The sequence below is a fragment of the Pseudomonas paraversuta genome, assembly GCF_904067025.1.
GTDB classification, from domain to species: Bacteria; Pseudomonadota; Gammaproteobacteria; order Pseudomonadales; family Pseudomonadaceae; genus Aquipseudomonas; species Aquipseudomonas paraversuta.
On record NZ_CAJFDA010000001.1, the window covers coordinates 337,846 to 395,516 of the forward strand.

Sequence of the window (57,671 nt, forward strand, 5' to 3'; positions counted from 1 at the left end):
CCGCGTATCAGCATTGCGGTGCAAACCTATTCTCTGGCGCGGGCGATGGTGGAGTCGGGAGCGGGGCTGGCGGTGATTGACCCGTTCACGGCGCTGGGTGCTTCGCGGGCGAGCACCCTGATTCGTCCGTTGAGTCCTGCATTGCCGATTACCCTGTATGCACTGACCCGTGCCGATGAAGCACCGGCGCATACGCTGGAGGGGTTGCTGGAACTGTTCGCCGGACGGGCCGGCGAACAGTTGCAGCGGTTGATGGGAGGAAACACATAACCTGTGGGAGCCGGCTTGCCGGCGATAGCATCGCTGGCAAGCCAGCTCCCACAAGGTCCGGTCAGAGCGTGTGGTAGCCCGGCATCGACCAGTACTTTTGGTAGTGTTGGCGCTGCGGGGCCGGGGAACGGTTGCAGCGGTTGATGGGAGGAAACACATAACCTGTGGGAGCCGGCTCCCACAGGGCCCGATCAGAGCCTGTGGTAGCTCGGCATCGACCAGTACTTTTGGTAGCGTTGGCGCTGCGGGGCCGGCGAACGGTTGCAGCGGTTGATGGAAGGAAACACATAACCTGTGGGAGCCGGCTTGCCGGCGATAGCATCGCTGGCAAGCCAGCTCCCACAAGGTCCGGTCAGAGCCTGTGGTAGCCCGGCATCGACCAGCACTTTTGGTGGTGTTGGCGCTGCGGGCCGGCGAACGGTTGCAGCGGTTGATGGGAGGAAACACATAACCTGTGGGAGCCGGCTTGCCGGCGATAGCATCGCTGGCAAGCCAGCTCCCACAGGGCCCGGTCAGAGCCTCCGGTAGCCCGGCATCGACCAGCACTTTTGGTGGCTTTGGCGCTGCGGGGCCGGGGAACGGTTGCAGCGGTTGATGGAGGGAAACACATAACCTGTGGGAGCCGGCTTGCCGGCGATAGCATCGCTGGCAAGCCAGCTCCCACAAGGCCCGATCAGGGCGTGTGGGAGCCCGGCATCATTTCGGCAGTGCGTAGACCACCACTTGATCGCCCACCTGATCTTTCATGATGGAGTTGCCGCCCGCGACAAACGCCACATATTGCCGGCCCTTGTACTCATACACCGCGGGGTTGGCGACAGCAGGTGCCATGACGTTATCCGACCACAGCTCCTTGCCGTCATCCAGGGAGTAGGCGCGCACCTTGGCATCCATCGAGGCACCAATGAACACCACGCCACCGGCCGTGATTGCCGGCCCGCCGATGGTAGGTGAGCCCATGCTTTCAGGCATGTACCAGCCATATTGCTGCACCGCGCCCATCGGACGACGCCATTTCACGTCACCGGTGTGCATGTCGATGGCGACGATTTCACCGAAAGGCGGCGCCCAGCACGGCATGCCGGCCCAGTTCTGCGCATTGAGCAAGGACATGCCATAGGGTGCGCCGATCTGCGGATAGAAGCCGTTTTCGTTGCCTGCTTCCTTGGGTTGTTTGTCATAGGAGGCGCGATCCCACAGCTTGATCATCTGCACGATGTGCGAGGTGTTAACCACTGCCACCTGGCTGACCGGATCGAAGGCTACGCCACCCCATTGCACGCCACCGGCGCTGTCCGGGTAGGCCAGTACGCCGTTACCTTTGGTGGAAGGTGGCGAGTACATGCCGTTGTATTCCAGGCCGTCCCACATTTTCGAACACTGGCCAAAGCCGACAATATCGGCGATTTTCCAGATTGCGGGCTTCTTGGACTGGTCCAGCAACGGAGCAGGTTTGGTCGGGAAGGGCTGCGTGGGTGAGTAGACTTCGCCATCGGCATCGCCTTTTGGCACCGGACGCTCTTCAATCGGCCACACGTCTTCACCGGTACGACGGTCAACGGTGAACAGAAAGCCCATTTTGGTAGCTTGAACCAGCGCGGCTACAGGTTTGCCATCGACGGTGATGTCCATCAGGGTCGGGGCCGAGTTGATATCGTAGTCCCACAAATCGTGGTGAACCCACTGACGGGACCATACGACCTTGCCCGTATTGATATCCAGCGCGGTTGTTGAGGTTCCCAAAGGAATCGCTTTTGGCCGGTTGCCGCCCCAGTAGTTGGGTGAAGGCGAGGAGACCGGGATGTACAGCAGGCCGAGTGCCGCGTCATAGGACATGGCGGTCCAGATATTGGCGGTACCGGTATTGCCGGCCTCATCATCGGGAATCGGTTTGAATTCCCACTCCAGCTCGCCGGTACGGGCGTTGAGAGCAAACAGCGAGCCTGGTGATTCGACTTCGTACTCCCAGTCCTTGCCGGCCCAGCCGACGATCAGCTTGTCACCGATAACGGTCGGCGGCTGCAGGACCGACAGCGGCCATTTGGCGTTGAGCTTGTTCCACTGGTTGATATCAACCACGCCGTTTTTGCCAAAGTTTTCGCATGGCTTGCCGGTGTCGGCATCCACTGCAAACAACTGGGCTGTCATATTCCCCAGGTACACGACTTTCTGACAGGCAACCCCGGGTTGCGGGTTTTTTTCCTGCCAGTAGGCTACGCCACGGGATTTCAAGGCCGGCTGGGTGAGGGCCTCCAGCGGCGACTTGGTGTCATAACTCCACTTTTCTTTACCCGTCTCAGGCTCAAGGGCAATGATCCGGTAAAAAGGCGTGCCGACGTACAGCGTGTCATTGGCAAAGATCGGGGTGGCGGACCATACAGTGGCAGGGGTTTTGCCGGTCCCGTCCGACATGTCGCCGGTGAAATACTGCCAGACCTTGGTCAGTTTTCCGACGTTGTCCTTGTTGATCTGGTTCAGCGGCGAATATTTTTGCGAGCTTAACTGGCCATGGAACGAGTCCCACTCCTTGCCATTGGGCACGGGTATTCTGGCGTCTTCGGCGGAGATACTGGATGGCGCCAGCAGGGGCGTGGGCACTATGTAAGCGGTGTCAGCGTGTGCGGTTGAAATACCCGCGAGCATGCAGATGACCGGTGCCGTGAAAAGATGTTTTTTTACTTTATCCATGTCACGCGCTCCTTGTTGGCTTGCCGCAAAAAGTTTCGATGACCACCCCTGCGGCGCACACCACCAGCACCAGAGCTGTCCACCAGCCATGCAAGAGGACCGCGCCAAACAGCGTCCCGATGACCGCGAGCCAGCTAAGAACAACGAAGAAACTTCTTAGTCCCCCGAATTCATGCTTGATCAGCAACAGGCCAAGAATGAACAGAACGAATTCGCCCAGCATCGTTACCATCGCGCCGCCGGAGTCGGTCACGCCCGACAGTGGCGTAAAAAATCGCCATGCCGTAATGGCCAGGGCGATCAGTGCGGTGATAACTATGATGTAGGCGCCTGTATGGCGCCTGGGCGGTGCATAGCCAGCAGAAGTACTCATCCCTTTCTCCTTTACGTTTTATGCTCTCAGGCATTAGGAAAAAGAGTGTAGCCAAGCTGGCAGGAAACGCCGGGACGAGGTGCCCCGGCAGTTTCGCAGTCGCTACCGGGGGGGGCGGTGGCAGCGAGATTGCGGGCTTCAGATCAATGCGCGGGATCCGTCTCGACCGGAGCCGGTGCATCTTTGGTCACATGCTTGACCAGTTTGCCGATGGTCAAACCCTGGAACAGGATCGACGACAGCACCACGATGTAGGTAATACTCAGGATCAGGTCGCGTTCCGGCCCCAGTGGCAAGGCCAGAGCCAGGGCTACCGAAACCCCGCCGCGCAAACCACCCCAGGTCAGGATGCGGATGGTGCCGCGGGGCACCGTACGCCAGCGGCGCAGCAGCACAATGGCCGGGGCCACGGTCAACAGGCGCGAGAGCAGGATGGCCAGGGCCAGCACGCTCGCTGCCAGCAAGTGCAACCATGAGAACGGCAGCAACAGCAATTCCATGCCGATCAGGGCAAACAGCAGCGCGTTGAGCATGTCATCGAGCAACTCCCAAAAACCGTCCATGTAGCGCCGGGTCATCTCGTTCATGGCCTTGTTGCGGCCCAGATTACCGATGATCAGACCGGCGACCACCATCGCAATGGGTGCCGAGACATGCAGCTCGCTGGCCATGGCGGAGCCGCCGATCACCAGCGCCAGGGTCAGCATCACTTCGATCTGGTATTGCTCGATGCTTTTGATCATTCGATAGACCAGATAGCCGATCAAACCGCCAAACACCACGCCGCCAATGGCTTCATGGGCAAACAGCATCGCGGTGGCGCCCAGGCTCGGGGTTTCGCCCAGTTGCACAATGCCCAGCAATACGGTGAACACCACAACGGCGGTGCCGTCATTGAACAGCGACTCACCGACAATCGTGGTTTTCAGCGGTTTGGATGCGTTGGCGGTACGCAGCACGCCAAGCACGGCGATCGGATCAGTGGGCGAAATCAGGGCGCCGAACAGCAGGCAATACAGGAAGCTGATATGCCATCCAAACAGGCCAAAGATCCAGTACGCCAGGCTGCCGATCACGGTGGTGGCAATCAGCACACCGACGGTGGCCAGCAGGCCGATGGGCCAGCGGTAGCTGCGTACGTCGTTGAAGTTTACGTGCAAGGCGCCGGCAAACAGCAGGAAGGAAAGCATCCAGTTCATCAGCAGATCGCCGAAATCGATCTGGCCGATCAACTCCTGCACGCGATCTTCGAGACCGGGATAGCCAATAAAGCTCAAGCCTTGCAACAGCAGGGAAAACATGAGGGCGGTGACCATCACACCAATGGTTGGCGGCAGGCCGATAAAACGGAAGTTCACGTATGTCAGCAGTGAGGTCAGGCAGATAAACGCAGCAACAAGTTCAAGCATCCGGGATCCTGTAGTGGCGGGAGTCAGTGGAGACCCTGATCGGGTCAGGTCTTGTTTGATGAAAAAGCAGACGGCAGCGACACATATTCGCGGCACAGTCATGAATACCGTATAAAAAAGATGCCGATCCATAAAAATAAAGGAGGTAACGGTGCTGGCAACCACGTTGGTGCTGATCGCGGCTGTGTTACATGCGATCTGGAATACCCTGATTAAGTTCAGTGGCGAGCGTTTGCTGGTGATCGCGTGCATGGACACGGTTGCGCTGCTGCTGGTTGTTGCGCTGGTGGGGTTTATGGCATTTCCGCCCATGGACATCTGGCCGTGGATTTTGGCATCTGCCGTATTCGAACTGCTTTACCGGGTGCTGTTGATTCGCGCCTATCGGGTGGGTGATCTGGGATTAGTCTATCCGCTGATGCGCGGGCTTTCGCCACTGGTGGTGCTGGCGTTGACCCTGACGTTTGCCGGCGAAGCCCTTACCGGTCAGCAAATCATCGGTATCCTGCTGATCCCGTGCGGCATGGCCTGCCTGCTGTGGCAGGGCGGTGGCGGTGATCGGTTGCCTTGGTCGCTGCTGCCAGTGGTTGCACTGATTGGCCTGTGCATCGGCTGCTATACCTTCCTGGATGGTCAGGCCCTGCGGCGCTGGTCGCACCCGCTGGATTATCTGGTTTGGGTAACCCTGATCAGCGCCTGGCCGTTCCCGTTGCTGGCGCTGACCCGCAGGCGTACCGCGTTTACCCTGTTCTGGCGTACGCAATGGCGTTTGGGGGTGGCAGTAGGGATTTGTGTTCTGGCCAGCTATGGCCTGGTGTTGTGGGCCATGCAGCTGGGCTCGATTGCCGAGGCCGCGGCATTGCGTGAAGTCAGTGTGATTCTGGTGGTGCTGTTCGGTATGCGTTACCTCAAAGAACCTTTTGGTGGGCCGAGGCTCTTAGCCTGTGGGCTGGTGCTGATCGGCATGCTCGTGATGAAACTCTAAAAAGGAAATTCCAATGACGGTTGCCTTCTGGTGTGTACTGATTGCCCTTTGCCTGCCCTATGTCTGTACCGCCTTTGCCAAGTTCAGCGACGGCAAGTTCGGGCCGCGGCAGAACCATGATCCACGGACGTTTCTCGACGGTCTGCAAGGATTTGCCAAGCGCGCCCATAGCGCCCAGCTCAACAGCTTTGAAGTGACCCCGGCGTTTGCCGCCGCGGTGATCATTGCCGATATCGTGGGCAATGCGCAGCCCGTGACCATCGACGTGCTGGCGGTGCTGTTTGTTACCAGCCGCCTGCTGTACATCATCTGTTATCTGGCCGACTGGGCCATGATGCGTTCGGTGGTCTGGTTTATCGGCATGGGGCTGGTGGTCAGCTTCTTTTTTGTGTCGATGTGAGTTCAGGCTGAAAATGCAGGAGCGAGCTGTTCGCGATCACGGGACCATGTTGAAGCGCCCGCGAGCAAGCTCGCTCCTGCACCAGGTTACTGTGGCAACGCCGCGCCTTTAGGCCACAGCAGCCAGATATTGCCCTTTTGCTTCATGTCGCCGGCTATTTGCCCGGCCTGGGGGCCGGTGCCGACGAAGAAGTCCGCGCGAACCTCACCGGCAATTGCACCGCCGGTGTCCTGGGCCGCAACCGGCCGGACTATGGGTTGGCCGTCGGCCTGGGTGGTCGACAACCACAGCAGGCTGCCCAGCGGAATGACCTTGCGATCCACCGCCACGCTATAGCCGGCCGTGAGCGGCACGTTCAGTGAGCCGCGCGGGCCTTCGTTGCTGTCGGGGTTCTGGGTGAAAAATACATAACTCGGATTGCTGGCCAGCATTTCGTGAACGCGCTCCGGGTGCGCCATTGCCCAGGCGTGAATGGTACCCATGGTCACGTCTTCTTTTTTCAGCTCGCCTTGCTCTACCAGCCAGCGGCCAATGGGTTTGTACGGATGACCGTTCTGGTCGGCATAGCCGATGCGCAGCTGGCGACCATCGTCGAGTTGCACTCGGCCCGAGCCCTGGATCTGCAGGAACTGCAGGTCCATCGGATCAGTGAGCCACGCCAGCACCGGTGCGTTCAGACCTTTGCTGTTGATGGTTTCGGCGGTGTCGTAAGGCTTGAGTACGCGGCCTTCAAGGCGACCGCGCAGGCGCTTGCCCTTCAGTTCGGGGTAGATACTGTCCAGATTCACCACAATCAGGTCGGACGGAATGCCATAGATCGGCACATTCGCGGCCTGGGTGGGTTTCAGGCTTCCGGGGTAAACCGGCTCGTAATACCCGGTGATCAGCCCGTCACTGCTGCCTTCGGCCGAGCGCAGGCTGTACACATCGAGATGGGTCTGCAGAAAACTGCTGATTTGCTCTACGCTCGGGCTGGCTGTCAGCTTGGCGGCATCGCTGCACACGCTTCCCCAGTTAGGGTCGGCCTTGAGTCGGGTACAGGCACTGCGCCATGAGGCAAACCCGCTTTGCAGGTCGCTGCCTGTCACTTGCGGCAGGGCACTCCATTCAGCTTTGCTGTAAGTGGTGTGGGGCTCCGGTTTGGTGCTGCCCTTGTCAGCATCCTTGTCGGTGCCATTGCATCCGGCCAGTAACATGACAACGGGCAGTGCCCAGGCCAGAGGCTTGAAAAATTTACTCATCAGCAGGTTCCTTCGAGATTTGCCGAGTGACCTTCAAGGCAAACCCTATATTCAATAGGGCTATTGGTCTTTGTGTGTGACGCGAGGATACTGGCGGCCGATTCCCGTGACGTGAGCCACCATGATTGTTAAACGACTGACTGTTGTATTACTGGCCTGCCTGACGTTATCGGCGTGTGGCGGGGTTGATCCCGATTCGCCGCTGGGCCAGCGTAAAGCGATTTTCAAGCAAATGCTCAAGACCAGTGAAGACCTGGGCGGCATGTTGCGTGGCAGGATCGCCTTTGACGGACCACGCTTTGCCGAGGGAGCAGTCAAGCTCGATGCCCTGGCTTACGAGCCGTGGAAGCATTTTCCGCAGGTGAAGGAATCCGATCAAACCAGCGCCACCGACGATGTCTGGCAAAAACAGGCACGTTTTCAGGAGTTGGCTCGCCAGTTGGAAGCTGCCACAGGCGAGCTGGTTGTCGCTAGCCGGATACAACCCTATAAAGCCAGCAACCTGACCCCTGCAATGCAAAGGGTCGAAGACACCTGCAGTGCGTGTCACAAGGAATTTCGTAATCACTGAGTGAACCGCAACTGCAATCCGTCCTGCAGGAGCGAGCTGTTCGCGATCACGCAGTCACGTGATCATGTTGAAGAGCTCGCGAGCAAGCTCGCTCCTGCAGAGGGGGCTTATTTATCCAGCTGATCCAGCGCCTCTTGCAGCTCTTTGCGCGACTCGGCCAGTTTGGTTTTGCGCTTGTCGATTTTTTCCGGATCGCCTTTCTTCATGGCTTTGTCCAGGTCGGCCTGGCGCTGGCTGACTTCGTGCTTGGCTTCCAGCACCTTGTTCTCGCGTTCTTTTTTCAGGCCCGCGTCGGTGCAATGTTCAGTGACTTCGCTCAGGGCTTTTTCCAGGCCGGCAATCTGGCCGGAATTGTTGTGGGCGCGAGCTTGTTCAAGCTGCAGGCTGATGGCCTGTTTCTTGGCTGCGCAGCCCGTCAGTTCCGGCGCAGGCTCTGCGGCCATCAGCGGAGCAGCCAGCAGGCTGCAGACAGTTAACAGGGCGAGCGGGGAAAGAAGTTTCATAAAGAGCTCCATGACAAAAGATGACAATAAACACAATTTTCAAAAGTAATGCTGCGGCCTGGGGTTTCTAGTCGAAACCGGCAATACCGGCAGCGCGTAATTCTTCACTCAAAGCCTGCACGTTCGGATCGCGAAAAAAAGAACTCAACTGCACCGCGCGACTGGCTCCAATGCCTGGTTGTGCCTGCCAGGCCAAGGTGTCACGTGCCGCCAGCGCTTGCCACGACTGGCCCAACGGCGCGTCTGCAGTCGGCGGCAGGCCAATGGCCCGCAGCCAGCGTTCGAACGGTTGTAACCGGGCTGCATGCAAACTGCCGAGCAAGCGGGCGGTGCTACGCTCGCCCAAGCCATCAATGTTAGCAAGCTGCGCGGCATCCAGGGTCAACCAATCGGTCAGGTTGTTGATTCGCCCTGCCTGAAGCAATGCATTCCAGGTTCCGGGGCCGACATGTTGCATGGCCAGACCTTTTTTACCGCTCAGCCAGCTCAAACGGGCCAAAAACTGGCCCTCGCAGCCTGGTGACAGCTGCCAGCAACTGAGGCCGTGGAAATTATCGGGATCGGGTGCCTGCACTTCAACCCTTTTACTGGTACGAAATACGACACGGTCCAGTCGCGGGATGGTCATGCCTGCCAGGCTGATGGCCACGTGATCCCCGGGGCGGATGTCCAGGGCCTGCCAGCGCTTGAAGGAACCGGCACTGATGCGTTTGATGGTGCGGTCGTCGAGGCGCACCGGGATCAATTCCAGCATCGGGGTTATGCGTCCGGTGCGGCCAATCTTGAAGGTCACCTTGCGAACTTCGCCCAGGGCTTGAGCGTGCGGGTATTTCCAGGCGGCAGCCCAGTTCGGCGGTTTTGCCTGCCAGCGTTCAGCCGCAGGGCGCCGGCTCTGGCGCAGCACCAGACCGTCGCTGGCGAACGGTAGCGGGTTGTTGTACCAGTGTTCGCGCCACTGCCGGGCCTGTTCGAAACTCTCTATCGGCTGGCTCAAGGCCTGGCTGTCGGCAAAACCCAGGGTGCTCAGTCGGGCGAGCCGCCCGTCCTGGGTGTCGGGGCCTTCAGGCCAGTCCCAGACAAACAGGCCGATACCTTGCCCTTGCTCGGCACTCAATTGATGACGCGCCATAAGACCGGCGACCGTGCTGCGGGCATTCACGCCGCCGGATATGGCCTGGATATGTCCGGGCAGCCGCCAGTACAGTTCGCCTTGCAGCACGATATCCACAGGTTGCAGCAATTGCTGGGGGATGGCGCTGATGGCCCGTGCCGCCCGGTTCCAGTTTTGCCCGGTTTGCCCGTCTCCCCGGCTGATCACCTGGTGCAGTTGCCCTTGTCGATACACCAGGGTGACGGCTACGCCATCGACCTTGGGCTGAACCCAGAGCTCCTGGCGCCCCTGGATCCACTGTTTGACGGCCTTCTCATCGGTCAGTTTCAGCAGACCGGTATGGGTCACGGGGTGAGGCACACTGCCGCCCGCGGTTTTTAGCGGGTTATCCACAACAGCAAATTTGAAACAGTGCTGCCAGCCTTCAAAGCGCGTGCGGGACTGGTCGTAAACCGCGTCGCTGACCTGTGAAATACCCAGGCGGTGATAGCTGTCGTCCCAGGTTTCCAGCTGTTGCTGCAGAGCCTGGTATCGAGCCCGGTCGGGGCAGGTGTCGGCCAGTGCGTTGAGTGCCAGTAGCGCGAGCCAGAACCTGCAGATAAATCGAAGTGAGGCGAGCATCATGAGCGTCCTTGCCCGGGGTGAATGCTTAAGCCTAGCGAAGGTATTTTGCGTCTCGCACCAGGAGCTTTGCCGGGTATTTCAAACGAACCGGCTCCCGCGTGCAGATAACAAAAAGCCCCGGACAGTCACCTGTCCGGGGCTTTTGGTGCAGCAGGTTCCGTTAGAACCCGGCAGCGCTGCGCAGCTCTTCAGCACGGTCGGTACGTTCCCACGTGAACGTGGTGAAGGTATCGTCACCGACAGTCTTGACCTGCGGTGTACGGCCGAAGTGGCCGTACGCAGCAGTTTCCTGGTACATCGGGTGCAGCAGGTCAAGCATGGTGGTGATGGCGTATGGACGCAGGTCGAACACCTCACGTACCAGCTTGATGATTTTGTCGTCGGAGATTTTGCCGGTGCCAAAGGTGTTCAACGAAATCGAAGTCGGTTGAGCGACGCCGATAGCGTAGGAAACCTGAATTTCGCAACGCTCGGCCAGGCCGGCTGCCACGATGTTCTTGGCCACGTAACGACCGGCATAGGCCGCCGAACGGTCAACCTTGGATGGATCCTTGCCCGAGAACGCGCCGCCGCCGTGACGGGCCATGCCGCCATAGGTGTCAACGATGATCTTGCGTCCGGTCAGGCCGCAGTCGCCCACCGGGCCACCGATGATGAACTGGCCGGTCGGGTTGATGTGGAACTGGGTGTCCTTGTGCAGCAGCTCGGCTGGCAGCACATGCTTGACGATCAGCTCCATCACGCCTTCGCGCAGATCTTTGTAGGAGACATCCGGGTTGTGCTGGGTCGACAGTACGATGGCGTCGATCGCCACAACTTTGCCGCCTTCGTAGCGGCAAGTGACCTGGGACTTGGCGTCCGGACGCAGCCACGGCAGCAGGCCGGATTTGCGGGCTTCAGCCTGACGCTGAACCAGCTGGTGGGAGAAAGTGATCGGCGCCGGCATCAGCACGTCAGTTTCGTTGCTGGCGTAGCCGAACATCAGGCCCTGGTCGCCGGCACCCTGATCTTCAGGCTTGGCACGGTCAACACCCTGGTTGATGTCGGGCGACTGCTTGCCGATGATGTTCATCACGCCGCAGGTCGCGCCGTCGAAGCCAACGTCGGAGCTGTTGTAGCCGATGTCGGTGATCACATCACGGACGAGCTGCTCCAGGTCAACCCAGGCCGAGGTGGTGACCTCGCCCGCGATGATTGCTACGCCGGTTTTCACCAGAGTTTCGCACGCCACACGGGCGAACTTGTCTTCAGCAATGATGGCGTCCAGCACCGCATCAGAAATCTGGTCGGCGATTTTGTCCGGATGCCCTTCAGACACGGACTCGGAGGTGAAAAGGGAGTATTCGCTCATCTCGACGGTTTCCTAATATTTACCGATGGTGAGTGTCGCCAGCCGGCCGCTGAAAGTGGCGGACCTGAATCTGGAAACCATTACGTAAGCCTACATAGAGGCTTTCCCCGGGAACGAGTCCCGCAGCGGTGGCCCAATGGGCCAGATCATCTTGTTCAAAACCCAGCCACAGATCACCGCAGGCTTCGCGGGCCCATGCCTGATTATGGCTGCACAACTCTGTTACCAGCAGGCTACCGCCAGGGCGCAACAAGTTGGCCAGTTGCCTGAATGCTTCGGCCGGTGCGGCGAAATGGTGCAAGACCATGTTCACAACGACACAATCGGCTTGGATCTGTGCATCCTGCAAAGCGTCAGCGAGGATCAGGCTGACGTTCTCCAGTGACTCGCGTTCACACAACTGGCGGGCCAGTTCAAGCATCGCCGGGCTGTTGTCCAGTGCCGTGACCTGGTGAAAGCGACGGGCCAGGTCAGGCAAGAAACTGCCATCTCCGGGGCCCACTTCCAGGGCCGTGGCCGCTGGGTTGAAGCTTAGTTTGTCGAGCAAGGCCAGGACGCTATCCCGGTACTGCGGCAAACCTGCGATCAAATCCTGTTGAGCGCGAAACTTTTCGGCGACCCGCGAGAAAAAGTCCTGACTGGCCGCAGCACGTTGCCCATGGACGGCACTGATACGTGCCTGTACATCGGTGGGCAGGGTCAGGTTGTCGACTTCTTCCAGCAGCGCTGCGTGCAACTTCCCGCCCGGCAGTTCGGTGTGGGGCAGGGCACGGCGATAAAAAATGGCATTGCCTTCGCGTCGGGTTGCCACCAGTTGCGCCTGTGACAGCACCTTGAGGTGGTGGCTCATGCCTGACTGGCCGGTGGCGAAAATATGGGTCAGCTCCAGCACGCCAAACGAATCATTGGCCAGCGCGCGCAACACATTCAGTCGCAGCGGATCGCCTCCGGCCTTGCACAGGGCCAAGAGCTCATCGCAATCGTCGTGGCGGATTGAAGGCGCGTGTAGGTTCATGGGGCCGCAGTCTAGTTACCCCGTTCGCGGCCCGCAAGTTCAATATCAAAACTTTTCGATATTGGGTGATGGATGGCGCGTTTGTCGGATGGGTTGTGTCTATTAACGAAACGAAATGTCCGATCCTTAACAGCTTGAACGGTTAAGCACAGGAAAAACGCCCCAAGTGACTATCTGTCATTGCCCCGAAGGCAGTGCCTGAGGGAAAATGCTCGCCTTTTTTGCGTTCCGTTTTATTTAAGTTCGTTTTTACCAAACCTAGGAGAACAGCGATGCCCAGCCGTCGTGAGCGTGCCAACGCCATTCGTGCACTCAGCATGGATGCCGTGCAAAAAGCCAACAGCGGCCATCCCGGTGCCCCTATGGGTATGGCGGATATCGCCGAAGTACTGTGGCGCGATTATCTGAAGCACAACCCGAGCAACCCTTCATTCGCTGACCGTGACCGCTTCGTGCTGTCCAACGGCCACGGTTCGATGCTGATTTACTCGTTGCTGCACCTGACCGGCTATGACCTGTCGATCGAAGACCTGAAAAACTTCCGTCAACTGCACAGCCGTACCCCGGGCCACCCGGAGCTGGGCTACACGCCGGGCGTTGAAACCACCACCGGTCCTCTGGGCCAGGGTTTCGCCAATGCCGTGGGTTTTGCTCTGGCAGAAAAAGTCATGGGCGCGCAGTTCAACCGTCCTGGCCATAACATTGTCGACCACCACACCTACGTATTCATGGGTGATGGCTGCATGATGGAAGGCATTTCCCACGAAGTTGGCTCGTTGGCCGGCACCCTGGGCCTGAGCAAACTGATCGCGTTCTACGATGACAACGGCATCTCCATCGATGGCGAAGTTGAAGGCTGGTTCACCGACGACACGCCAAAGCGTTTCGAAGCCTACAACTGGCAAGTGATCCGCAACGTTGACGGTCACGACCCGGAAGAAATCAAAACCGCGATCGAGACTGCACGCAAAAGCGACAAGCCAACGCTGATCTGCTGCAAAACCACCATCGGTTTCGGCTCGCCGAACAAACAGGGTAAAGAAGACTGCCACGGCGCTCCATTGGGCCTGGAAGAAATCGCTCTGACCCGCAAGGCGCTGAACTGGAACCACGGTCCTTTTGAAGTCCCGGCCGATATCTACGCCGAATGGGATGCCAAGAAAGCCGGTGCTGTTGCCGAGTCCGAGTGGGACAAGCGCTTCGCCGCCTACGCCGCCGAGTTCCCGGAGCTGGCTGCAGAACTGTCCCGTCGCCTGAGCGGCAAGCTGCCAGCTGACTTCGATGCCAAGGCTACTGCCTACATCAATGAAGTAGCTGCCAAAGGCGAAACCATCGCCAGCCGTAAAGCCAGCCAGAACGCCCTGAACGCCTTTGGCCCGCTGTTGCCGGAACTGCTGGGCGGCTCTGCTGACCTGGCCGGTTCCAACCTGACCCTGTGGAAAGGCTGCAAAGGTGTTTCGGCTGAAGACGCCAGCGGCAACTACATGTACTACGGCGTACGTGAGTTCGGCATGAGCGCCATCATGAACGGCATCGCCCTGCACGGCGGCCTGGTGCCTTACGGCGCTACCTTCCTGATGTTCATGGAATACGCCCGTAACGCCATCCGCATGTCGGCCCTGATGAAGCAGCGTGTGATCTATGTATTCACCCACGACTCCATCGGTCTGGGCGAAGACGGCCCGACGCACCAGCCGGTGGAGCAACTCACCAGCCTGCGTACCACGCCGAACCTGGACACCTGGCGTCCGGCCGACGCGGTGGAATCTGCCGCGGCCTGGAAATTCGCCCTGGAGCGCAACGACGGTCCGTCCGCGTTGATCTTCTCGCGTCAGAACCTTAACCATCAAACCCGTGATGCTGCACAAATCGCAGACATCAATCGTGGCGGTTACGTGCTCAAGGACTGTGCAGGCGAGCCTGAACTGATCCTGATCTCGGCCGGTTCCGAAGTGGGCCTGGCGGTTCAGGCTTACGAGAAGCTGACCGAACAGGGCCGCAAGGTGCGCGTGGTTTCGATGCCATGCACCAGCGTTTACGAAGCTCAAGACGCAGGCTACAAGCAGTCGGTTCTGCCGCTGCAGGTCAGCGCGCGGATTGCGATCGAAGCTTCCCATGCAGACTACTGGTACAAGTACGTGGGCCTGGAAGGCCGCGTTATCGGCATGACCACTTACGGCGAGTCGGCGCCTGCGCCTGCCTTGTTCGAAGAGTTCGGTTTCACCCTGGAAAACATCCTGGGTCAGGCTGAAGAGCTGCTGGAAGACTAAAAGCGCCAGATCGCGAGCAAGCTCGCGCCTGCAGGATGGTTATTCATTCTGCAGGCGCGGCCTTGCTCGCGATGGCATTAGCGTCACCCGACAATTCGAGAACCCCATGCCTCAACCGCGTCCTTACAAAGTTGCACTCAACGGCTACGGCCGGATTGGTCGTTGCGTCTTGCGTGCGTTGTTTGAGCGAGGGGCCGCTGCCGGGTTTGAAATTGTTGCACTCAATGACTTGGCCGATATGGCCAGCCTCGAATATTTGACGCGCTTCGACTCCACCCATGGCCGGTTCCCCGGCGAGATACGGATCGAAGGCGACTGCCTGCATATCAATGGCGACTGCGTGAAAGTGTTCCGCAGTGCCACCCCGGAAGGGATCGACTGGGCCGCGCTGGGCGTTGACCTGGTGCTGGAATGCTCCGGCGTCTACAACACCCGCGCCGACGCCCAGCGCTTTCTTGATGCCGGGGCTCCCCGCGTATTGTTTTCGCAACCGATGGCCAGCGACGCCGATGTCGACGCCACCATCGTGTACGGCGTCAACCAGCACACGCTGACCGGCGAAGAGCGTCTGGTGTCCAATGCCTCCTGCACCACCAACTGCGGCGTGCCGCTGTTGCGCTTGCTGGATCAGGCGTTTGGTCTGGAGTACGTGTCGATCACCACCATTCACTCGGCGATGAACGATCAGCCGGTGATTGATGCCTACCACCACGAAGACTTGCGTCGTACCCGTTCGGCGTTTCAGTCAGTGATTCCGGTCTCCACCGGCCTGGCCAAAGGCATCGAACGTTTATTGCCGGAACTTGCCGGCCGAATCCAGGCCAAAGCAGTTCGGGTGCCGACGTTAAACGTGTCGTGCCTGGACATTACCCTGGTCACGGCGCGCGACACCGACGCCGTGGAAGTCAACCGCGTGCTGCGCGAGGCTGCCACCAGCGGCCCGCTCAAAGGCTTGTTGGCCTATACCGAATTGCCCCACGCCAGTTGTGATTTCAACCATGATCCGCATTCGGCGATTGTTGATGCCAGTCAGACCCGGGTTTCCGGCCCACGGCTGGTGAACCTGCTGGCCTGGTTTGACAACGAATGGGGTTTTGCCAATCGAATGATCGATGTGGCAGAGCACTATTTGCACGTTACCCACCCCAACCCCGCTCTCTAACATTAGAAACTCAGGAACTGCGACCCATGACCGTGTTGAAGATGACCGACCTCGATCTGCAAGGTAAGCGCGTACTGATCCGCGAAGACCTCAACGTCCCGGTAAAGGACGGTGTAGTCACCAGCGATGCGCGCATCCTTGCTTCGCTGCCGACCATCAAGCTGGCGTTGGAAAAAGGCGCGGCTGTCATGGTCTGCTCGCACCTGGGACGTCCGACTGAAGGCGAGTTCTCGGCTGAAAACAGCCTCAAGCCTGTCGCCGAGTACCTGAGCAAAGCCCTTGGCCGCGACGTGCCGCTGGTCAGCGACTACCTCGATGGCGTCGACGTTGAGCCCGGCAACATCGTGCTGTTCGAAAACGTGCGCTTCAACAAGGGCGAAAAGAAAAACGCCGACGAGCTGGCCAAGCAATACGCCGCCCTGTGCGACGTATTTGTAATGGATGCGTTCGGTACTGCGCACCGTGCCGAAGGTTCGACCCACGGCGTAGCCAAGTTCGCCAAGGTTGCAGCGGCAGGCCCGTTGCTGGCGGCCGAGCTGGAAGCACTGGGCAAGGCCCTGGGCGCCCCGGCCAAGCCAATGGCGGCGATTGTTGCTGGCTCCAAGGTGTCGACCAAACTTGAAGTGCTCAACAGCCTGAGCCAGATCTGCGACCTGTTGATCGTGGGTGGCGGTATCGCCAACACCTTCCTTGCCGCGGCGGGTCACCCGGTGGGCAAATCGCTGTACGAGCCGGATCTGCTGGACACTGCCCGCGCCATTGCGGCCAAGGTCAACGTGCCTTTGCCGACTGATGTGGTGGTTGCCAAGGAATTCGCTGAGTCGGCTGTAGCGACCGTCAAACTGATCGCTGACGTGGCAGCAGACGACATGATCCTGGATATCGGTCCGCAAACGGCCGCGCACTTCGCAGAACTGCTGAAGTCGTCCAAAACCATTCTGTGGAACGGCCCGGTGGGCGTCTTCGAATTCGACCAGTTCGGCGAAGGCACCAAAACGCTGGCCAAAGCGATTGCCGAAAGTTCGGCATTTTCCATCGCTGGCGGCGGCGACACCCTGGCGGCCATCGACAAGTACGGTATTGCCGATCAGATTTCTTACATCTCCACCGGCGGCGGTGCATTTCTCGAGTTCGTTGAGGGCAAGGTATTGCCTGCCGTTGAAATCCTGGAAAGCCGCGCCAAAGCCTGAACATGACTCAGGCCCTGAAAGGAAGCATCGACATGGTCAAGTTGTTACCGCTGTTAATGATTGCGGGCTTTTTGGCCGGTTGTGCCGGTTCGAGCAAGCCGACGCCCGAGGCTGCAACCCCTGAAGAGAGTGGTTGCTACCAGGCAGAATGGCAGGCGCAGAGTGTGCCGCTGGTGAATAAACGCTCAGGGCCGGAGGCGCTGGAGAAATACGAGTCGCCCCAACCTTCAAAAGAGCACGGGTGCCCGTAAAGCGGGTGAGAGATATTGTGGCAGCTGGCCTGCCAGCGATGGCATCGAGGCGGTTTGCCTGACAGACCGTATTACCTGCATCGCTGGCAAGCCAGCTCCCACATTAAATAGCGAGTAGCTATAGCTGAAGCTGTAACGTTTCAGCTCAACAGAATTCGCATTTCAGGGGCGCGCCCCCGATCTGCAATAACTTGAATAGCAGCCGCCGCTACGGCAGGCTTGCACGATTAACGACCCTCGTCCGGGAGAGACACACACAATGGCACTTATCAGCATGCGCCAGATGTTGGACCACGCCGCCGAATTCGGCTACGGCGTTCCAGCCTTCAACGTCAACAACCTTGAGCAGATGCGCGCCATTATGGAAGCCGCTGACAAGACTGACTCCCCGGTGATCGTTCAGGCTTCGGCCGGTGCGCGTAAATACGCAGGTGCACCGTTTCTGCGTCACCTGATCCTGGCGGCAATCGAAGAATTCCCGCATATCCCGGTGTGCATGCACCAGGACCACGGCACCAGCCCTGACGTCTGCCAGCGCTCGATCCAGCTGGGCTTCAGCTCGGTGATGATGGACGGCTCGCTCGGCGAAGACGGCAAAACGCCGACCGACTACGACTACAACGTGCGTGTCACTCAGCAGACTGTTGCCCTGGCCCACGCCTGCGGCGTATCGGTTGAAGGCGAGCTGGGCTGCCTGGGTTCCCTGGAAACCGGCATGGCTGGCGAAGAAGACGGCATCGGCGCAGAAGGCGTTCTGGATCACAGCCAGATGCTGACCGACCCGGAAGAAGCGGCTGACTTCGTCAAGCGCACCCAAGTGGACGCCCTGGCTATCGCCATCGGTACTTCCCACGGCGCTTACAAGTTCACCAAGCCACCTACCGGTGACGTGCTGGCCATCGACCGGATCAAAGAGATCCACAAACGTATCCCCAACACTCACCTGGTGATGCACGGTTCGTCGTCTGTGCCACAAGAGTGGCTGGCGATCATCAATGAATTCGGCGGCGACATCAAAGAAACCTACGGTGTGCCGGTAGAAGAAATCGTTGAAGGCATCAAGCACGGCGTGCGCAAGGTCAACATCGACACCGACCTGCGTCTGGCATCCACTGGCGCCATGCGTCGCCTGATGGCCACCAACCCGAGCGAGTTCGACCCGCGCAAGTTCTTCGGCGCAACCGTGACCGCCATGCGTGACGTGTGTATCGCACGTTACGAAGCCTTCGGTACTGCCGGTAATGCCTCGAAGATCAAGCCGATCTCCCTCGAAGCCATGTACCAGCGCTACCTCAAAGGTGAGCTGAACGCCAAGGTCAACTAAGACCCCGGCGTTTAAAAAAAGCCCGCTGCGATTCGCAATGCGGGCTTTTTTGTGGGCGTCATCCGGGACGCTGTAATTGCTCCGGGTCGACGCCGTTGCCCTGGAGCAGTGCATCCACCAGCGAACGGGCCATTTCCACCGAGTGCACCAGCGACCACACCAACCCGCGCTCGATGCCACTGGCCATTTCAGTGATCTCGTCCGAGACCTCTTCTGCGCTCTTGAGCATCACTGAGACATGCACCAGGGCTTCCAGTGCAGGGATGTCGGGCAACACTGCAAAGGGAGAGCGGGGGCTGATTTTCCGGGGCCGGGTAGGTTCAAGCTCATCGAGCAGGGCCGGCGCAGCGCGCAGGCGGTCGAGAAGGCGCCGGGTTGCTTCATCGTATTGATGATCATCGCGCTTGATACGTTTGGGCTTGGAAGCTTTCATGGGTTTTCCACGCAGGCCATCATTCGAGCCAAGACTGAGGCGACTCAAGAAGATAGCCCCGTGACTTTCAGCGCAGCAAGTGGCACTCGAGGCGAAATTACATTCTAGGAAACGTCCTACGTTTTTCAGAGTAAGTTCTGACTTTGCGGCCCGGATGTCAGAGCTTGTTGTGGTCAATATCCAGTTTGCTGAACGCTCAGGTTCCAGGTTGCCAAATCAATCATGACTAGCCATTTAAAATGGCCACTTACAGCGATAAAACCGCAGTGCAGGCTCTAAACCGGGACCTGGAAGGGAAGTCTTTATAAAGCCTGACGGGTGGCCAGTTGAAGTGATGGCACTGCTTAATCCTGAATTCGCTACACTGGCGCACCTTTACGTTGTACGTTGGCGCCCCATGACTGTCCTCAAATACCTCCAGGCTTATCCCCAGACCTTGCAAGATCAGGTGCGTCACCTGATTGAGCGCGATCAGCTGGGCAGTTACCTGAGCGAGCGTTATCCACAACGTCACGCGGTGCAAAGCGACAAGGCCTTGTATGCCTATGCGCTGGAACTGAAGCAGGAACACCTGCGCAATGCGCCGTCCTTCGACAAGGTGCTGTTTGATAACAAGCTGGATCTGACCCACCGTGCGCTGGGTTTGCACACCACCATTTCGCGGGTGCAGGGCGGCAAGCTCAAGGCCAAGAAAGAGCTGCGCGTAGCTTCGTTGTTCAAGGAGGCGGCGCCAGAGTTTTTGAAAATGATCGTGGTCCATGAGCTGGCACACCTCAAGGAGTCAGATCACAACAAGGCGTTTTACAAGCTGTGTGAATACATGCAGCCGGGTTACCACCAGCTGGAATTTGACCTGCGGGTGTATCTCACGTGGCGTGACATGCAGGCTGGTCGATGACAACCTGCAGGCGCCTGCAGAAGTAGTCGCCAAGTACAGATATCAGGAGTTCTGAATGGAAGTCAGCAAAACCAAAAGCAGCTTTTACCGGCGCCTGTATGTGGCCTGGTTGATCGACAGCCAGACCGCCAGCAGTGTTCCAGCTCTGACCGAGGTCACCGGTATGCCGCGCCGTACCGCCCAGGACACCATCGCCGCGCTGGCCGATCTGGACATCGTCTGCGAATTCGAGCAGCAGGATGGTGCCCGCAATCATGCCGGCCGCTATCAGATTCACAGCTGGGGCCCGGTCGACAAGGCCTGGATCGGCCAGCATCTGGCGCAGATCAAGCAGGTACTCGGTTATCCCTGAGGTGTTTGATTACGGCGCATGCCGATATGCGGGATGTCATCTTCAAGATAGATTTCGCCCTCGGCGCTAAACCCGTGTTGCTCATAGAACGGCTGCAAATGAGCCTGGGCTGACATGAACACGGGTTGCCCGGGCCAGTAGTCATCGATATTTTCCAGTGCTTGAGCCAGCAGCTCGTGCCCCAGCTTTTGCCCGCGGCCCGCCGGGGCAATGATCACCCGGCCAATGACCACATCACCGCCCTGGGAATCAGGATCGAGCAGCCGGGCGTATGCCACCAGCTGGTTGTTCTGCCAGCCCATCAGGTGCAGGGTATCGCCACTGAGGTCTTGTCCATCGACGTCCTGATAGGCGCATTTTTGCTCGACGACAAATACCTCCGAACGCAGCTCCAGTATGGCGTAGAGCTGCTCCTTGCCCAGATCGGTGTGGTGTTTGCAGAGCCAGTCAGTGGTCACGGTCCAGTCCTTGTGCGAGAAAACGATCAGCGGATAGTAGGCCCGAAGCCCGGTGGCGCCAAGCGCTAAGGCGCTTTGATCAAATGCGCGGCCAGGGTCCGCAATGGCCCCAGCTGACGGCAAATCAGCGCCAGCTGGGTTTGCACCAGGCGCTGGCTTTCGTCGAGCTCATCCGGCATCTGTTCCAGCTCATTGGCCAGCGCTTCTTCTTCGTCACTCTGCACCGCCACGGCCTGTTTGGTGGTCAGGCCTTGAGCGATCAGGTCGATGCTGTCAGCGATCCTGCGCCCGGCGCCTTCGATCAAGTGCTCGCGAATGTCGCTGGGCAACCGGGTGTCGCGGTGCGCGCCCAGGCCCGACAAATAGCTGAGCAGGGTGTGTGAAAGCACCAAAAAGCGGAAGCCCATATCGGCATCCTTTCGGAAGTGCCCCGGCTCCATCAGCATGTTGGCCAGTGTGGTCGACAGGGCAGCATCGGCGTTGTGGGCGTTGCGCCGCGCCAGACGATACGCCAGGTCGTCACTTTTGCCCTGGGCGTACTGGTGCATGATTTGCCGCAGGTACTGACTGTTGCAACTCAAGGTATTGGCCAGCACCTGATTCAGGCGTCGGCCCTGCCAGTCAGGCAAGAACAGGAACACCGCTGCGGCAGCAATCACGCTGCCCACCAGGGTATCGAACAGTCTTGGCAGAAACAGCCCGTAACCGTCGCCCACCTGATTGAAGCAAAACAGAATCATCAGGGTGATGGCGGCAGTGCTCAAGGTGTAGCGGGTAGTGCGGTTGATAAAGAACACCACCCCGGCCACCACCGCGAACATCGATTGCACCAGCGGGTTGGGGAACAGGTCGAACAGCGCCCAGCCCACGGCCAGGCCGATGGCCGTACCTATGATCCGCTGGCTGAACTTGCGGCGTGTCGCGCCGTAACTCGGCTGGCACACAAACAGCGTGGTGAGGATGATCCAGTAACCCTGGCTGGGGTGAATCCAGTGCACCATCGCAAAGCCGATGGACAACGCCAACGGCAGACGCAGGGCGTGGCGGAAAATCAGCGAAGTGGGGGTGAGGTGCTGGCGCAAGCGCGACCACACATCCTTGAGGTTGCGCGGCGAACGATCCAGCAGGCTGCTGTCGGTGGCATCGGCAAGGCTGTCAGGGTTGCTGGCATCGCTCAGCAGGCGGTCCAGCGTACCGAGGTTGGCGGCCAGCGCCCGCAGTGAACGCAACAGCCCGCGCCAGGCAGGGTTGCTCTGGATGCGCAGATGCTCCAGGGAGGCGTGCAGATCGCCCAGGGCCTCGGCAAAGCTGTCGTCATAGACGAATGGCTGGCGCAGCTTGATCGACTCTGACAAGCGCTGGCAGGCCACGCCTTGCTGGCGCAACAGACGCTGGCAGCGGAACATCACATCGCTGTGAAAGAACGCCTCGGCCAGTGCGTTGTACGGGTAATGGGAGGAGCTGGCGCGCTCGTGGATGTCCTGCGCGAGGAAGTACAACTTGAGGTAGCGGCTGAGCTTGGACCCCGGCCTGGAGTTGCCGACCCGGTGCAAAATGATTTCCTTGGCGCTGTTCAGGGCGGCCACCACCTTGCCGTTCTGGCGTGCCAGTTCCAGCCGGCCGGCCTCGACATCCAGCTTGCGCACGGGCTCGAACAGCGAGGACTTGATCTTCAGATACAGGCCCAGCTCCCAGAACAGCCGCGCCAGGCTTTGCTGTACCGGCTGGTGGGAAAACAGGGCCTGCCACAGTACCGACAGCAGCCCGTACCAGGCCGCGCCCGCCACCAGCAGCAAGGGCTCGTGCCAGAAATTGAGCACTTCCCCGCCGCGCTGATCGACCCCGATCATGGTGTACACGGCCAGAATCAGCGTGGCTGAGGCAATCGCCCCGTAGCGCTCGCCCAGCGCCCCGAGCATGGTCAGGCCGAAGCTGGCCAGCGCCAGTGCGCAGACCATCAACCAAGGGTAGGGGAAAAGTAATTCGACACTGAAGGCCGAGGCACTGAAACACACCAGGGTCACCAGCAACGCGTTCAGTCGGCCTTGCCAGCTGTCATCGGTCTCGGACAGGGCGCTGGCGATAATCCCCAGGAACAGCGGGATCAGCAGTGACATCTCGTCCTGATACCAGCAAAAAGCCATGCTGCCGGTCAGGGCGATAAATACGCGAACGCTGTAACTGAACTTGTCCCGTGCCCACAAACGGCGCAGGGACTGACTGAAGGAGGTCGATGACATGGAGGTGGCGGTGCCTGGCTCGTATTTCGCTAAATTGAGCCAGATAAGACGACAGCGCAATGACACTCTTCACATCGGACACAAAATATTTTTTGACTCAGACTCTGTAGCCGCAGCCTTCGACAGCGGCCACAGGGTGACGTCGTCAGACGAACTGCGCCGCGGCGTACCCCGAAGCCCACGCCCACTGGAAGTTGAAACCGCCCAGATGGCCGCTCACATCCAGCACTTCACCGACAAAGTACAAGCCGGGGCTCTTCAGCGACTCCATGGTCTTGGATGACACTTCACGGGTATCGACCCCGCCCAGTGTCACTTCCGCGGTGCGATAGCCCTCGGTGCCGGCCGGTACCACTTTCCAGCACGCCAGCCTGTCAGCCACTTCCGCCAGCTCGCCCGGGGTGTATTGCTTCATGGGCTTGGACACAAACCAGTGCTCGGCCAGCAGGTTGGCCATCTTCTTGGTGAAAATCTCACCGAGCAGAGTCTTCAGTTCGCTGTTCGGACGTTCGGCCTGCTGGGTGTGCAGCCAGCTCAGCGCGTCGAGGTCGGGCAGCAGGTTGATTTCAACCGTATCGCCGGAGTTCCAGAACGACGAAATCTGCAAGATCGCCGGTCCGCTCAAACCGCGGTGGGTGAACAGGATATTTTCCCTGAAGCTCTGATCGTTGCAGCTCACCAGGCAGTCCACCGAGGTCCCGGAGAGCTCGGTGCAAATCTCTTTGAGCTGATCGGTGATGGTGAAGGGCACCAGACCTGCGCGGGTCGGCAGCAAGGTGTGACCAAACTGCCTGGCCACTTGATAGCCGAAACCGGTGGCGCCGAGGGTCGGAATCGACAGGCCGCCGGTGGCGATCACCAGCGACTGACAGTTCAACTGATCCAGGGTGGTGTTGAGGCTGTAGCCGGTTTCGGTTTTTTCGATCTGCTCCACCGAGGTGTCCAGGTGCAGGCTGACGCCGGCCTGTTGGCACTCGCTCAGGAGCATTTCGAGGATGTCGCTGGATTTGTTATCGCAAAACAGCTGGCCGAGTTTCTTCTCGTGGTAGGGCACGCCGTGCTTGCTGACCAGTTCGATGAAATCCCATTGGGTGTAACGCGCCAGCGCCGACTTGCAGAAGTGCGGGTTCTGCGACAGGAAATTGTTCGGTTCGGTGTACATATTGGTGAAGTTGCAGCGGCCACCGCCCGACATCAGGATCTTCTTGCCCGCCTTGTTGGCGTGGTCAATCAGCATCACCTTGCGCCCACGCCCGGCAGCGCTCAGCGCGCACATCAAACCTGCGGCGCCAGCGCCAATAATCACAACGTCGGTAGAGCGCAAAGCGGTGTCCTCACAAAAATTCTCTGTTTAAAAGCACTGTGGGAGCTGGCTTGCCAGCGATGCAGGCAACCCGGTCCGAGGTGCTGACATCGCCGGCAAGCCAGCTCCCACAATGAGTGTGTCGTTTGGGTTTACAAAACCCGGACGCGCAGTACGCGGCCTTTGATTTTGCCTTCGCTCAGGCGCTGGGCCGCTTGCTTGGCAATAGTGCGGTCAACGGCCACGTAGGCCTGGAAGTCAAAGATCGCGATCTTGCCGACCTGGGCGCCGGGGATGCCCGCGTCGCCAGTCAGGGCGCCAAGGATGTCGCCCGGGCGAACCTTGTCTTTACGGCCTGCACCAATCACCAGAGTGCTCATGGCCGGCAGCAATGGCGCACCGCCCTGGGATTTCAGGGTGTCCAGGGTTTCCCAGTTCAGCGGGGCTTTCTGCAGTTGCTCGATGGCCTGGGCGCGGTGCGCTTCGGACGGAGCAACCAGGCTGATCGCCACCCCTTTTTCGCCCGCACGACCGGTACGGCCGACACGGTGAATGTGGATTTCCGAATCGCGGGCCAGTTCGACGTTGAGCACCATGTCCAGTGCATCGATGTCCAGACCACGGGCGGCAACGTCTGTGGCTACCAGTACCGAAGTCGAACGGTTGGCGAACATCGCCAGTACCTGGTCACGGTCGCGCTGTTCCAGGTCGCCGTGCAGGCCGACGGCGGAAATGCCCTTGGAGGTCAGGTGATCAACGGTTTCCTGAACCTGCTGCTTGGTGAAGCAGAAAGCCACGCACGATTGCGGACGGAAATGCGCGAGCACTTTGGTCACGGCGTCCATGCGTTCTTCAGGCGAGATTTCGTAGAAACGTTGCTCGATCTGGCTGTCAGTGTGCAAGGCCTCAGCTTTTACCTGCTGCGGGTTGCGCATGAACTTGGACGACAGTTGCTTGATACCGACCGGGTAGGTGGCCGAGAACAACAGGGTCTGACGGCGTTCCGGAGTCTGGCGGATGATGTCTTCGATGGCATCGTAGAAGCCCATGTCGAGCATGCGGTCAGCTTCGTCGAGTACCAGAGTGTTGAGGCCGTCGAGTTTCAGCGAGCCTTTGCGCAAGTGCTGCTGGATGCGCCCCGGGGTGCCGACGATGATGTGCGCGCCGTGCTCCAGCGAACCGATCTGCGGGCCGAAGGACACGCCGCCACACAGGGTCAGCACCTTGATGTTGTCTTCGGCGCGAGCCAGACGGCGGATCTCTTTGGCAACCTGGTCAGCGAGTTCGCGGGTCGGGCAGATCACAAGGGCCTGGCAACCGAAGAAACGCGGGTTGATCGGGTTCAGCAGGCCGATGCCGAAGGCGGCAGTTTTGCCGCTGCCGGTCTTCGCCTGGGCGATCAGGTCCATGCCTTTGAGGATCACCGGCAAGCTCTGCGCCTGGATCGGCGTCATCTGGGCATAACCGAGGGAGTCGAGGTTAGCCAGCATGGCGGCGGACAGAGGCAGAGAGTTAAAAGCGGTGGCAATGGTGGTCACGAGACTGGCCTGCAAAACAAAATGTCGCGCAGTGTAACAGCCCTATGCCCTTAGCCTGAACATTCTGGACGAGTTGTCATCTGAACCCTGACAACTCTGTAGGAGCGAGCTGTTAAAAAAGCTCGCTCCTACAGGTGTTGCGTTCTTAATGCTCCAGGTCGTGCTCCGAGTTGGCCTTGGGCTTGCGCCCGTCCTTGGGTGACAGCTGCAGGAAGATCGCGGCCGCCAGCATTGCCATGATGCCCACTGTCAGGAAGGTCAGCTGGAATGCTCCAAGTACCGTATCCACCCCCTCATCGCCGCCATCGCCGGTAAAACCGCCGAGCAGGGCCCCGGCGCACGCCACACCCAGGCTCAAGGACAGCTGCGCGACCACCGACAGCAAACTGTTGCCGCTGCTGGCGCTGGCGTCGTCGAGGTCGATCAGGGTCACAGTGTTCATGGCCGTGAATTGCAGCGAGTTGATCGCGCCCAGAACGGCCAGCATCCCCAGCAGCAGCGGGTACGGCGTGTGCTCGGTGACCAGGCCCATGCTGGCCAGCATCAGGCCCAGGGCAAAGGTATTGGTCGTGAGCACGGTGCGATAGCCCACGCGCTCGATCAGCGGCCGGGCCACCCACTTGGCCAGCATTGCGGCGGCCGCCAGTGGCAGCATGCTCATCCCGGCCTGGGACGGCGAATAGCCCAGGGCGACCTGCAGCAGCAGCGGCACCAGAAACGGCAAGGCGCCGCTGCCGAGCCGGGCAAACAGGTTGCCCAATATACCCACGGCAAAGGTCCTGGTTTTAAACAGCACCGGCGAGAACAGCGGGTTGCTGATATTGCCTGCCCGCAGCCAATAGGCCGCCAGGCACGCCAGCCCCGCGAACAGCAGCAACATCACCCGCAGGTGCGGCATGTGCAATTCGCCCAGGCCTTCCATGGCAATGGTGATAAACACCATCGCGGCGCCAAACAGCACAAAGCCCAGGGTATCGAAGCGCGTACGCTCGCTGCCGCGAAGGTCCGGGATGAAGTGCCAGACCGCCCAGCAGCCGAGCATTCCGACGGGCAGGTTGATCAGGAAAATCCAGTGCCAGCTCAGGTACTGCACCATCCAGCCGCCCATGGTCGGCCCGATCAGGGGGCCGAGCAAACCGGGGATGGTGATAAAGCCCATGATCCGCACCAGCTCCGAACGCGGATAAGCCTTGAGCACCACCAGTCGCCCGATGGGCAGCATCAAGGCACCGCCCAGGCCCTGGACGATACGTGCGCCGATCAGCTCGTTGAGCGTGCCGGACAGCGCGCACAGCAACGAACCGAAACTGAACAGGAGGATGGCGCTGAAGAAGATCTTTTTGGTGCCGAAGCGGTCGGCGATCCAGCCTGATGCCGGGATCAGCAGTGCAACGGTAAGCATGTAGGCGACGATCACGCCCTGCATGCGCAGCGGGTTTTCTTTCAGGTCGCTGGCCATGTCGGGCAGTGCGGTATTGAGGATGGTGCCGTCGAGCGACTGCATGAAAAACGCGATGGCCACTACCCAGGGCAACCAGCGAAGGACTTCAGGACTTAGAACCGGACGTACGGGCATAGGACCTCTTTTTATGAACAGTCGAGAACCCGCTGCGGGGCCGGTTGGCCCCACTCTGTGGGAGCCGGCTTGCCGGCGATGGTCAGGAAAGCCCGGTTGCACCAATCGCCGGCAAGCCGGTTCCCACATTGGGCAGGGGGGTTAAAGCGTCAATGTCAGTTTTTTTACCAGTGCCCCCGGCAACAGGTTTGACGCGGTCTGGCGCTGGTCATAGGTGCTGGCCGACAACAGCAGCTCGCGCTCTACGGTCAGTGCTTCAAGTTGTGAACCCAGCAGACTATAGACGCTGTCATCAAAGCGCATGGTGTTGACCGGTGCCTTGATTTCGCCGTTTTCCACCCAGAACGTGGCGAAGCGCGTCATGCCGGTCAGGCGTGCCGCCGACTGGTCGGAGTAGTTCAGGTACCACAGGTTGCTGATGTATAGCCCGGTACCCAACTGCTTGAGGATATCGGCCTGTTCCAGGCTGCCCGCTGCCATCGCCAGTGCGCTTGGCCCTTCACCCCAGGGCGCGCCGTTGACCTCGAGGCCGTACTCGGCAGCACTGCGCGAGCCCACCAGTTGCTGGTTGGCCTTGCCGTGCCTGACCAGCGACAGGTCCTGGCGCGGATAACCCTCAGCGGAAAACGCCGGGCTCAGGGACTGGCTGACCTGTTCGTGCAGCGACACCAGCGGACTCAGCTGCGCATCGCCGGCGTAGAGTTTTTGCAGCGGGCTGTACTTGCTGGCCAGGGCCTGGGCCGAAAACCCACCCCAGCTCAACATGCTCATCACTTCTTCCAGTGCCGCCGGAGCCAGATAAGCACGGTATTCGCCGGGTGCCAGGGCATGCAACGGGCGATCCAGATAGGCCAGCTGTTCGCGGGCCGATTGCATGCGCCGGGCAAAGCCCTCGCTGTCCCAGTCGGCCCCGGCGTAGCTGGCTTTGACTGCCTGGCCGTTGCTGTGGAACAGGCTCCAGTCAAAATTGAAACTGTTGGCCTGATGCCAGCCCAGTGCGCCTTCGGAGCTGGCGTAGCCATAGCTGATCGGGCCGCTGGCATAAAAGCCCACCAAATCGATGCCCTCGGCGGCGCGGCGGATTTCCTCCAGCCCCCGGGCGGTGTCCGGCAACGGCTGGTCCTGCACATTGTGGCTTTGCCACGGCTCGGGGTTGAGCAGCAGCCAGGGATCAACCGGTAGCAGGGGCAGGGTGTCGCGCAATTGTTGCAGTGCTTCGGACAAGCGCTGCTGATCGACCGCCAGTTCACCGGCGAGGGTGATGCTGACGTCAGCGTGACGCCCGTTGTCGATCAGCTTCAGGCTCAGGCTCGCCTGCTGCACCAGCCCCGCCTGGCGTACCTTGCCCTTGTTGAAACGAATAAATTCCGAGGCTTCGGCGTTGTAGTCCAGGGTGAATTGCTCGGGACTGCGCAGCGCATCGCGCAGCCACTGCACCAGTGCCTTGAACTGCCCGGCCTGACTCATTGGGGTACTCATCAGGCATCACCTCCAAACACGTCGATATTACTGAACACGCAGGCCGGGGATGCATGGCCCACCCGGATCACCTGATTGGGTTCGCCTTTGCCGCAGTTGGGGGTACCCAGCACCTTGAACGTGCTGGCGTCGCCCACGGCGCTCAGATTGCGCCAGAACTGCTCGGAGATACCGCGGTAGTTGGGGTTCTTGACCACGCCCTTGAGTTCACCGTTTTCGATCAACTGGCCCCATTCGCAGCCGAACTGGAATTTGTTGCGCGCATCGTCAATCGACCATGAGCGGTTGGTGGCCATCAGGATTCCGTTTTCGATATTGCCAATCAGTTGCGCCATCGACTGGTCGCCGGGTTCGATATTGAGGTTGGCCATACGGTCTATCGGTGGACGATTCCAGCTGCAGGCGCGGCTGTTGGCTACGCCGTCGAGACCTGCGCGAAATTGCGACAGCGCTCCGCCCAAAGGCCGCAGCAGCAAACCTTCACGGATCAGGAACTCCTTGTGCGCCGGGGTACCGTCGTCGTCAAAGCTGTAGCTGGCCAACTGCTCGGCAATGGTCGGGTCGAAGGTCACGTTGAGCAGCCTGGAGCCGTATTGCAGGTTGCCGAAGTCACCGGCCTTGACGAAGCTGGTGCCCGCGTAATTGCGCTCGTCGCCCAGAATGCGGTCAAGCTCCAGCGGGTGGCCGATGGACTCGTGAATCTGCAGAATCATCTGGTCGGGCAGCAACAGCAGATCGCGCTGGCCCTGGGGCGTGTTGGGCGCAAGCAGCAACTGCAGGGCTTGCTCGGCGACCTGGGGCGCGGCGCCGATCAAGCCGCAGCGGCCAATCACATCCACGCCGCCTTGCTGGCCAAAGTTTTCCCGGCCCAGGCTGCGGGTCTGGCTGTCATTGCCGTCATAGGCGGTGACGCTCATGCCCGGAAACACGAAGCGCTGGGCCCGGCGCAACTCGGCGCCGGCGCTGTTGAGATAAATCTGCTCGACGTGGTTGAGTCCCAGGGACACGTCCCAGCTCACCAGTCGCGGGTCTTTGGGCACGGCTGCCGACTCGGCGCCCAGCAGCTCAAAGCACTGGCTGAGGGACGGGAATGTCTGGTCCAGATCGGGCGAGTAATAGTCGGCGCATTCCCGGGATACCGGTTCCAGGGTCAGGTCGAGCAACGCGTGGGGCGTGATCAGGCGGGCCTGGGCCTCGGCACGATCCAGGGCGGCCTGCAAACCGGCCTGTGACAGGTCGTTGGTGGCGGCATAGGCTTCAACGCCCTTGACCCGCACGGTCAGCATCGCGCCCTGGTCGTGACTGAAGGCAGGAGGTTCTGCAACGTTCTTGCGTACCGACAGGTGTTGCCCGGACTCGCGCACATAACGCAACGAAAAGAACTCGGCCCGGGTGCGCAACGCGGCAAAGCGCTGCTTGAGCTGAGGGTAGAAATCGAACATGCACAGACCTCCGAACATCGGAAAGTGTATCGAAGCTTGGGTTTGGGAACTGAAGCGAGGCACTAGAGTAGGCCTGCGTTGAGGCCGGGACAAGCGGGGAGGGATGAAACTGCAGCGGTTGCGGCAGCGGGCTTGCCCGTGATGCGCACGACCCGGTACTTCAGGCAAATCGAGGTGATGCTATAGCGGGCAAGCCCGCTCCCACAGCAGCAGGAACGGGCTCAATCGCAATCGCGGTTACTGCGCGGTACGGCTCACATCACGCAGCGGCTTGCCGCGTACCGGTGCATCGCCTGCAACGTAGTAGCTGGCTGTGCTGCGCGGCAGTGGCGCACGACCACGGATCTTGTCGGCGATTTTCTCGGCGATCATGATCGTTGGTGCGTTGAGGTTACCGGTGGTGATCAGCGGCATGATCGACGCATCGACTACCCGTAGACCCTGCATGCCATGCACCCGGCCTTCGCCGTCCACTACGGCCATTTCGTCGGTACCCATCTTGCACGAGCAGGAAGGGTGGAACGCCGTTTCCGCGTGTTCACGGATAAAGGTGTCCAGCTCTTCGTCAGTCTGCTTGTCGATACCCGGGCTGATTTCACGGCCACGGTACGCGTCCAGAGCCGGTTGCTGCATGATTTCCCGGGTCAGGCGGATGCCGTCACGGAATTCCTGCCAGTCCTGCTCGGCCGCCATGTAGTTGAACAGGATGCTCGGGTACTCGCGCGGGTCCTTGGACTTGACGTTGATCCGGCCCCGGCTCGGCGAACGCATGGAACCCATGTGTGCCTGGAAACCGTGCTCTTTCACACCGTTGCTGCCGTTGTAGTTAATCGCAACCGGCAGGAAGTGGTACTGGATGTTCGGCCATTCGAACTCTTCGCGGGTACGGATAAAACCGCCTGCTTCGAACTGGTTGCTGGCGCCGATGCCTTTGCCCAGGAACAACCACTCGGCACCGATGGCCGGCTGGTTGTACCACAGCAAGGACGGGTACAGCGAAACCGGCTGGGTGCATGCGTATTGCAGATACAGTTCCAGGTGGTCCTGCAGGTTCTGGCCGACGCCCGGCAGGTCGTGAACCACCGGGATATCGAGGCTGTTGAGCAGTTCGGCCGGGCCGACGCCGGAGCGTTGCAGCACGGTTGGCGAACCGATCGCGCCGCTGCACAGCAGCACTTCTTTACGGGCCTTGGCCAGAATGCGGGTGTCGCTGTCGCCGACCATGTAGGAAACGCCAACCGCACGCTTGCCTTCAAACTCGATCTTGTCGGTCAGGGCGTGGGTGACGATGGTCAGGGTAGAACGCTGCTTGGCGGTGTCCAGGTAACCGCGAGCGGTACTGGCACGACGACCGTTTGGCGTGACGGTACGGTCCATCGGGCCGAAACCTTCCTGCTGGTAGCCGTTCAGGTCTTCGGTACGCGGGTAGCCTGCCTGTACGCCGGCTTCAACCATTGCGTGGAACAACACGTTGTTCCCCGCTTTTGGCGTAGTCACGCTGACCGGGCCATCACCGCCGTGGTAATCGTTGGCGCCGATGTCGCGGGTTTCCGCTTTACGGAAGTACGGCAGGCAGTTCAGGTAATCCCAGTCTTCGAGGCCTGGCAGTTTTGCCCAGCCGTCGTAGTCCATCGCGTTGCCACGGATGTAGCACATGCCGTTGATCAGGGAAGAACCGCCCAGACCTTTGCCACGGCCACATTCCATGCGGCGGTTGTCCATGTGGGGTTCCGGATCGGTTTCAAAGGCCCAGTTGTAGCGACGGCCTTGCAGCGGAAACGCCAGAGCCGCGGGCATCTGGGTCCGGAAATCTAAACGGTAGTCCGGGCCGCCTGCTTCGAGCAGCAGCACGGTGACGCCTTCGTCTTCAGTCAGACGGGTCGCCAGGGTGTTACCGGCAGAGCCGGCACCAATGATGATGTAATCGAATTCTTGGGACATAAAATGCACCCTCTTTGAAGTTGGTCAGGTCATGGCGAGCGCTTCGCCCCCCATCGCCGGCAAACCGGGCTCCCACAAGGTGCGTGGGAGCTGGCGTGCCGGCGCTGGGGGCGCTGGCTTAGAACACCGAAACGTAATCGCCCAACTCAACCTGTACCGATTTGATCTGGGTGTACTGCGCCAGGGAGCTGATACCGTTTTCGCGGCCAATACCCGACTGCTTGTAGCCGCCTACCGGCATTTTTGCGTCGGACTCGCCCCAGGCATTGATCCAGCAAATGCCCGCTTCCAGCTGATGAATCACGCGGTGGGCGCGGTTCAGGTCTTTGGTCACGACACCGGCAGCCAGGCCGAACTCGGTATCGTTGGCGCGACGGATCACTTCTTCTTCGGTGTCGTAGGTGAGGATGCTCATCACCGGGCCAAAGATTTCTTCTTTGACGATGGTCATCTCATCGGTGCAGTCGGTGAACACGGTCGGTGCCACGAATGCGCCCTTGGCCAGGTCACCCTGGGTCAGACGTTCGCCGCCGCACAGGAGGCGGGCGCCTTCTTCCTTGCCCTTGGCAATGTAGCCCAGCACGCTTTCCATATGAGCAAAGCTGACCAGCGGACCGAAGTTGGTGTTTTCGTCTTCCGGGTTGCCGATACGAATACGGGCAACGCGCTCCAGAATCTTGGCTTCGAACGCTGCTTTCAGTGCGGTCGGTACGAACACGCGGGTGCCGTTGGTGCACACCTGGCCCGAGCTGTAGAAGTTGGCCATCATCGCGGTGTCAGCCGCGCGATCCAGGTCGGCGTCGTCAAAAATGATCAGCGGCGACTTGCCGCCCAGTTCCATGGTCACTTCTTTGAGCGAAGAGCTGGTGGCGCTGGAGGTAACTTTCTTGCCGGTGTCGGTGCCGCCGGTGAACGAGATTTTCTCGATGCGCGGGTGCTCGGTCAGCCAGGTGCCGACTTCGCGGCCGCTGCCGGTCAGTACGTTGAACACGCCGTCCGGTACGCCGGCAGCGGTGTAGATCTCGGCCAGTTTCAAGGTGGTCAGGGAAGTGACTTCACTTGGCTTGAAGATCATCGCGTTACCGGCGGCCAGTGCCGGTGCGGATTTCCACAAAGCGATCTGGATCGGGTAGTTCCATGCGCCGATGCCGGCCACAACGCCCAGCGGCTCGCGACGGGTGTAAACGAACGAAGTGTCGCGCAGCGGGATCTGCTCGCCCTGAATGGCGGGCACCAGGCCTGCGTAGTATTCCAGTACGTCGGCACCGGTCACGATGTCCACGTAACGGGTTTCGGAGTACGACTTGCCGGTGTCCAGGGTTTCCAGGGCAGCCAGTTCATCGTTGCGCTCGCGCAGGATGTCCACGGCCCGGCGCAGGATGCGCGAACGCTCCACGGCAGTCATGGCAGCCCAGATTTTCTGGCCTTTTTCGGCGCTGACAACAGCGCGCTCAACGTCTTCTTTAGTCGCACGTTGCACTTGCGCAAGGACTTCGCCGTTAGCCGGGTTGATGGCATCGAAGGTTGCATCGCTGCTGGCGTCGGTGTAGCCGCCGTCGATGTAGAGTTTTTGCAGTTCGAAACGGGCCATAAAATCCTCGCAAGTGCATAAGTGGTTGGCGTTCATCGTGAACCTGGATGCCATCTAACTGGGGCAACTCAGATTCACGACAGTTCAGGGGTTAAGCATTGATTGAGGCCTAACTCACCTTTTTCGCCAGTTGTAGATCCATGTATTCGTAGCAGATGCGTTGTGCCTGTTCGGTGTCGAAAGCGTCTCCCGACAGGGCACCCCGCAACCATAGACCATCGATGAGAGCTGCCAGGCCCCGTGCTGCATTGCGGGCTTGGGCCTGCGGCAAAACCCGGCGGAACTGGCAGCACAGATTGGAGTACAAGCGGTGATCGTTGATCCGCTGCAATCTGTGCAAAGACGGTTGGTGCATGCTGGCGGCCCAAAAGGCCAGCCAGGTTTTCATTGCCGGGCCACTGACCTGGCTGGCGTCAAAGTTGCCTTCAACGATTACCTGCAGGTGAGCCCTGGGGCTGTCATCGCTCAGCGCCTGGCGGCGGGCGGTGACGTTGTCGATCAAGACGTTCATCAAGTACCGCATGGTGGCGGCAATCAGACCGTTCTTGTCGCGAAAGTAGTGACTGATGATGCCATTCGACACACCGGCCAAACGGGCAATCAGCGCAATGCTGGCATCGGCCATCCCGACCTGATCGACTGCCGTTAACGTGGCTTCGATCAACTGCTGGCGGCGTATGGGTTGCATCCCGACCTTTGGCATCTTGCAAATCTCCTTGGGCCTGCGAGCAGTGCAAATCGATCACTGAGCGAAGACCAGTCTATTTTGTTTTGATTGAACGTTCAATCAACAAAGAATAAGCTCTGCGACAAATCGTCGCGATTTATGCCGTTTGCCTGGGCATCAATGGCGCAAAACGACACAGCAAACATCGCTGGAACCCCGGTTTTGTGTAGGAGCGAGCTTGCTCGCGAGCCCTGTAACGCGATTAAAAAGCTCGCGAGCAAGCTCGCTCCTACAGAAACAGCAGGGTCCGGGCGGGTCCGGTTTTTTTAGCGGTGTCTTTATATCACTCGACCGTTGGTCGCTATCTAAGCGTTTGGTCGAGTGGTGCGTAGCCTCAAGTCTTTCTCTCGCGCTGCCTGGAGCATCCGTGCCATGAGTTCTGCTTCTCTTATAAAGACCCCACCGCAAAAGGTGACGGTCAACGGTTGGGTGTTTTACACCTCCACTGCCTTGATATTGTTGCTGACTGCCATTTTGATCATCGCCCCCGAAGAAGCAGGCCGCGTACTGGGTGTTGCCCAGGAATGGCTGTCGCGCAGCTTCGGCTGGTACTACATGGTGGTGATCGCCGCTTACCTGATTTTCGTCGTGGGGCTGGCGTTTTCGTCCTACGGCAAGCTGAAACTGGGGACCAAGCAAGACACCCCCGACTTCAGCTACGGCGCCTGGGCCGGGATGCTGTTCTCGTCCGGTATCGGTATTTCGCTGTTGTATTTCGGCGCTTCCGAGCCCCTGGATCACTACTTCAATCCCCCTGAAGGGGTATCGGGCAGCCACGAGGCCGCGCGCCAGGCGCTGCAACTGACTTTCCTGCACTGGGGTCTGCACGGCTGGGCGATTTACGCACTGGTCGGTCTGGCCGTGGCTTACTTCGCCTATCGTCACAACCAGCCGCTGGCCCTGCGCTCGGCGTTGTATCCGTTGATGGGTGAACGCTGGGTCAAAGGCGCTGCGGGCCACGCAGTAGACGGCTTCGGCATGTTCGTGACGTTGCTTGGCCTGGTGACCAATCTGGGCATTGGCTCGATGCAAGTGTCGTCGGGGCTTGAGAACCTGTTCGGCATGGAGCACAGCAACACCAACTTGCTGATCGTGATCATCGTGATGAGCACCGTGGCCACCATCGCGGCGGTCTCGGGCGTTGAGAACGGCATTCGCCGTCTGTCCAACCTGAACATCGTGCTGTTCAGTGGCTTGCTGATTTTCGTGCTGTTGTTCGGCCCGACCCTGCACCTGCTCAACGGCTTTGTGCAAAACACCGGCGACTACCTCAACGGTATCGTCATGAAAACCTTCGACCTGTATGTCTATGAAGGCGACACCAAGAAGACCGAAGGCTGGTTGGGTCTGTGGACCCTGTTCTACTGGGCCTGGTGGATTTCCTGGGCCCCGTTCGTCGGCATGTTCATTGCGCGTATTTCCCGCGGGCGGACCGTGCGTGAACTGGTAGCGGGCGTATTGCTGATTCCGTTGGGCTTCACCCTGGCCTGGTTGTCGATCTTCGGTAACTCGGCCCTGGACCTGGTGGTTAACCAGGGGGCGGTGGAGTTGGGTAAAACGGCGCTCGAACAGCCGTCGATGGCAATTTACCAACTGCTTGAGCACTACCCTGCCTCGAAAATTGTGATCGGCGTGTCGATCTTTGTCGGCTTTGTACTGTTCCTGACCCCGGCGGATTCCGGTGCGGTAATGATGGCCAACCTGTCCTGCAAAGGCGGCGATGTGGATGAAGACGCCCCGCACTGGTTGCGCATCTTCTGGTCGGTGGTGATTACCCTGGTGACCATCGGTCTGTTGTTTGCCGGTAACTTTGCCGCCATGCAAACCATGGTGGTGCTGGCCGGCCTGCCGTTCTCGGTGGTGCTGATCCTGTTCATGTTCGGCCTGCACAAAGCGATGCGCCAGGACACCCAGATGGAACAGGAACAGGCTGAACTGGCGGCCCGTGGTCGCAGCGGCTTTTTCAGCGAGCGTTTGACCGCCCAGGACCTGCAGCCGACCCAGGCAGTGGTGCAGCGCTTTATGGACAAGCACGTGACCCCGGCACTGGAAGAAGCAGCCACGCAACTGCGTGCCCAAGGCTTTGATGTACAGACCCTGCTGGGTAAAGCCAAGCGTTGCATGGGCGTGCGTGTCGAGATGGAAGAAGGCAACCCGTTTGTCTACGAAGTCAGCCTGGACGGCTACATGGCGGCACCGGGCGAGTCTGGTCAGGATGAAGTGCGCAACCGTTACTACCGGGCTGAAGTGTATTTGCATAACGGCAGCCAGGAGTACGACCTGATGGGCTTCACCCCAGAGCAAATCAGCCGTGACGTGCTCGACCAGTTTGAAAGCCATCGCCAGCTCCTTGGGCGGGTTTACAGCTAAATTCACGTCCCTCCTGCAGGAGCGGGCCTGTTCGCGAGCCAGTTTGAACAGCTCGCGAGCAAGCTCGCTCCTACAAGGTCAGTTACGGGCACCTAGCCCAGGTTTTTGCCCAGCAGCGCGTGATACAGCTCGGTATCGCCGAGTATCCCCACCACTTTCTGATTGTCGTGCAGCACCAGCTTGTTGCCGGTCTGATAACGGATTTGCAGCGCGTCGCGCATGCCGATTCCCGAGTCCACCAGGGTCGGGCCACGCCCCAGTCCTTCCACTGCCTGCCCATGGCTCCAGTGCTGCAAGTCCACGTTGCTGGCACCCTGGCGCACGCCCTTGATGGTGTTGCCTTCTGCCAGATCAATCCACGAGTCGTCCCCCGGATCTATGCACACCGAGCCGTTGATGCGTTTGCAGTTGTCCAGCGTGCGCATCAGGCTGCGCCCGCACAGTACGTTCAGGGGGTTGGTATGGGCGACGAAGGTGCGCACATAGTCGTCTGCCGGGTTGAGCACGATTTCTTCAGGCTTGCTGTACTGAATGATCTTGCCGTCTTTCATGATCGCGATGCGGCTCCCCAGTTTCAGGGCTTCGTCCAGATCGTGGCTGACAAACACAATGGTCTTGCTGAGCTTGCGCTGCAGCTCCAGCAATTCGTCCTGCAAGCCCTGGCGAATCAGCGGGTCCAGTGCCGAGAAGGGTTCATCCATCAGCAAAATATCGGCGTCCATGGCCAGTGCCCGGGCCAGGCCGACCCGCTGCTGCATGCCGCCGCTCAGTTCATCCGGCTTTTTGTTGCGCCACTGGGTCAGGCCCACCAGCTCCAGCTTTTCGTCCACCAGCGCGCGGCGTTCCTTCTCGGGCCGGCCCTGCATCTCCAGACCAAAACTGATGTTCTCGCGTACGGTCAGCCATGGCATCAGGGCGAACTTTTGAAACACCATGGCGATGCGCTGGGTGCGCATCATTTTCAGTTCGGCCGGGGTGCAGGATGCGATATCGATCTGCTTGCCTTCATGCTCCACATACAACTGGCCACGGCTCACGGTGTTAAGCCCGTTGATACAGCGCAGCAAGCTGGATTTACCCGAGCCGGACAAACCCATCAGCACGCAGATTTCGCCTTTGTCGATGTCCAGGCTGGCGCTCTCGACGCCGACAATCTGTCCGGTCTTTTTCAGGATCTGATCCCGTGACAGCCCTTGGTCCAGCAGGCCCAGGGCCTCGCGCGGATCTTTGGCAAAGATAACGTCAACCTTGTCGAAGCGGATAATGCTCATGCGTCAGCTCCTTTCTTGGCTTCCGGCTGCTTGCAGATCCGGTCGAGCATGATCGCCAGCAATACAATTGCCAGCCCGGCCTCAAAGCCCAGGGCGATGTCTGCGGTGTTCAGTGCGTTGACCACCGGTTTGCCCAAGCCGTCGGCACCCACCAGGGCAGCAATCACCACCATCGACAGCGACAGCATGATGCATTGGGTAATCCCGGCCGCGATGCTGGGCATGGCATGGGGCAGTTCGATGCGTGTGAGCAGCTGGCGGCGCGAACAGCCAAAGGCCTTGCCGGCATCGAGCAGTTCATGGGGTACATCGCGAATCCCTAGGTAGGTCAGGCGAATCGGCGCGGCAATGGCAAAGACCACGGTAGAGATCAGCCCCGGCACCACACCCAGCCCGAACAGGGTCAGGGTCGGGATCAGGTAAACGAAGGTCGGCACGGTCTGCATCAAGTCCAGCACCGGGCGCATGAAGGTGTAGAACATGGGTTTGTGCGCCGCCAGAATGCCCAGCGGCACCCCGATGATCACGCAGACAAAGGTGGCGAACAGCACCTGCGCCAGGGTTTCCATGGTCTCTTGCCAGTACCCCAGATTGAGGATCAGCAGAAACGACAGTGCCACAAACACCGTCAGCCCCCACTTGCGTTGAATAAAGTGCGCGAGCAGTGCAATCAGTCCGATAAACACAAAGGGGTTGAACCAGGTCAGCGCGAACGTCACGCCATGGATCATGGTTTCCAGCGTCAGCGCAATGGCGTCGAAGGTGCTGGCGCCGTGTTTGGTCAGCCAGTCGACGAAGCTGGCGATGTACTCGCCCAGAGGGATCTTGTGATCAATCAGCATGGTAGTGAACGTCCGCATGCAGGGGAATTGAAACGGAGCCGGGCGAGCGTGCCGTCCGGCGCCCGAGCTTACTTCGCGAGACTGGCCTTGACGGCCTCAAGGCCCGGCTTGCCGTCGATAGTGGTCACGCCCGCCAGCCAGGTGTCGAGCACTTGCGGGTTCTGTTTAAGCCAGGCTCTGGCCGCCACGTCCGGTTTGGTCTTGTCATCGAGCACCTTGCCCATCAGGGTGCTTTCCATGTCCAGGGTGAACACCAGATTCTTCAGCAACTGGCCGACGTTCGGGCATTCCTGGGTGTAGCCCTTGCGGGTGTTGGTGTAGATGGTTGCCTGACCATAATTGGGGCCGAAGAACTCATCGCCACCGGTGAGGTATTTCATCTTGAAGCGGGTGTTCATCGGGTGCGGTTCCCAGCCCAGAAACACCACCTCGGTGCCACGGCGCTGGGCGCGATCGACTTGTGACAGCATTCCGGCTTCGCTCGACTCCACCACCTTGAAGCCTGCGTCCTTAAGGCCGAAGGCGTTTTTGTCGATCATGGTCTGGATCATGCGATTGCCATCGTTGCCGGGTTCGATGCCGTAGATTTTGCCGTCCAGTTCCTTCTTGAATCTGGGCAGGTCGGAGAAGTCTTTCAAACCCTTGTCATACAGCGCTTCGGGCACGGCCAGGGTGTATTTGGCGTTCTCCAGATTGGCCCGTACGGTCTCCACCGTTCCGGCATCGCGGTAAGCCTTGATGTCGTTTTCCATGGTGGGCATCCAGTTGCCCAGAAACACGTCCATGTTCTTGCCATCGGCCAGTGACTTGTAGGTGACGGGTACTGAAATCATGGTGGTTTTGGTTTTGTAACCGAGGGCCTTGAGCACCTCGCTGGTGACGGCGGTGGTGACGGTGATGTCGGTCCAGCCGACATCCGAGAAGTTAACGGTGCTGCATTGCGCCGGCTCGGCAGCCTGGACGATCACGGGCAGACTCAACAGTGCAGCCAGCAACAGCGACGGGGAATGTTTCATGGAACGACTCCTGGGTGTCTGGGTGGCGGTTTCCGAATCGAAAAGCCGCACGTATCAGTTGCGGTTGGGCGATGCCCGGCAGGGGTTTGGCCGCGCATCTGGCAATCGAGTCGAGACTGATCATGTAACAGTGAAATTCAAACGCCTACAGGGTGCGTCGCATCCAGTACAGGGAGGGTCGTATCTGGTACTTGGGAGGTCGTATATGGAAAATTCCGCTGCTGAAACTGCCTTTTCCAGCTGTCTGCACCGTATAAAACGGCGAGGGCGCTGGCAGGCAAAGCCGGGTCGTAGCTGGACGTTTTAGCTGATTGAAAACCGCCCATAGTGCGGGCATTCACCCCCGAGGCTTTGTGCTCATGGCTATCAGCGTGTTTGACCTGTTCAAGATCGGCATCGGTCCCTCCAGCTCCCACACGGTCGGGCCCATGCGGGCGGCGGCGCTGTTTGTGCAGGGCTTGCGCGAACGCGGCCAGCTGCAACAGGTACGGCGTATCGAAGTGCAGCTTTATGGCTCGTTGTCTGCCACCGGGATCGGCCATGGCAGCGACAATGCAGTGATCATGGGCCTGATGGGCGAATGGCCGGACGTCATCGACCCGGCCTGCATTGGCGAACGCATCGAACAGTTGCGCGAGACCCGGACCCTGCTACTGGACGGTTATCTGCCAGTCCCGTTCGAGTGGGCGCAAGACATGCGCCTGATCGACGAAAACCTGCCGTTTCATCCCAATGCCATGACGCTGGTCGCCGCCAGTGAACAGGGCGAGCTGCATCGCGACAGCTATTACTCGGTGGGCGGCGGCTTTGTGGTGGACGCTGCGCAAGCGGCCAGCGGTGTGCTGGACATGGACCGGACCCTGTTGCCTTATGACTTCTCCAGCGCTGGCGAGCTGCTCGAACTGTGCGCCAGACATCACCTGAGCGTGGCGGCCCTGATGATGGCCAATGAACGCACATGGCGCAGTGAAGAGGAGATCCGCTGTGGCCTGATCAAGCTCTGGCGCGCCATGCAGGACTGCGTGGAGCAGGGGCTGAAGCATGAAGGCATCCTGCCCGGCGGTTTGCATGTGCGTCGCCGCGCGGCGCGCCTGCACCGCAGCTTGCAGGAATTGGGCAAACCCAATGTCATCGGCTCGACCCTCAGCGCCATGGAGTGGGTCAACCTGTTTGCACTGGCGGTCAACGAAGAAAACGCAGCGGGCGGGCGCATGGTCACGGCGCCCACCAACGGCGCGGCGGGCATCATCCCGGCGGTACTGCACTACTTCATGAAATTCAGCGACGAGGTCAGCGAAGCCCATGTGGTTGACTATTTATTAAGCGCGGCGGCGATCGGCATTCTGTGCAAAAAGAACGCCTCCATTTCCGGGGCCGAAGTGGGGTGCCAGGGCGAGGTCGGTTCAGCCTGCGCCATGGCCGCCGCCGGGCTGGCGCAAATCCTGGGTGCCACCCCCGAGCAACTGTGCAACGCGGCCGAAATCGGTCTGGAGCACAACCTGGGCCTGACCTGTGACCCGGTGGGCGGGCTGGTGCAAGTGCCCTGTATCGAGCGCAACGCCATCGCTGCAGTCAAAGCCATCAATGCGGCCCAAATGGCCTTGCGTGGCGATGGCCAGCACTTTATCTCGCTGGACCGGGTGATCCGCACCATGCGCGACACGGGTGCCGACATGCACGACAAATACAAAGAGACCTCACGGGGCGGGCTGGCCGTCAGCGCGGTGGAGTGCTGAGCACCGGATCACTGGGTCGCCCCCTCCTGTAGGAGCGAGCTTGCTCGCGAGCTTTCAAGATCAAAAGCTCGCGAGCAAGCTCGCTCCTACAGGTTTGTAGTCAGGTTTTCCGCGCGCTGTTTCAGCGCACACCGATCTCTTTTGGCGCATTCGTGCGCTTGGTGACATTCCGTCACGGCTCTGTTTCTGCCGCCTTCCCACAAGTGCTACCAATGTGCTCAAAAGCGCCGGGCTGTGCGTGTCGGGTCCTTTTAAACAATGCTTGTCAGCGGTTTGGTCAATACCCGCGCAGACACATTGCGACGTCGTTTTCAGGCTTAGTTGAATGGTCATTCAAGTTTAGGCATGGCATTTGCGTTGTGATTGCAAAGCCCCGTCAAACGAGGGCAATAACAAGAGCCTGTGCCTGGGGCCATCACCCGCATTGTGTGAGGAGATATCGCGATGACGTCGTTCAACTCCGGGGTTCAACCCCAGAACCGTACGCCTCAATCCATCGGCTTTCTGCTGCTGGACAATTTCACGCTCATTTCCCTGGCTTCCGCGATAGAACCCTTGCGCATGGCCAATCAGCTGTCCGGTCGCGAGTTGTATCGCTGGAGCACCCTCACCGCAGATGGCAGTCAGGTATGGGCCAGCGACGGCCTGCAAGTGACCCCCGATGCAAGCATGTACAAGGCCCCGGCACTGGACATGGTGATTGTTTGCGGCGGTATCGGTATTCAACGCACTGTTACCCGCGAGCACGTTTCATGGTTGCAAAGCCAGGCGCGCCAATCGCGCCGTCTGGGCGCCGTATGCACCGGCAGCTGGGCCCTGGCCTACGCCGGTCTGCTGGACGGCTTTGATTGCAGCGTGCACTGGGAATGTCTGGCCTCCATGCAGGAAGCCTTTCCGCGGGTCGCCATGAGTACCCGCCTGTTTACCCTCGACCGTAGCCGCTTTACCAGTTCGGGCGGTACCGCACCGCTGGACATGATGCTGCACCTGATCAGCCGCGATCATGGCCGTGAGCTGTCGGCGGCCATTTCGGAAATGTTTGTGTATGAACGCATTCGCAACGAACAGGACCATCAGCGGGTGCCGCTCAAGCACATGCTTGGCACCAACCAGCCCAAGCTGCAGGAAATCGTGGCATTGATGGAGGCCAATCTCGAAGAGCCCATCGACCTTGATGAGCTGGCGGTGTATGTCACCGTATCGCGACGTCAGCTGGAGCGCCTGTTTCAGAAGTATTTGCACTGCTCGCCATCGCGTTACTACCTCAAGCTGAGGCTGGTACGGGCGCGGCAGTTACTCAAGCAGACACCCATGTCGATCATTGAAGTGGCAGCGGTGTGCGGCTTTGTTTCTACCCCGCATTTCTCCAAGTGTTACCGCGAGTATTTCGGTATTCCGCCACGGGATGAGCGAGTGGGCTCCAACACCGCGCAACAGACAACCCTGATCCCGATTCCGCAGTCACTGCTGATGACGCCGCTGGCCGGCCCCATGTCTGCCTTGAATCAGGCGCGCAACGAATCGACCTTTGCCAGCGTACGACTGTAACGCCGCAAAGCCTTCTGCAGGCGCGAGCTTGCTCGCGAGCATTTCAGCGAAGAGCTCGCGAGGCAAGCTCGCTCCTACAGAGATGGGGGCAGGCAGAGGTGGGGTCAGGCCATTTTGCTTTGCTTGAATTGCGCCAGCCCCGGCAGCAGCTGTTGATCTATGGCCTGGCGCACCGCCGGCAAAATGGTCGCGCTGCCGGTGTAGAGTTTTTCTACCAGGCCCTTGAGTGCGCGAGCATTGGTTTCATTCAGTCCACAGACCACCGTCGTACAGGCTTGCTCGGCGCTGCCAGACACCTCAAACCCCAGTGAGCGCAGTTGGCCCAGCAGGTCTTGCTCATCAATCAAATCCGCGTGCATCATTTTTTTATCCTTCTACAGAGGCGCGATCGAACTCGATTCTGGTACGGCTTGGTCAAGGGGGCAAGGGGCGGTCTGACGATATGTCCGGGATGCCTAAGCGCAGGTCGTTTTCGGCTAAGTGCCGGTGCACTGGGCTGTGCACACTGACTTTCGCGGCATCGTCGATGGTTTGGTCACCCTCTCGGCATCACACAGAGTTAGCCCCGAACCTGTCACGGCAGGTCCGGGGCTTTTTTCATGCTCTGGCGGTGCCGGGCAAACCGATCACCCGGCCCACATAAGCCGGTTTGGGCAGGTCTCCCTGGCGGGTTTCAATTGCCTGCAACAACGCCAGTGAATGTTCGCTGAACGGTGCCGAGTGCGGGCCTGCAAGGTCGACATGCAGCAGCATTTGCTCATTGCCGGCCAGGGTTTGCTCTTCGCCGATCAGGTGCAGGCTGTGATAAAGATGCAGGCGCTTTTTATCATGGCCGATGATCTGGGTGCGCACTTCGACCCGGGCGCCGAGCTTCACTTCGTGCAGGTAGTTCATGTGCACTTCCAGGGTGAACAGCGAATGGCCGCTGGCTTCGCGATTCTGGCTGTCGAGTCCCAGGTGGTCCATCAGCCCATCGGTGGCATAGCTGAAAATCAGCAGGTAAAACGCGTCCCGCAAATGGCCGTTGTAATCGACCCAGTCTTCAAGAACGGGGGTGCTGTAGGTGGTGAGGATGGGCATGCAGAACCTCGCTCAATCGTTGATGGCAATGCCGTGTTTGAGTTTGGTCGCGTTCACCGCTTCCATCACCGCCAGCAGGCAATCGTCACGATAGCTCTCCAGCGCGGCAATGCTGTGGCTGCCCAGTTGTTCAGTTGTACCTTCAACCACGTCGTCGATCAGTTTTTCGCTGAGTTCCGGCGCCGGCAGGTAGGTCCACGGCAGTTTCAGGGCCGGCCCGAACTGGTTCATGAAGTGCCGCATGCCCGCATCGCCACCGGCCAGGGTGTAGGTGAGGAATGTGCCCATGAACGACCAGCGCAAACCGGCGCCAAAGCGAATGGCATCGTCGATCTCGCCAGTGGTTGCCACCCCGTCATTGACCAGGTGCAGCGCCTCGCGCCACAGGGCTTCGAGCAAGCGGTCAGCGATAAAACCCGGTACTTCCTTGCGCACATGCAAGGGGCGCATGCCCAGGGATTTATAGACCTCGATCGCAGCCGCAATGGCTTGTGGTGCAGTTTTTTGTCCGCCCACCACTTCCACCAGCGGCAGCAAGTACACCGGGTTGAACGGGTGGCCGACGATGCAGCGCTCGGGATGGGTGGATGTCTCGTAGAACTCGCTGGGCAGCAGGCCCGAGGTGCTGGAGCCGATCAGTGCATCGGGTTTGGCGGCAGCGCTGATTTTGCTGTGCAGCTCGAGTTTGAGATCGAGCCGCTCGGGTGCGCTTTCCTGAATGAAATCGGCGTCGCGTACACATTCTTCAATGGTGCTGACAAAGCGCAGGCGGTCCTGGGACGCGCCTTTGCCGAGGCCGCTTTTTTCCAGCGCCGGCCAGGCCTTGGCCACGCGCTTGCGCAGGGCGGCTTCGGCACCGGGGGCAGGGTCCCAGGCCACCACGTCGAGGCCGTGGGCCAGTGCGCGGGCGACCCAGCCGCTGCCAATGACACCGCTGCCAAGGGCGGCGAAGGTTTTGATGTTAGTGATAAAGGTCATGGGCGATTCCTGATCAAAATTCGGTCTTAAACCTGTAGGAGCGAGCTTTTCGCTGTTTCGCTGAAGAGCTCGCGAGGCAAGCTCGCTCCTACAGGTGGGCAGGTGGGCAGGGGGAGGCGGGGTTAGTGGCGCTGGCTCAAACCCATCTTTACCCGGCCTTCAGCCGGGGTCAGCACCCTGGCGCCAAGGCGGCTGAGGATTTCTGCGGCACGCTCCACCAGCTGTCCGTTGCTCGCCAGTACCCCGCGATCCAGCCACAGGTTGTCTTCCAGCCCGACCCGGACGTTGCCGCCGAGCAAGACCGCCTGGGCAGCCATGGGCATTTGCATGCGACCAATGCCGAACCCGGCCCACACCGCATTGGCGGGCAGGTTGTCGACCATGGCTTTCATGCTGGTGGTGTCTGCCGGAGCACCCCAGGGGATGCCCAGGCACAGCTGGAACAGCGGGTCGTCGAGCAGGCCTTCCTTGATCATTTGTTTGGCGAACCACAGATGGCCGGTGTCGAAAATCTCCAGTTCGGCTTTGACTCCCAGCTCCTGAATGCGCTTGGCCCCCGCCCGCAGCTGCGCCGGGGTCGAAACGTAAATGGTGTCGCCGTCACCGAAGTTCAGGGTGCCGCAGTCCAGGGTGCAGATTTCCGGCAGCAAGGCTTCGACGTGTGCCAGACGGGTCAGCGGCCCGACCAGATCGGTATTGGGGCCAAACTCCATCGGGTTCTCGCCGGGGCCGATGTGCAAGTCACCGCCCATCCCGGCCGTGAGGTTGACGATGATGTCGATGTCGGCCTCGCGGATGCGCTCCATCAGTTCGCGGTACAGCGCCACATCACGGCTGAACTGACCGGTTTTCGGATCGCGCACATGGCAATGCACCACTGTGGCTCCAGCCTTGGCCGCTTCCACGGCGGCGTCGGCAATTTGCTTGGGCGTGATCGGTACCAGGTGGCTGCGGGCGCTGGTGTCGCCGGCACCGGTGAGTGCGCAAGTGATGATGACGTCGTGGTTCATGGGGCATTTCCTTTGGGCGTAGAGCGCCACGCCGCTGCCGTTGCAGGCGGCGGCCGAGGGGCTCGGTGTTGAATTATTTGGCGCTGAGTTTCAGGTTCCCTGCAGCGGGTTTGCCGTCCGCTGTGGTAACACCTTCGAGCCAGCGCTGCTGGTCTTGCGGGTGGTCCCTGAGCCACTGGCGGGCCGATGCCCGGGCGTCTTTGTGATCCAGCAACGGCTGCATCATGCGGCTCTCGTCATCGGCGCTGAAGGTCAGGTTGCTCAGCAAGCGGCTGACGTTCGGGCAGCGGCTGGCGTAGTCCGGCGTGGTCACTGTCCACACCGTGGCCAGGCCTTCATTCGGGCCCAGTGCGTCTTCACTGCCGGTCAGGTAGGTCATTTTCTGGTTGATGTTCATCGGGTGCGGGGTCCAGCCAAAGAACACAATCGGTTCATTGCGGTTGACCGCGCGGGTCACGGCCGAAAGCATCCCTGCCTCGCTGGATTCCACCAGCTGGAACTTGCCCAGGCCAAAGCGGTTTTGCTCGATCATGGCCTTGATCTGGGTGTTGGCGCCGGAGCCCGGTTCAATCCCGTAAATCTTGCCCCCCAGTTCTTTTTCGAATCGGGCAATGTCAGCAAAGCTTTTAAGGCCCTTGTCGCTCATATAGGTCGGCACGGCGAGCATGGCCTTGGCATCTTTAAGGCTGGGCTCGGCCAGCACCGTCACCTGTCTGGCATCGACAAAGGGGGTGATGCTCTGGTTCATGATCGGGTTCCAGTAGCCCAGAAACATGTCCAGCCGGTTGTCACGTATCCCGGCGAAGATGATTTGCTGGGAGGCGCTGGTCTGTTTGGTTTTGTAGCCGAGACCGTCGAGCAGGGTTTGCGCCATGGCGCTGGTGGCGATCACATCGGTCCAGTTGACCACGCCCATGCGTACGTTCTTGCACGATGGATCTTCACTAGCCAGCACATAGGGGCTGAGTACCAACAAGCAACAGCTGATCAGTCGTTTCATGGAGCGGGCCTCGGCAGGTTGTTATTAGGTAGCCGGTGTCTTTGTGCACCGTGACGCCAAGTTACCGAGGTCGGGTATTGCTTAACCGCACTGGAGCGACGGGCTTTTGCACTGTAGCGACCTGAGTGTGTTTCAATCCTGCGAACTGACTGCACGAGCGCCTCCATGCCCAAGGACTTTTATTTCCTGCTGCTGCCCGGCTTTTCCTCGTTGGGCTTTATTTCTGCGATTGAGCCGCTGCGGGTGGCCAACCGCTTTCGCGGCGAGCTGTACCGCTGGCACGTGCTGAGCAGCGACGGTGGCGCGGTACCGGCGAGTAACGGCATGTCGGTCAATGCCGAGGCAGGGCTGGAGGCGCTCACCGCAGGGGCGACGTTACTGGTGGTGGCCGGTTTCGAGCCACTGGCCCATGTCACGCCGGCACTGATTCACTGGCTGCGGCGTCTGGACGGCGAAGGGGTAAGCCTGGGCGGGATCGATACCGGCAGTTTTGTGCTGGCCGAGGCGGGCCTGCTCGACGGCTATCGTCTGACCCTGCACTGGGAAGCGCTGGAGGCGTTCAAGGAATCATGGCCGCGGTTACAGGTCACGCAAGAGCTGTTTGAAATCGACCGCCGACGGATTACCTGCGCGGGCGGTACGGCCTCTATCGACATGATGCTCGATCTGATTGCCCAGGCGCACGGCCCGGAACTGGCTATCGAGGTATCAGAGCAGTTCGTGCTCGGGCGTATCCGCCCGCGCAAGGATCACCAGCGCATGCAAGTTGCCACGCGTTACGGCATCCGTAACAAGAAGCTGGTGCAGGTGATTGGCGAGATGGAGCAGCACACCGAGCCGCCCCTGAGCATTTCGCAACTGGCACTGAGCATCAACGTCACCCAGCGCCAGCTGGAGCGCCTGTTCCGCCTGCACCTGAACGATACTCCGCGCAACTTCTACCTTGGCCTGCGCCTGCACAAAGCCCGGCAACTGCTGCGCCAGACCGACATGAGCGTGCTGGATATCAGCCTGGCCTGCGGTTTTGAATCACCGTCGTACTTCACCCGCAGCTATCGCGCGCGATTTGCCTGTGCGCCGCGACAGGACCGGGTCGGTTAACCCTTGAGCAGCGCCGCACACGCAGCCTTGTACGCATCATGCTGATATTTGTTCAGCGAGGCGGGCAGCTCGAAAGCGTGCTTTTTGAATTGCGCGTTGAGGGTTTGCGGTGACAGCAATTGCACCTCGCAAGCGTCCAGCAACTGGATGATGCCTTCGATTTTGAAGGTGGTCGGCCCGCCGGCGAACTCGCCTTTTTTGCTGCGCTTTTTAATCGCGATGCGGGTGATGGCGTTGGTCTTTACAAAGGCTGTGACCTGCGCGGCGAAGGCTTTGACGTTGAGGGCATCGTCATCATCGTCGAGGGCGATTTTCTTGGTCGCAATGGCTAGATGTTGAAGACCGTCGGGGCCCTGGGTGGCGACGGCGAAGATCGCTTCGCTGCCTTTGATATCGATACCGCAAATAGTCATAAAAACCCTGGATTTAAATAAGGCATCTGATCTGTGGGAGCAGGGTGGTTATTCCTGCCCGATCGATTCCAGAAACTCCGAACGATCATCGCTCATGCGGGCCATGCAGTCGTTCTGGGCAATGTTGAAGGTCTCGGTGCCGGATGTGGCAGGGAACACCACAATCGCGCAGTCGGCGTCACGCTGGTGCAACCACAGCGCCTGAGCGGTCTTGATCTTGCTGATGATGTTATTGAGCTGAGTTGCGTTTGAGCCGTACATCGAGTTCATTCGCGTCTGCAGGGCTTCGTAATTTTCGGTCAGCAACAGCTCGGCCGCATTCTTGCTGTACGCCGAACACGCCAGGGTTTGCTGGTCGTTTTCCACCGCATCGCACGGGTTGTAGTCGGCATCATCGGCTGCGTACGCACCGCTTGTGATCAACGCCAAGGCCAGGAGAATCGATTTCATTGCGGCTTCCTAATCCATAGATGGGACGGATTCTGGCTTATGCGTGGGCCAAAGAACAGCCACGCAGCATAGGTCATTACTTTGGCGCCGAGGGCTTTGTCGCGGATTGACGCTTTCGGCAATTGCGCTGTCGCTTTTGCACCCGGCTGTTTTTAACCCCGAGCCTATGCTGGCCCCAAAGCGCCGGCAGACGATTCGGCGCCCATAAGGGGACGCCTGATGAGCCCAGCCGAGTTGCACGCAGACAGCATCGTTATCGACGGGCTGATCATTGCCAAATGGAGCCGCGAACTGTTCGAAGACATGCGTAAAGGCGGCCTCACAGCAGCCAACTGCACGGTGTCGGTGTGGGAGGGTTTTCAAGCCACGATCAATAATATCGTGGCCAGCCAGACCCTTATTCGCGAAAACAGCGACCTGGTGATCCCGGTAAAAACCACTGCGGATATTCGTCGGGCCAAGGAACAGGGCAAGACCGGTATCATTTTTGGCTTCCAGAACGCCCACGCCTTTGAAGACCAGCTGGGCTATATCGAGATCTTCAAGCAGCTCGGAGTCGGCGTGGTGCAGATGTGCTACAACACGCAAAACCTGGTGGGCACCGGCTGCTACGAGCGTGATGGCGGGCTCTCGGGCTTTGGCCGCGAAGTGGTGGCCGAAATGAACCGCGTCGGGATCATGTGCGACTTGTCCCATGTGGGTTCAAAAACCTCGGAAGAGGTGATCCTCGAATCGAAGAAACCGGTCTGCTACTCGCACTGTCTGCCGTCCGGCCTCAAAGAGCACCCGCGCAACAAATCCGACGCCGAACTTAAATTCATCGCCGACCACGGCGGTTTTGTCGGGGTGACCATGTTCGCGCCATTTCTGGCCAAGGGCATCGACTCCACCATTGACGACTATGCCCAGGCCATCGAGTACACGATGAATATCGTCGGCGAAGATGCGATCGGTATCGGCACCGACTTCACCCAGGGTCACGGTCAGGACTTCTTCGAAATGCTGACCCACGACAAGGGCTATGCCCGGCGTCTGACCAGCTTCGGCAAGATCATCAACCCGCTGGGCATCCGCACTGTGGGTGAGTTCCCCAACCTCACTGAAACCCTGCTCAAGCGCGGTCACCCCGAGCGCGTGGTGCGCAAAATCATGGGCGAAAACTGGGTCAACGTGCTCAAGGACGTCTGGGGCGAATAGCCGAACAGCTCCTCGTAGTCGCTGCCGAAGGCTGCGATGAGGACTTCTTGAAAAACGGGCTGCTTCGCAACCCTTCGCAGCCTGCGGCAGCGACTACATAGATTTGTTGAATTTCTGGAGTTTTGTTCCATGGCTAAAATCGCCCCGCAATTGCCTATCGAAGTCGACAGTGAAACCGGTGTCTGGACCTCTGACGCCCTGCCCATGCTCTATGTGCCACGGCATTTTTTCGTCAACAACCATATGGGCATCGAGGAGGTGCTGGGCGCTGACGCCTACGCCGAAATCCTCTACAAGGCCGGCTACAAATCCGCCTGGCACTGGTGCGAAAAAGAAGCCGAGTGCCACGGCCTGGAAGGGGTCGCGGTGTTCGAGCACTACATGAAGCGTCTGTCCCAGCGTGGCTGGGGCCTGTTCGAAATCCAGGACATCGACCTCGATAAAGGCACTGCCACCATCAAGCTCGAGCACTCCTGTTTCGTCTACGTGTACGGCAAGGTCGGGCGCAAGGTCGATTACATGTTCACCGGCTGGTTTGCCGGCGCCATGGATCAGATTCTGCAGGCCCGTGGCAGCCACATTCGCACCCGCGCCGAGCAGATTTATAGCGGATCGGAAGAGGGCCACGACCACGGCCTGTTTATCGTCAAGCCGTTGTAAGTCGAGGATCGGGATATGGCGTTCGAAGCAATGTTTGAGCCGATTCAAATCGGCAAACTGACCATCCGCAACCGCGTGCTCAGCACTGCCCACGCCGAGGTGTATGCCACCGATGGCGGCATGACCACTGAGCGCTACGTGCAGTACTACGAAGAAAAAGCCAAGGGCGGTATCGGCCTGGCGATTTGCGGGGGGTCATCGGTGGTGGCCATCGACAGCCCCCAGGAGTGGTGGAGTTCGGTCAACCTGAGCACCGACCGCATCATCCCGCACTTCCAGAACCTGGCCGATGCCATGCACAAGCACGGCGCCAAGATCATGATCCAGATAACCCACATGGGCCGCCGCTCACGCTGGGACGGCTTCAACTGGCCGACCCTGATGTCGCCGTCCGGGGTGCGCGAACCGGTGCACCGTGCCACCTGCAAAACCATCGAGCCGGAAGAAATCTGGCGCGTGATCGGCAACTACGCCAGTGCGGCAGGGCGCGCCAAGAAAGGCGGGCTGGACGGGGTCGAACTGTCGGCGGTGCACCAGCACATGATTGACCAGTTCTGGAGCCCGCGGGTCAACAAACGCACTGATGAATGGGGCGGCAGTTTTGAAAACCGCATGCGCTTCGGCCTCGAAGTACTCAAGGCCGTGCGTGCCGAAGTCGGTCCGGATTTCTGCGTCGGCATTCGCCTGTGCGGTGACGAATTTCACCCCGATGGCTTGAGCCACGAGGACATGAAACAAATCGCCAAGTACTACGACGACACCGGCATGCTCGACTTTATCGGCGTGGTCGGCTCGGGCTGTGATACCCACAACACCCTGGCCAACGTGATCCCCAACATGAGTTTTCCACCGGAGCCGTTTCTGCACCTGGCCGCCGGGATCAAGGAAGTGGTCAAGGCCCCGGTGCTGCACGCGCAAAACATCAAGGACCCGAATCAGGCCACGCGGATTCTGGAAGGCGGTTACGTGGACATGGTGGGCATGACCCGTGCCCACATCGCCGACCCGCACCTGATCGCCAAAATCAAAATGGGCCAGATCGACCAGATCAAGCAATGCGTGGGCGCCAACTACTGCATCGACCGCCAGTACCAGGGCCTGGACGTGCTCTGTATCCAGAACGCCGCCACCTCCCGGGAATACATGGGCGTGCCGCATATCATCCAGAAAAGTACCGGGGCCAAACGCAAGGTGGTGATAGTCGGCGCCGGGCCTGCCGGCATGGAGGCGGCGCGGGTAGCCGCGGAACGGGGTCACGACGTGACCCTGTTCGAGAAAAAGGATGTCATCGGCGGGCAAATCACCACCGCCTCCAAAGCCCCGCAACGGGACCAGATGGCCGGCATTACCCGCTGGTTCCAGCTGGAACTGGCGCGCCTGAACGTTGATCTGCGTCTGGGCACCGCGGCAGACCCGGCGACCATTCTCGATCTGCGTCCCGACATCGTGGTGCTGGCCGTGGGTGGGCATCCGTTTGTGGAGCAGAACGAACACTGGGGCGCCGCCGAAGGGCTGGTGGTCAGCAGCTGGGACGTGCTCGACGGTAAGGTTGAGCCGGGCAAGAACGTGCTGGTGTACGACACCATCTGCGAGTTTACCGGCATGTCCGTCGCCGACTTCATGGCCGACAAAGGTGCCCAGGTCGAGATCGTGACCGACGACACCAAGCCCGGGGTGGCGATTGGCGGCACCTCATTCCCGACCTACTACCGCAGCCTGTACCCCAAGGAAGTGATCATGACCGGGGACATGATGCTGGAGAAGGTCTACCGCGAAGGCGACAAGCTGATTGCCGTTCTGGAGAACGAATACACCGGCGCCAGGGAGGAGCGGGTGGTGGACCAGGTGGTGATCGAGAATGGCGTGCGTCCGGATGAAGAATTGTATTACGGGCTTAAACCGGACTCGCGCAACAAGGGCCAGATCGACGTCGAAGCGCTGTTTGCGATCAAGCCGCAACCGTGCCTGAGCGAGCCGGGGGACGGTTACCTGCTGTTCCGCATCGGTGACTGCGTGGCCCAGCGCAACGTACATGCCGCGATCTATGACGCACTCAGGTTGTGCAAGGATTTCTAAGCACGTGTGAATAACTCCGGGAGCTGGCTTGCCGGCGATGAGGCATAGGCAATTGCCAGCAACATCGCCGGCAAGCCGGCTCCCACAGGATTTGCGCAACCCCTGAGGTCTTCGGGAGCTTCACCATGCTCAATATTGTTCTCCCTGTTCTGTTATTCGCTGCCCTCGGTCTGGCCGTCATCGGCGCCGTGCGGCGGATGCATATGTGGCGTCGTGGCCGCCCGGCCAGGGTCGATCTGCTCGCTGGCCTGCTGGCCATGCCCCGGCGTTATATGGTTGATCTGCACCACGTGGTGGCCCGTGACAAGTACATGGCCAATACCCACGTTGCCACTGCCGGGGGCTTTGTACTGGCGGCGTTGCTGGCGATTCTGGTGCATGGCCTGGGGCTGCATAACCGCATCCTCGGCTACGCCCTGCTGGTGGCCACGGCGCTGATGTTTGTCGGCGCGCTCTTTGTGTTCAAACGTCGCCTCAATCCACCGGCCCGCCTGTCCAAAGGCCCGTGGATGCGCTTGCCAAAAAGCCTGCTGGCATTTTCGCTGAGCTTTTTTATCCTCACCTTGCCGGTCGCCGGTTTGCTGCCCCAGGACTTTGGCGGCTGGTTGCTGGCAACCCTGCTTGGGGTGGGAGTGCTGTGGGGCGTGGCGGAGCTGTTCTTCGGCATGACCTGGGGCGGGCCGATGAAGCACGCCTTCGCCGGGGCTTTGCACCTGGCCTGGCATCGGCGCGCCGAGCGCTTTGGCGGTGGCCGTTCTACCGGCTTGATGCCTTTGGACCTGGATGATCGCAGCGCGCCCCTGGGGGTGGAAAAACCCAAGGACTTCACCTGGAACCAGCTGCTGGGTTTTGACGCCTGCGTGCAATGCGGCAAGTGCGAAGCGGCGTGCCCGGCCTACGCTGCGGGCCAGCCGTTGAACCCGAAGAAACTGATTCAGGACATGGTGGTGGGGCTTGCGGGCGGTACCGATGCGCACTTTGCCGGCAGCCCGTACCCGGGCAAACCCGTTGGTGAACATGGCGGCAACCCGCATCAACCCATAGTTGACGGTCTGGTGGATGCGGACACCCTGTGGTCCTGCACCACCTGCCGTGCCTGTGTTGAGGAGTGCCCGATGATGATCGAGCACGTGGATGCCATCGTCGACATGCGCCGCTTTCTGACCCTGGAAAAAGGTGCAACCCCGAACAACGGCGCCCAGGTGCTGGACAACCTGATCGCCACCGACAACCCCGGCGGTTTTGCACCGGGCGGGCGGATGAACTGGGCTGCAGACCTGAATCTTGATCTGATGCGCGATAAACCCTCGGTGGACGTGCTGTTCTGGGTCGGTGATGGCGCCTTCGACATGCGTAACCAACGCACCCTGCGGGCATTCGTCAAGGTACTTAAAGCCGCCGGGGTCGATTTTGCGGTACTGGGGCTCGAAGAGCGCGACAGCGGTGACGTGGCCCGGCGTCTGGGCGACGAAGCGACCTTTCAGGCGCTGGCCCGACGCAATATCCGGACCCTGGGGCAATACCGTTTCAAACGCATCGTGACCTGCGATCCCCACAGTTTCCACGTACTGAAAAATGAATATGGCGCCTTTGGCGGTGAGTACCTGGTGCAACATCACAGCACTTACATGGCCGAACTGATCGACCAGGGCGCTCTTGCCCTGAACGCGGATACGGGCGGCAGCGTGACCTATCACGACCCCTGTTATCTGGGGCGTTACAACGGCGAATACGAGGCTCCCCGCGCGGTATTGCGCGCGCTGGGCATTGAAGTCAAAGAGATGCAGCGCTCGGGCTTTCGCTCACGCTGCTGTGGCGGCGGCGGTGGTGCCCCCATTACTGACATCCCCGGCAAACAACGGATTCCCGATATGCGCATGGACGACATCCGCGAGACCGGCGCCGAGCGTGTGGCGGTGGGATGCCCGCAATGCACGGCCATGCTCGAAGGCGTGGTCGAGCCACGGCCGCTGATCAAGGACATTGCCGAACTGGTGGCTGAAGCTCTGATTGAACCGATCGTGCCCGCCAAAGCGCCCAGCCGCGCAGCCCCGGAGGTGATGGTATGAGTGACATTATCCGCCGCGACCCGCGGGCCGAGTGGATCGCCCGCAACCGCCTGCACCCGCTGCATGCCGCCATGCAGCCGGCATCCGCCAGCTGGATGGGGCCCAACGGGGTGCTGCGCAAAAATGTACATGGGCTGGGGTTTATCGGCCCCAACGGCATCAAGCGGATCGATCGCAGTGGCGCGCAACAGGGCGGCACGGTCAAACGCGCGGCCAGTGAACAAGTGCAATTGCCGCTGCATCAGGTGCCGGCGCCGGCGTTTTATATCTGCGTGGTACCGGATATGGCCGGTGGCCGCCTCGCCAGTCACGACCGCGATGTGCTTGGCCTGGCCCGGCAACTGGCGGGCAGCGACGGCGCGGTGCTGGCAGTGGTGTTTGGCGAGTGCAAAGAAACGGCCTTTGCCAGGGCCGGGGTAGACCGTTTGTTGTTATTGGACAGCGAAGGTTATGCACCGGAGCAACGGGTTCACGATTTACGGGCTGTGGATAACCAGTTCGCGCCCAGACACTGGTTGCTGCCCGACAGCCGCAATGGCGGTGCAGAACTGGGCCGTCGTCTGGCTGCGAGCCTGGGCCAGCGCCCGGCCACCCGGGTGTGGCAAATCAAGGACGGAACCTGTCTGGGACGAGCCGGGGCCGGCTTGCAGGATCTGGCGCAGCCGTTGCCACGGTTGATTCTGGCCGCTGCCGAGTGCGCCGAGCCGGTCAGTGAAACCCTGCATGAAGCATTGCCTGTGCAGTTATCCACAGATGCGCCGCGTTGCCTGCCCCGGATTGAAGACCTGGGTGCGGTTGCGGTGGATCCTGCGGCGACGCCCATGGCAGAGGCCGAATTTATCCTCAGCGGCGGTAACGGGATCAAGGACTGGGGACTTTTCCACAGGGCTGCAGCAGCGCTGGGGGCTACCGAAGGCGCGTCACGGGTGGCGGTGGATGACGGCTTTATGGGGCGTGAGCGTCAGGTGGGGGCCAGCGGTACCTGGGTTACCGCCCGGGTCTATGTTGCGGTCGGCATCAGCGGCGCGATCCAGCATCTGCAAGGGATTGGCGGGTGCGACAAGGTGGTGGCGATCAACCTTGATCCGGGTTGCGACATGATCAAGCGCGCTGATCTTTCGGTGATTGGTGACGGTGCGGCAATTCTGCAGGCGTTGATTGCGGCTGTGGATAACTGGCGCAAGAGCGCCAGGCGCGATGCCGCCTGATTGTCCTGAACCCCTGTGGGAGCGAGCTTGTCTCGCGAGCTTTTAAACAGATCGCGAGGCGAGCTCGCTCCTACAGTCTGTTTACAGTTTTGGAGATTCGCTTATGACCATTGCCACCGTTGCACTGGTTTCAATCGGCGCCCACCCGGCTTCCGGCCGGGCCCGCCGCGCTGAACAGGATGCCCGGGCTGTCGAGCTCGGTCTGCAACTGGCTGGGGATAACCTGCATGTACTGCATGCGGGCAACCCCCATGAGCCGGCGCTACGCGCGTATCTGGGCATGGGCCTGGAGGAGCTTCACGTACTTGAGCAGGCGCACGGGGCCGATGCGCTGCCGGTATTGCGCGACTACATCCGCGAAGCCGGGGTGCAGGTGGTACTCGCGGGCAGCCAGGCGGAAACCGGCGAAGGCTCGGGCATGTTGCCGTATCTGCTGGCCGAGCAACTGGGCTGGCCGCTGGTGGTGGGAGTGGCTCAGGTTGAATCTATCCACAACGGTGTCGCGCTGGTGTTGCAGGGATTGCCCCGTGGTCAGCGGCGCCGGCTCAAGGTGCGCCTGCCGTTCATGGCCACTGTGGATAACGCTGCCCCCAAGGCCCGCCAAAGTGCCTATGGCCCGGCTACCCGTGGGGTGGTCGATGCCGAAGTGGTTGAGGTGATTGTTGATGAGTTATCCACAGTGGGTGTTTTCCAGCCCGCCAGACCCCGGCCAAAGCGTCTCAAAGTGATCAGGGCCAAAAGTGCCGCCGACCGTATGAAAGCAGCCACAGCCAAGGCCACTGGTGGTAGCGGTCAAATACTCAAAGGCTTGAGCAGCGAAGAGGGGGCACAGGCGATTTTGAAGTTATTGATCGAAGAAGGCGTGGTGCGCTGAGTTGCCCACAAAGTCTGTTAGCGCTTATGTGGATAAGTTGTTTGCTGTCGGCTAAG

At 60.0% G+C, this 57,671-nt stretch carries 50 protein-coding genes (1 of these 50 running past the window's edge); 21 read left to right on the forward strand and 29 right to left on the reverse strand.

Annotated elements, in window-relative coordinates; genetic code table 11:
- On the forward strand, positions 1-270 hold the end of the coding sequence (locus tag JQ848_RS01615; RefSeq protein WP_004419625.1) for a LysR family transcriptional regulator. The gene continues 648 nt to the left of window position 1, outside the view; only the last 270 of its 918 coding nucleotides appear in the window; its start codon lies beyond the left edge, outside the window; its stop codon occupies positions 268-270.
- A gap of 696 nt (positions 271-966) precedes the next feature.
- Here JQ848_RS01615 and JQ848_RS01620 read toward each other — a convergent pair.
- The 3 genes from JQ848_RS01620 to JQ848_RS01630 form a co-directional block, all read right to left on the reverse strand.
- Positions 967-2,958: a pyrroloquinoline quinone-dependent dehydrogenase gene (locus JQ848_RS01620; RefSeq protein WP_127196524.1), complete on the reverse strand. Its 1,992-nt coding sequence runs from the start codon at positions 2,956-2,958 to the stop codon at positions 967-969.
- A gap of 1 nt (position 2,959) precedes the next feature.
- Complete coding sequence (locus JQ848_RS01625; RefSeq protein WP_004419622.1) at positions 2,960-3,331, reverse strand: hypothetical protein; 372 nt, start codon at positions 3,329-3,331, stop codon at positions 2,960-2,962.
- 143 nt (positions 3,332-3,474) lie between these two features.
- The gene (locus JQ848_RS01630) at positions 3,475-4,740 is read right to left on the reverse strand and encodes a cation:proton antiporter (RefSeq protein WP_004419620.1); all 1,266 of its coding nucleotides are present in this window, start codon (positions 4,738-4,740) and stop codon (positions 3,475-3,477) included.
- A 151-nt stretch (positions 4,741-4,891) separates the two neighbouring features.
- On the opposite strand from JQ848_RS01630, the gene JQ848_RS01635 reads away from it, so the two are divergent.
- Entirely contained in the window at positions 4,892-5,725 is an 834-nt protein-coding gene (locus JQ848_RS01635; protein WP_202210211.1) for a DMT family transporter, read from the forward strand.
- Positions 5,726-5,738: 13 nt separating this feature from the next.
- The gene (locus JQ848_RS01640; protein ID WP_004419617.1) at positions 5,739-6,125 is read left to right on the forward strand and encodes an MAPEG family protein; all 387 of its coding nucleotides are present in this window, start codon (positions 5,739-5,741) and stop codon (positions 6,123-6,125) included.
- Positions 6,126-6,211: 86 nt separating this feature from the next.
- On the opposite strand, the gene mltA is transcribed toward JQ848_RS01640, so the two are convergent.
- Entirely contained in the window at positions 6,212-7,366 is a 1,155-nt protein-coding gene (gene mltA, locus JQ848_RS01645; RefSeq protein WP_010656699.1) for a murein transglycosylase A, read from the reverse strand.
- Positions 7,367-7,487: 121 nt separating this feature from the next.
- Between mltA and JQ848_RS01650 the strand changes: the two genes are divergently transcribed.
- Entirely contained in the window at positions 7,488-7,937 is a 450-nt protein-coding gene (locus JQ848_RS01650; RefSeq protein WP_127196523.1) for a c-type cytochrome, read from the forward strand.
- A gap of 107 nt (positions 7,938-8,044) precedes the next feature.
- Here JQ848_RS01650 and JQ848_RS01655 read toward each other — a convergent pair whose 3' ends face one another.
- From JQ848_RS01655 to JQ848_RS01670, 4 genes are all read right to left on the reverse strand, one after another.
- Positions 8,045-8,440, reverse strand: a complete 396-nt coding sequence (locus JQ848_RS01655; protein WP_004419614.1) for a DUF1090 domain-containing protein — start codon at positions 8,438-8,440, stop codon at positions 8,045-8,047.
- 67 nt (positions 8,441-8,507) lie between these two features.
- On the reverse strand, positions 8,508-10,172 hold the full coding sequence (gene ligB / locus JQ848_RS01660; protein ID WP_202210212.1) for an NAD-dependent DNA ligase LigB: 1,665 nt from the start codon (positions 10,170-10,172) through the stop codon (positions 8,508-8,510).
- A 163-nt stretch (positions 10,173-10,335) separates the two neighbouring features.
- Entirely contained in the window at positions 10,336-11,526 is a 1,191-nt protein-coding gene (gene metK / locus JQ848_RS01665) for a methionine adenosyltransferase (RefSeq protein WP_202210213.1), read from the reverse strand.
- Positions 11,527-11,545: 19 nt separating this feature from the next.
- Positions 11,546-12,541, reverse strand: coding sequence for an ArsR/SmtB family transcription factor (locus JQ848_RS01670; RefSeq protein WP_004419611.1), 996 nt, complete (start codon positions 12,539-12,541; stop codon positions 11,546-11,548).
- A 272-nt stretch (positions 12,542-12,813) separates the two neighbouring features.
- Here JQ848_RS01670 and tkt point away from each other — a divergent pair, with 272 nt between their 5' ends.
- The 5 genes from tkt to fba all read left to right on the forward strand — a co-directional run bounded on the left by tkt (position 12,814) and on the right by fba (position 18,738).
- The gene (gene tkt, locus JQ848_RS01675; protein WP_010656696.1) at positions 12,814-14,811 is read left to right on the forward strand and encodes a transketolase; all 1,998 of its coding nucleotides are present in this window, start codon (positions 12,814-12,816) and stop codon (positions 14,809-14,811) included.
- A 106-nt stretch (positions 14,812-14,917) separates the two neighbouring features.
- Complete coding sequence (gene epd / locus JQ848_RS01680; protein ID WP_010656695.1) at positions 14,918-15,973, forward strand: erythrose-4-phosphate dehydrogenase; 1,056 nt, start codon at positions 14,918-14,920, stop codon at positions 15,971-15,973.
- Between the two features lie 26 nt (positions 15,974-15,999).
- Positions 16,000-17,163, forward strand: coding sequence for a phosphoglycerate kinase (locus JQ848_RS01685; RefSeq protein ID WP_004419608.1), 1,164 nt, complete (start codon positions 16,000-16,002; stop codon positions 17,161-17,163).
- A gap of 32 nt (positions 17,164-17,195) precedes the next feature.
- Positions 17,196-17,414, forward strand: coding sequence for a hypothetical protein (locus JQ848_RS01690; protein ID WP_004419607.1), 219 nt, complete (start codon positions 17,196-17,198; stop codon positions 17,412-17,414).
- A gap of 259 nt (positions 17,415-17,673) precedes the next feature.
- Positions 17,674-18,738, forward strand: a complete 1,065-nt coding sequence (gene fba / locus JQ848_RS01695) for a class II fructose-bisphosphate aldolase (RefSeq protein WP_004419605.1) — start codon at positions 17,674-17,676, stop codon at positions 18,736-18,738.
- A gap of 58 nt (positions 18,739-18,796) precedes the next feature.
- Here fba and JQ848_RS01700 read toward each other — a convergent pair whose 3' ends face one another.
- Complete coding sequence (locus tag JQ848_RS01700) at positions 18,797-19,171, reverse strand: hypothetical protein (RefSeq protein ID WP_127196521.1); 375 nt, start codon at positions 19,169-19,171, stop codon at positions 18,797-18,799.
- A 397-nt stretch (positions 19,172-19,568) separates the two neighbouring features.
- Between JQ848_RS01700 and JQ848_RS01705 the strand changes: the two genes are divergently transcribed.
- Positions 19,569-20,069 (forward strand): M48 family metallopeptidase, encoded by a 501-nt coding sequence (locus tag JQ848_RS01705; protein WP_004419601.1) that lies wholly within the window; start codon positions 19,569-19,571, stop codon positions 20,067-20,069.
- A 55-nt stretch (positions 20,070-20,124) separates the two neighbouring features.
- Positions 20,125-20,421: a winged helix-turn-helix domain-containing protein gene (locus JQ848_RS01710; RefSeq protein WP_004419599.1), complete on the forward strand. Its 297-nt coding sequence runs from the start codon at positions 20,125-20,127 to the stop codon at positions 20,419-20,421.
- Here JQ848_RS01710 and JQ848_RS01715 read toward each other — a convergent pair.
- The 10 genes from JQ848_RS01715 to betI all read right to left on the reverse strand — a co-directional run bounded on the left by JQ848_RS01715 (position 20,412) and on the right by betI (position 34,692).
- A complete protein-coding gene (locus tag JQ848_RS01715; RefSeq protein ID WP_004419598.1) occupies positions 20,412-20,879 on the reverse strand; it encodes a GNAT family N-acetyltransferase in 468 nt (155 codons plus the stop codon). The two genes, JQ848_RS01710 and JQ848_RS01715, sit on opposite strands and share 10 nt — an antisense overlap.
- A gap of 65 nt (positions 20,880-20,944) precedes the next feature.
- Positions 20,945-23,119, reverse strand: coding sequence for a YccS family putative transporter (yccS, locus tag JQ848_RS01720; RefSeq protein WP_004419597.1), 2,175 nt, complete (start codon positions 23,117-23,119; stop codon positions 20,945-20,947).
- Positions 23,120-23,264: 145 nt separating this feature from the next.
- Positions 23,265-24,443, reverse strand: coding sequence for a BaiN/RdsA family NAD(P)/FAD-dependent oxidoreductase (locus tag JQ848_RS01725; RefSeq protein ID WP_010656692.1), 1,179 nt, complete (start codon positions 24,441-24,443; stop codon positions 23,265-23,267).
- A 131-nt stretch (positions 24,444-24,574) separates the two neighbouring features.
- Positions 24,575-25,912, reverse strand: coding sequence for an ATP-dependent RNA helicase DbpA (dbpA, locus tag JQ848_RS01730; protein ID WP_232286864.1), 1,338 nt, complete (start codon positions 25,910-25,912; stop codon positions 24,575-24,577).
- Between the two features lie 193 nt (positions 25,913-26,105).
- Positions 26,106-27,536, reverse strand: coding sequence for a multidrug transporter subunit MdtD (gene mdtD, locus JQ848_RS01735; RefSeq protein WP_004419591.1), 1,431 nt, complete (start codon positions 27,534-27,536; stop codon positions 26,106-26,108).
- Between the two features lie 141 nt (positions 27,537-27,677).
- Positions 27,678-29,015 carry a TldD/PmbA family protein gene (locus JQ848_RS01740; RefSeq protein ID WP_202210214.1) on the reverse strand — a complete coding sequence of 446 codons (1,338 nt, stop codon included), beginning with the start codon at positions 29,013-29,015 and terminating at the stop codon, positions 27,678-27,680.
- The gene (locus JQ848_RS01745; RefSeq protein ID WP_202210215.1) at positions 29,015-30,457 is read right to left on the reverse strand and encodes a TldD/PmbA family protein; all 1,443 of its coding nucleotides are present in this window, start codon (positions 30,455-30,457) and stop codon (positions 29,015-29,017) included. The genes JQ848_RS01740 and JQ848_RS01745 overlap by 1 nt, the downstream gene beginning before the upstream one ends.
- 237 nt (positions 30,458-30,694) lie before the next feature.
- Positions 30,695-32,398, reverse strand: coding sequence for a choline dehydrogenase (gene betA, locus JQ848_RS01750; RefSeq protein ID WP_004419586.1), 1,704 nt, complete (start codon positions 32,396-32,398; stop codon positions 30,695-30,697).
- 118 nt (positions 32,399-32,516) lie between these two features.
- Positions 32,517-33,989: a betaine-aldehyde dehydrogenase gene (gene betB, locus JQ848_RS01755; protein WP_004419584.1), complete on the reverse strand. Its 1,473-nt coding sequence runs from the start codon at positions 33,987-33,989 to the stop codon at positions 32,517-32,519.
- Between the two features lie 109 nt (positions 33,990-34,098).
- Positions 34,099-34,692, reverse strand: coding sequence for a transcriptional regulator BetI (gene betI, locus JQ848_RS01760; protein ID WP_004419582.1), 594 nt, complete (start codon positions 34,690-34,692; stop codon positions 34,099-34,101).
- A gap of 453 nt (positions 34,693-35,145) precedes the next feature.
- Here betI and JQ848_RS01765 point away from each other — a divergent pair, with 453 nt between their 5' ends.
- Positions 35,146-37,086 carry a BCCT family transporter gene (locus JQ848_RS01765; RefSeq protein ID WP_232286863.1) on the forward strand — a complete coding sequence of 647 codons (1,941 nt, stop codon included), beginning with the start codon at positions 35,146-35,148 and terminating at the stop codon, positions 37,084-37,086.
- Between the two features lie 92 nt (positions 37,087-37,178).
- Here the strand turns inward: JQ848_RS01765 and choV are convergent, their stop codons facing one another.
- The 3 genes from choV to JQ848_RS01780 all read right to left on the reverse strand — a co-directional run bounded on the left by choV (position 37,179) and on the right by JQ848_RS01780 (position 40,215).
- A complete protein-coding gene (gene choV / locus JQ848_RS01770; RefSeq protein WP_004419578.1) occupies positions 37,179-38,357 on the reverse strand; it encodes a choline ABC transporter ATP-binding protein in 1,179 nt (392 codons plus the stop codon).
- The gene (gene choW / locus JQ848_RS01775) at positions 38,354-39,199 is read right to left on the reverse strand and encodes a choline ABC transporter permease subunit (protein ID WP_004419575.1); all 846 of its coding nucleotides are present in this window, start codon (positions 39,197-39,199) and stop codon (positions 38,354-38,356) included. Before choW ends, choV begins: the two co-directional genes overlap by 4 nt.
- 68 nt (positions 39,200-39,267) lie before the next feature.
- Positions 39,268-40,215: a choline ABC transporter substrate-binding protein gene (locus tag JQ848_RS01780; protein ID WP_004419573.1), complete on the reverse strand. Its 948-nt coding sequence runs from the start codon at positions 40,213-40,215 to the stop codon at positions 39,268-39,270.
- A gap of 359 nt (positions 40,216-40,574) precedes the next feature.
- Here JQ848_RS01780 and JQ848_RS01785 point away from each other — a divergent pair, with 359 nt between their 5' ends.
- Entirely contained in the window at positions 40,575-41,951 is a 1,377-nt protein-coding gene (locus tag JQ848_RS01785) for an L-serine ammonia-lyase (protein WP_004419571.1), read from the forward strand.
- Positions 41,952-42,395: 444 nt separating this feature from the next.
- The gene (gbdR, locus tag JQ848_RS01790; protein WP_004419569.1) at positions 42,396-43,499 is read left to right on the forward strand and encodes a choline metabolism transcriptional regulator GbdR; all 1,104 of its coding nucleotides are present in this window, start codon (positions 42,396-42,398) and stop codon (positions 43,497-43,499) included.
- A 104-nt stretch (positions 43,500-43,603) separates the two neighbouring features.
- On the opposite strand, the gene JQ848_RS01795 is transcribed toward gbdR, so the two are convergent.
- From JQ848_RS01795 to choX, 5 genes are all read right to left on the reverse strand, one after another.
- Complete coding sequence (locus JQ848_RS01795) at positions 43,604-43,861, reverse strand: hypothetical protein (RefSeq protein ID WP_004419567.1); 258 nt, start codon at positions 43,859-43,861, stop codon at positions 43,604-43,606.
- Positions 43,862-44,096: 235 nt separating this feature from the next.
- Positions 44,097-44,579, reverse strand: a complete 483-nt coding sequence (locus JQ848_RS01800; protein WP_202210216.1) for a thioesterase family protein — start codon at positions 44,577-44,579, stop codon at positions 44,097-44,099.
- A gap of 12 nt (positions 44,580-44,591) precedes the next feature.
- Complete coding sequence (locus JQ848_RS01805) at positions 44,592-45,557, reverse strand: L-carnitine dehydrogenase (RefSeq protein ID WP_004419563.1); 966 nt, start codon at positions 45,555-45,557, stop codon at positions 44,592-44,594.
- 122 nt (positions 45,558-45,679) lie between these two features.
- On the reverse strand, positions 45,680-46,567 hold the full coding sequence (locus JQ848_RS01810) for a 3-dehydrocarnitine:acetyl-CoA trimethylamine transferase CdhC (protein WP_004419561.1): 888 nt from the start codon (positions 46,565-46,567) through the stop codon (positions 45,680-45,682).
- 73 nt (positions 46,568-46,640) lie between these two features.
- Positions 46,641-47,567, reverse strand: a complete 927-nt coding sequence (gene choX / locus JQ848_RS01815) for a choline ABC transporter substrate-binding protein (RefSeq protein WP_161719922.1) — start codon at positions 47,565-47,567, stop codon at positions 46,641-46,643.
- A gap of 165 nt (positions 47,568-47,732) precedes the next feature.
- Here choX and JQ848_RS01820 point away from each other — a divergent pair, with 165 nt between their 5' ends.
- Positions 47,733-48,668 carry a GlxA family transcriptional regulator gene (locus JQ848_RS01820; protein WP_127196517.1) on the forward strand — a complete coding sequence of 312 codons (936 nt, stop codon included), beginning with the start codon at positions 47,733-47,735 and terminating at the stop codon, positions 48,666-48,668.
- Here the strand turns inward: JQ848_RS01820 and JQ848_RS01825 are convergent.
- Both JQ848_RS01825 and JQ848_RS01830 read right to left on the reverse strand, forming a co-directional pair.
- The gene (locus JQ848_RS01825) at positions 48,665-49,081 is read right to left on the reverse strand and encodes a DUF3010 family protein (RefSeq protein ID WP_004419555.1); all 417 of its coding nucleotides are present in this window, start codon (positions 49,079-49,081) and stop codon (positions 48,665-48,667) included. The two genes, JQ848_RS01820 and JQ848_RS01825, sit on opposite strands and share 4 nt — an antisense overlap.
- A 48-nt stretch (positions 49,082-49,129) precedes the next feature.
- A complete protein-coding gene (locus JQ848_RS01830) occupies positions 49,130-49,531 on the reverse strand; it encodes a lysozyme inhibitor LprI family protein (protein ID WP_004419553.1) in 402 nt (133 codons plus the stop codon).
- Between the two features lie 219 nt (positions 49,532-49,750).
- Here JQ848_RS01830 and JQ848_RS01835 point away from each other — a divergent pair, with 219 nt between their 5' ends.
- The 6 genes from JQ848_RS01835 to etfB all read left to right on the forward strand — a co-directional run bounded on the left by JQ848_RS01835 (position 49,751) and on the right by etfB (position 57,615).
- Positions 49,751-50,728: a dipeptidase gene (locus JQ848_RS01835; RefSeq protein ID WP_004419552.1), complete on the forward strand. Its 978-nt coding sequence runs from the start codon at positions 49,751-49,753 to the stop codon at positions 50,726-50,728.
- 129 nt (positions 50,729-50,857) lie between these two features.
- Entirely contained in the window at positions 50,858-51,388 is a 531-nt protein-coding gene (locus JQ848_RS01840) for a 4-vinyl reductase (RefSeq protein WP_004419551.1), read from the forward strand.
- 15 nt (positions 51,389-51,403) lie between these two features.
- Positions 51,404-53,464 carry a dimethylglycine demethylation protein DgcA gene (dgcA, locus tag JQ848_RS01845; protein WP_004419549.1) on the forward strand — a complete coding sequence of 687 codons (2,061 nt, stop codon included), beginning with the start codon at positions 51,404-51,406 and terminating at the stop codon, positions 53,462-53,464.
- Between the two features lie 125 nt (positions 53,465-53,589).
- Positions 53,590-55,533: a dimethylglycine demethylation protein DgcB gene (gene dgcB / locus JQ848_RS01850; RefSeq protein ID WP_202210217.1), complete on the forward strand. Its 1,944-nt coding sequence runs from the start codon at positions 53,590-53,592 to the stop codon at positions 55,531-55,533.
- The gene (gene etfA, locus JQ848_RS01855; RefSeq protein WP_010656686.1) at positions 55,530-56,741 is read left to right on the forward strand and encodes an electron transfer flavoprotein subunit alpha; all 1,212 of its coding nucleotides are present in this window, start codon (positions 55,530-55,532) and stop codon (positions 56,739-56,741) included. The genes dgcB and etfA overlap by 4 nt, the downstream gene beginning before the upstream one ends.
- Before the next feature lie 103 nt (positions 56,742-56,844).
- Positions 56,845-57,615, forward strand: coding sequence for an electron transfer flavoprotein subunit beta (gene etfB, locus JQ848_RS01860; protein WP_010656685.1), 771 nt, complete (start codon positions 56,845-56,847; stop codon positions 57,613-57,615).
- Positions 57,616-57,671 lie beyond the last annotated feature (56 nt).

Excerpts from the sequence above, each read along its gene's own strand:
- JQ848_RS01705 (WP_004419601.1), top strand. The coding sequence starts at position 19,569 with ATGACTGTCCTCAAATACCTCCAGGCTTATCCCCAGACCTTGCAAGAT.
- dgcB (WP_202210217.1), top strand. The coding sequence starts at position 53,590 with ATGCTCAATATTGTTCTCCCTGTTCTGTTATTCGCTGCCCTCGGTCTG.
- mltA (WP_010656699.1), bottom strand. The coding sequence starts at position 7,366 with ATGAGTAAATTTTTCAAGCCTCTGGCCTGGGCACTGCCCGTTGTCATG.
- gbdR (WP_004419569.1), top strand. The coding sequence starts at position 42,396 with ATGACGTCGTTCAACTCCGGGGTTCAACCCCAGAACCGTACGCCTCAA.
- JQ848_RS01655 (WP_004419614.1), bottom strand. The coding sequence starts at position 8,440 with ATGAAACTTCTTTCCCCGCTCGCCCTGTTAACTGTCTGCAGCCTGCTG.
- JQ848_RS01800 (WP_202210216.1), bottom strand. The coding sequence starts at position 44,579 with ATGCCCATCCTCACCACCTACAGCACCCCCGTTCTTGAAGACTGGGTC.
- metK (WP_202210213.1), bottom strand. The coding sequence starts at position 11,526 with ATGAGCGAATACTCCCTTTTCACCTCCGAGTCCGTGTCTGAAGGGCAT.
- JQ848_RS01630 (WP_004419620.1), bottom strand. The coding sequence starts at position 4,740 with ATGCTTGAACTTGTTGCTGCGTTTATCTGCCTGACCTCACTGCTGACA.
- JQ848_RS01780 (WP_004419573.1), bottom strand. The coding sequence starts at position 40,215 with ATGAAACATTCCCCGTCGCTGTTGCTGGCTGCACTGTTGAGTCTGCCC.
- epd (WP_010656695.1), top strand. The coding sequence starts at position 14,918 with ATGCCTCAACCGCGTCCTTACAAAGTTGCACTCAACGGCTACGGCCGG.
- tkt (WP_010656696.1), top strand. The coding sequence starts at position 12,814 with ATGCCCAGCCGTCGTGAGCGTGCCAACGCCATTCGTGCACTCAGCATG.
- betI (WP_004419582.1), bottom strand. The coding sequence starts at position 34,692 with ATGCCAAAGGTCGGGATGCAACCCATACGCCGCCAGCAGTTGATCGAA.
- dgcA (WP_004419549.1), top strand. The coding sequence starts at position 51,404 with ATGGCGTTCGAAGCAATGTTTGAGCCGATTCAAATCGGCAAACTGACC.
- JQ848_RS01805 (WP_004419563.1), bottom strand. The coding sequence starts at position 45,557 with ATGACCTTTATCACTAACATCAAAACCTTCGCCGCCCTTGGCAGCGGT.
- choW (WP_004419575.1), bottom strand. The coding sequence starts at position 39,199 with ATGCTGATTGATCACAAGATCCCTCTGGGCGAGTACATCGCCAGCTTC.
- JQ848_RS01820 (WP_127196517.1), top strand. The coding sequence starts at position 47,733 with ATGCCCAAGGACTTTTATTTCCTGCTGCTGCCCGGCTTTTCCTCGTTG.
- JQ848_RS01745 (WP_202210215.1), bottom strand. The coding sequence starts at position 30,457 with ATGTTCGATTTCTACCCTCAGCTCAAGCAGCGCTTTGCCGCGTTGCGC.
- JQ848_RS01685 (WP_004419608.1), top strand. The coding sequence starts at position 16,000 with ATGACCGTGTTGAAGATGACCGACCTCGATCTGCAAGGTAAGCGCGTA.
- JQ848_RS01620 (WP_127196524.1), bottom strand. The coding sequence starts at position 2,958 with ATGGATAAAGTAAAAAAACATCTTTTCACGGCACCGGTCATCTGCATG.
- JQ848_RS01795 (WP_004419567.1), bottom strand. The coding sequence starts at position 43,861 with ATGATGCACGCGGATTTGATTGATGAGCAAGACCTGCTGGGCCAACTG.
- JQ848_RS01710 (WP_004419599.1), top strand. The coding sequence starts at position 20,125 with ATGGAAGTCAGCAAAACCAAAAGCAGCTTTTACCGGCGCCTGTATGTG.
- ligB (WP_202210212.1), bottom strand. The coding sequence starts at position 10,172 with ATGCTCGCCTCACTTCGATTTATCTGCAGGTTCTGGCTCGCGCTACTG.
- fba (WP_004419605.1), top strand. The coding sequence starts at position 17,674 with ATGGCACTTATCAGCATGCGCCAGATGTTGGACCACGCCGCCGAATTC.
- etfA (WP_010656686.1), top strand. The coding sequence starts at position 55,530 with ATGAGTGACATTATCCGCCGCGACCCGCGGGCCGAGTGGATCGCCCGC.
- dbpA (WP_232286864.1), bottom strand. The coding sequence starts at position 25,912 with ATGCTGGCTAACCTCGACTCCCTCGGTTATGCCCAGATGACGCCGATC.
- JQ848_RS01830 (WP_004419553.1), bottom strand. The coding sequence starts at position 49,531 with ATGAAATCGATTCTCCTGGCCTTGGCGTTGATCACAAGCGGTGCGTAC.
- JQ848_RS01625 (WP_004419622.1), bottom strand. The coding sequence starts at position 3,331 with ATGAGTACTTCTGCTGGCTATGCACCGCCCAGGCGCCATACAGGCGCC.
- JQ848_RS01700 (WP_127196521.1), bottom strand. The coding sequence starts at position 19,171 with ATGAAAGCTTCCAAGCCCAAACGTATCAAGCGCGATGATCATCAATAC.
- mdtD (WP_004419591.1), bottom strand. The coding sequence starts at position 27,536 with ATGCCCGTACGTCCGGTTCTAAGTCCTGAAGTCCTTCGCTGGTTGCCC.
- JQ848_RS01740 (WP_202210214.1), bottom strand. The coding sequence starts at position 29,015 with ATGAGTACCCCAATGAGTCAGGCCGGGCAGTTCAAGGCACTGGTGCAG.
- JQ848_RS01640 (WP_004419617.1), top strand. The coding sequence starts at position 5,739 with ATGACGGTTGCCTTCTGGTGTGTACTGATTGCCCTTTGCCTGCCCTAT.
- betB (WP_004419584.1), bottom strand. The coding sequence starts at position 33,989 with ATGGCCCGTTTCGAACTGCAAAAACTCTACATCGACGGCGGCTACACC.
- JQ848_RS01650 (WP_127196523.1), top strand. The coding sequence starts at position 7,488 with ATGATTGTTAAACGACTGACTGTTGTATTACTGGCCTGCCTGACGTTA.
- JQ848_RS01825 (WP_004419555.1), bottom strand. The coding sequence starts at position 49,081 with ATGACTATTTGCGGTATCGATATCAAAGGCAGCGAAGCGATCTTCGCC.
- yccS (WP_004419597.1), bottom strand. The coding sequence starts at position 23,119 with ATGTCATCGACCTCCTTCAGTCAGTCCCTGCGCCGTTTGTGGGCACGG.
- etfB (WP_010656685.1), top strand. The coding sequence starts at position 56,845 with ATGACCATTGCCACCGTTGCACTGGTTTCAATCGGCGCCCACCCGGCT.
- JQ848_RS01835 (WP_004419552.1), top strand. The coding sequence starts at position 49,751 with ATGAGCCCAGCCGAGTTGCACGCAGACAGCATCGTTATCGACGGGCTG.
- choX (WP_161719922.1), bottom strand. The coding sequence starts at position 47,567 with ATGAAACGACTGATCAGCTGTTGCTTGTTGGTACTCAGCCCCTATGTG.
- JQ848_RS01785 (WP_004419571.1), top strand. The coding sequence starts at position 40,575 with ATGGCTATCAGCGTGTTTGACCTGTTCAAGATCGGCATCGGTCCCTCC.
- JQ848_RS01670 (WP_004419611.1), bottom strand. The coding sequence starts at position 12,541 with ATGAACCTACACGCGCCTTCAATCCGCCACGACGATTGCGATGAGCTC.
- JQ848_RS01690 (WP_004419607.1), top strand. The coding sequence starts at position 17,196 with ATGGTCAAGTTGTTACCGCTGTTAATGATTGCGGGCTTTTTGGCCGGT.
- JQ848_RS01840 (WP_004419551.1), top strand. The coding sequence starts at position 50,858 with ATGGCTAAAATCGCCCCGCAATTGCCTATCGAAGTCGACAGTGAAACC.
- betA (WP_004419586.1), bottom strand. The coding sequence starts at position 32,398 with ATGTCCCAAGAATTCGATTACATCATCATTGGTGCCGGCTCTGCCGGT.
- choV (WP_004419578.1), bottom strand. The coding sequence starts at position 38,357 with ATGAGCATTATCCGCTTCGACAAGGTTGACGTTATCTTTGCCAAAGAT.
- JQ848_RS01810 (WP_004419561.1), bottom strand. The coding sequence starts at position 46,567 with ATGAACCACGACGTCATCATCACTTGCGCACTCACCGGTGCCGGCGAC.